Origin of the sequence: Bremerella sp. JC817 (assembly GCF_040718835.1) — a bacterium.
GTDB lineage: Bacteria > Planctomycetota > Planctomycetia > Pirellulales > Pirellulaceae > Bremerella.
This window is the reverse complement of record NZ_JBFEFG010000267.1, coordinates 648,186-698,876: the sequence shown is the minus strand read 5'-3', so window position 1 is coordinate 698,876 and position 50,691 is coordinate 648,186. Positions and strand designations below refer to the sequence as shown.

The 50,691-nt window shown below is 57.0% G+C and carries 41 protein-coding genes (1 of these 41 cut by a window edge); 17 read left to right on the top strand and 24 right to left on the bottom strand.

The window, feature by feature from the left end; translation table 11 throughout:
- Nucleotides 1-1,035: 1,035 nt before the first annotated feature.
- Together aroH and AB1L30_RS11570 are read left to right on the top strand one after the other, a co-directional pair.
- Nucleotides 1,036-1,461, top strand: a complete 426-nt coding sequence (gene aroH, locus AB1L30_RS11575) for a chorismate mutase (protein WP_367013575.1) — start codon at nucleotides 1,036-1,038, stop codon at nucleotides 1,459-1,461.
- Nucleotides 1,462-1,815: 354 nt separating this feature from the next.
- Nucleotides 1,816-2,727, top strand: a complete 912-nt coding sequence (locus tag AB1L30_RS11570; protein WP_367013574.1) for a cysteine peptidase family C39 domain-containing protein — start codon at nucleotides 1,816-1,818, stop codon at nucleotides 2,725-2,727.
- Here the strand turns inward: AB1L30_RS11570 and AB1L30_RS11565 are convergent.
- Entirely contained in the window at nucleotides 2,724-3,320 is a 597-nt protein-coding gene (locus AB1L30_RS11565) for a 5-formyltetrahydrofolate cyclo-ligase (RefSeq protein ID WP_367013572.1), read from the bottom strand. The genes AB1L30_RS11570 and AB1L30_RS11565 overlap by 4 nt on opposite strands.
- 3 nt (nucleotides 3,321-3,323) lie before the next feature.
- Nucleotides 3,324-3,752, bottom strand: a complete 429-nt coding sequence (locus tag AB1L30_RS11560; RefSeq protein ID WP_367013571.1) for a hypothetical protein — start codon at nucleotides 3,750-3,752, stop codon at nucleotides 3,324-3,326.
- 402 nt (nucleotides 3,753-4,154) lie between these two features.
- On the opposite strand from AB1L30_RS11560, the gene AB1L30_RS11555 reads away from it, so the two are divergent.
- Complete coding sequence (locus AB1L30_RS11555) at nucleotides 4,155-7,490, top strand: PVC-type heme-binding CxxCH protein (protein ID WP_367013584.1); 3,336 nt, start codon at nucleotides 4,155-4,157, stop codon at nucleotides 7,488-7,490.
- Between the two features lie 92 nt (nucleotides 7,491-7,582).
- Here AB1L30_RS11555 and AB1L30_RS11550 read toward each other — a convergent pair whose 3' ends face one another.
- The 4 genes from AB1L30_RS11550 to AB1L30_RS11535 form a co-directional block, all read right to left on the bottom strand.
- A complete protein-coding gene (locus AB1L30_RS11550) occupies nucleotides 7,583-8,551 on the bottom strand; it encodes a hypothetical protein (RefSeq protein ID WP_367013570.1) in 969 nt (322 codons plus the stop codon).
- A 157-nt stretch (nucleotides 8,552-8,708) separates the two neighbouring features.
- Nucleotides 8,709-9,485 (bottom strand): SDR family oxidoreductase, encoded by a 777-nt coding sequence (locus AB1L30_RS11545; RefSeq protein ID WP_367013569.1) that lies wholly within the window; start codon nucleotides 9,483-9,485, stop codon nucleotides 8,709-8,711.
- A gap of 71 nt (nucleotides 9,486-9,556) precedes the next feature.
- Nucleotides 9,557-12,856: an efflux RND transporter permease subunit gene (locus AB1L30_RS11540; RefSeq protein WP_367013568.1), complete on the bottom strand. Its 3,300-nt coding sequence runs from the start codon at nucleotides 12,854-12,856 to the stop codon at nucleotides 9,557-9,559.
- A gap of 2 nt (nucleotides 12,857-12,858) precedes the next feature.
- Nucleotides 12,859-14,211 (bottom strand): HlyD family efflux transporter periplasmic adaptor subunit, encoded by a 1,353-nt coding sequence (locus tag AB1L30_RS11535; RefSeq protein WP_367013567.1) that lies wholly within the window; start codon nucleotides 14,209-14,211, stop codon nucleotides 12,859-12,861.
- Between the two features lie 132 nt (nucleotides 14,212-14,343).
- On the opposite strand from AB1L30_RS11535, the gene AB1L30_RS11530 reads away from it, so the two are divergent.
- Together AB1L30_RS11530 and AB1L30_RS11525 are read left to right on the top strand one after the other, a co-directional pair.
- Nucleotides 14,344-15,018: a CerR family C-terminal domain-containing protein gene (locus AB1L30_RS11530; protein ID WP_367013566.1), complete on the top strand. Its 675-nt coding sequence runs from the start codon at nucleotides 14,344-14,346 to the stop codon at nucleotides 15,016-15,018.
- Nucleotides 15,019-15,088: 70 nt separating this feature from the next.
- Nucleotides 15,089-16,378, top strand: coding sequence for a PQQ-binding-like beta-propeller repeat protein (locus tag AB1L30_RS11525; RefSeq protein WP_367013565.1), 1,290 nt, complete (start codon nucleotides 15,089-15,091; stop codon nucleotides 16,376-16,378).
- Between the two features lie 6 nt (nucleotides 16,379-16,384).
- Here AB1L30_RS11525 and AB1L30_RS11520 read toward each other — a convergent pair whose 3' ends face one another.
- The 8 genes from AB1L30_RS11520 to AB1L30_RS11485 all read right to left on the bottom strand — a co-directional run bounded on the left by AB1L30_RS11520 (nucleotide 16,385) and on the right by AB1L30_RS11485 (nucleotide 24,457).
- Nucleotides 16,385-16,813: a response regulator gene (locus tag AB1L30_RS11520; protein ID WP_367013564.1), complete on the bottom strand. Its 429-nt coding sequence runs from the start codon at nucleotides 16,811-16,813 to the stop codon at nucleotides 16,385-16,387.
- A gap of 165 nt (nucleotides 16,814-16,978) precedes the next feature.
- Nucleotides 16,979-17,896, bottom strand: coding sequence for an NAD(P)-dependent oxidoreductase (locus tag AB1L30_RS11515; protein ID WP_367013563.1), 918 nt, complete (start codon nucleotides 17,894-17,896; stop codon nucleotides 16,979-16,981).
- A 97-nt stretch (nucleotides 17,897-17,993) separates the two neighbouring features.
- A complete protein-coding gene (locus tag AB1L30_RS11510; RefSeq protein WP_367013562.1) occupies nucleotides 17,994-18,566 on the bottom strand; it encodes a hypothetical protein in 573 nt (190 codons plus the stop codon).
- A 23-nt stretch (nucleotides 18,567-18,589) separates the two neighbouring features.
- Nucleotides 18,590-19,633 carry a flotillin-like protein FloA gene (gene floA / locus AB1L30_RS11505; protein ID WP_367013583.1) on the bottom strand — a complete coding sequence of 348 codons (1,044 nt, stop codon included), beginning with the start codon at nucleotides 19,631-19,633 and terminating at the stop codon, nucleotides 18,590-18,592.
- A 90-nt stretch (nucleotides 19,634-19,723) separates the two neighbouring features.
- Nucleotides 19,724-20,302 (bottom strand): NfeD family protein, encoded by a 579-nt coding sequence (locus AB1L30_RS11500; RefSeq protein ID WP_367013561.1) that lies wholly within the window; start codon nucleotides 20,300-20,302, stop codon nucleotides 19,724-19,726.
- A gap of 27 nt (nucleotides 20,303-20,329) precedes the next feature.
- Entirely contained in the window at nucleotides 20,330-22,522 is a 2,193-nt protein-coding gene (locus AB1L30_RS11495) for an NfeD family protein (RefSeq protein WP_367013560.1), read from the bottom strand.
- A gap of 172 nt (nucleotides 22,523-22,694) precedes the next feature.
- Complete coding sequence (locus tag AB1L30_RS11490; protein WP_367013559.1) at nucleotides 22,695-23,744, bottom strand: TIGR03009 domain-containing protein; 1,050 nt, start codon at nucleotides 23,742-23,744, stop codon at nucleotides 22,695-22,697.
- Between the two features lie 95 nt (nucleotides 23,745-23,839).
- Nucleotides 23,840-24,457 carry an HAD-IA family hydrolase gene (locus AB1L30_RS11485; RefSeq protein ID WP_367013558.1) on the bottom strand — a complete coding sequence of 206 codons (618 nt, stop codon included), beginning with the start codon at nucleotides 24,455-24,457 and terminating at the stop codon, nucleotides 23,840-23,842.
- 32 nt (nucleotides 24,458-24,489) lie between these two features.
- On the opposite strand from AB1L30_RS11485, the gene AB1L30_RS11480 reads away from it, so the two are divergent.
- Nucleotides 24,490-25,485 carry a 2-hydroxyacid dehydrogenase gene (locus tag AB1L30_RS11480; protein WP_367013557.1) on the top strand — a complete coding sequence of 332 codons (996 nt, stop codon included), beginning with the start codon at nucleotides 24,490-24,492 and terminating at the stop codon, nucleotides 25,483-25,485.
- On the opposite strand, the gene AB1L30_RS11475 is transcribed toward AB1L30_RS11480, so the two are convergent.
- The gene (locus AB1L30_RS11475) at nucleotides 25,482-25,937 is read right to left on the bottom strand and encodes an EVE domain-containing protein (protein ID WP_367013556.1); all 456 of its coding nucleotides are present in this window, start codon (nucleotides 25,935-25,937) and stop codon (nucleotides 25,482-25,484) included. The two genes, AB1L30_RS11480 and AB1L30_RS11475, sit on opposite strands and share 4 nt — an antisense overlap.
- 203 nt (nucleotides 25,938-26,140) lie before the next feature.
- Here AB1L30_RS11475 and AB1L30_RS11470 point away from each other — a divergent pair, with 203 nt between their 5' ends.
- A complete protein-coding gene (locus AB1L30_RS11470; protein ID WP_345091021.1) occupies nucleotides 26,141-27,049 on the top strand; it encodes a hypothetical protein in 909 nt (302 codons plus the stop codon).
- Between the two features lie 3 nt (nucleotides 27,050-27,052).
- On the opposite strand, the gene AB1L30_RS11465 is transcribed toward AB1L30_RS11470, so the two are convergent.
- The 4 genes from AB1L30_RS11465 to AB1L30_RS11450 all read right to left on the bottom strand — a co-directional run bounded on the left by AB1L30_RS11465 (nucleotide 27,053) and on the right by AB1L30_RS11450 (nucleotide 31,259).
- Nucleotides 27,053-27,742, bottom strand: coding sequence for a DUF1080 domain-containing protein (locus AB1L30_RS11465; protein WP_367013555.1), 690 nt, complete (start codon nucleotides 27,740-27,742; stop codon nucleotides 27,053-27,055).
- An 85-nt stretch (nucleotides 27,743-27,827) separates the two neighbouring features.
- On the bottom strand, nucleotides 27,828-28,685 hold the full coding sequence (gene ilvE, locus AB1L30_RS11460) for a branched-chain-amino-acid transaminase (protein ID WP_367013582.1): 858 nt from the start codon (nucleotides 28,683-28,685) through the stop codon (nucleotides 27,828-27,830).
- A 262-nt stretch (nucleotides 28,686-28,947) separates the two neighbouring features.
- Complete coding sequence (locus AB1L30_RS11455; RefSeq protein ID WP_367013554.1) at nucleotides 28,948-29,583, bottom strand: nucleoside monophosphate kinase; 636 nt, start codon at nucleotides 29,581-29,583, stop codon at nucleotides 28,948-28,950.
- A gap of 332 nt (nucleotides 29,584-29,915) precedes the next feature.
- Entirely contained in the window at nucleotides 29,916-31,259 is a 1,344-nt protein-coding gene (locus AB1L30_RS11450; protein ID WP_367013553.1) for a PhoH family protein, read from the bottom strand.
- An 822-nt stretch (nucleotides 31,260-32,081) separates the two neighbouring features.
- On the opposite strand from AB1L30_RS11450, the gene AB1L30_RS11445 reads away from it, so the two are divergent.
- Complete coding sequence (locus tag AB1L30_RS11445; RefSeq protein WP_367013552.1) at nucleotides 32,082-33,425, top strand: FHIPEP family type III secretion protein; 1,344 nt, start codon at nucleotides 32,082-32,084, stop codon at nucleotides 33,423-33,425.
- 60 nt (nucleotides 33,426-33,485) lie between these two features.
- Here the strand turns inward: AB1L30_RS11445 and AB1L30_RS11440 are convergent, their stop codons facing one another.
- From AB1L30_RS11440 to AB1L30_RS11430, 3 genes are all read right to left on the bottom strand, one after another.
- A complete protein-coding gene (locus AB1L30_RS11440) occupies nucleotides 33,486-33,950 on the bottom strand; it encodes an FxsA family protein (protein WP_345091036.1) in 465 nt (154 codons plus the stop codon).
- A gap of 106 nt (nucleotides 33,951-34,056) precedes the next feature.
- Nucleotides 34,057-35,220 (bottom strand): 8-amino-7-oxononanoate synthase, encoded by a 1,164-nt coding sequence (gene bioF, locus AB1L30_RS11435; RefSeq protein WP_367013551.1) that lies wholly within the window; start codon nucleotides 35,218-35,220, stop codon nucleotides 34,057-34,059.
- A gap of 89 nt (nucleotides 35,221-35,309) precedes the next feature.
- On the bottom strand, nucleotides 35,310-36,089 hold the full coding sequence (locus tag AB1L30_RS11430; protein WP_367013550.1) for a hypothetical protein: 780 nt from the start codon (nucleotides 36,087-36,089) through the stop codon (nucleotides 35,310-35,312).
- A gap of 177 nt (nucleotides 36,090-36,266) precedes the next feature.
- Here AB1L30_RS11430 and AB1L30_RS11425 point away from each other — a divergent pair, with 177 nt between their 5' ends.
- The 9 genes from AB1L30_RS11425 to AB1L30_RS11385 all read left to right on the top strand — a co-directional run bounded on the left by AB1L30_RS11425 (nucleotide 36,267) and on the right by AB1L30_RS11385 (nucleotide 47,182).
- The gene (locus tag AB1L30_RS11425; RefSeq protein WP_367013549.1) at nucleotides 36,267-39,344 is read left to right on the top strand and encodes a YCF48-related protein; all 3,078 of its coding nucleotides are present in this window, start codon (nucleotides 36,267-36,269) and stop codon (nucleotides 39,342-39,344) included.
- A gap of 61 nt (nucleotides 39,345-39,405) precedes the next feature.
- A complete protein-coding gene (locus AB1L30_RS11420; protein WP_367013548.1) occupies nucleotides 39,406-40,374 on the top strand; it encodes a hypothetical protein in 969 nt (322 codons plus the stop codon).
- A 111-nt stretch (nucleotides 40,375-40,485) separates the two neighbouring features.
- Nucleotides 40,486-41,733 (top strand): SufS family cysteine desulfurase, encoded by a 1,248-nt coding sequence (locus AB1L30_RS11415; protein WP_367013547.1) that lies wholly within the window; start codon nucleotides 40,486-40,488, stop codon nucleotides 41,731-41,733.
- 98 nt (nucleotides 41,734-41,831) lie between these two features.
- Nucleotides 41,832-42,299 (top strand): twin-arginine translocation signal domain-containing protein, encoded by a 468-nt coding sequence (locus AB1L30_RS11410; RefSeq protein WP_367013546.1) that lies wholly within the window; start codon nucleotides 41,832-41,834, stop codon nucleotides 42,297-42,299.
- 16 nt (nucleotides 42,300-42,315) lie between these two features.
- Nucleotides 42,316-43,227: a DUF692 domain-containing protein gene (locus tag AB1L30_RS11405; RefSeq protein WP_367013545.1), complete on the top strand. Its 912-nt coding sequence runs from the start codon at nucleotides 42,316-42,318 to the stop codon at nucleotides 43,225-43,227.
- Between the two features lie 3 nt (nucleotides 43,228-43,230).
- Nucleotides 43,231-44,106 (top strand): DNA-binding domain-containing protein, encoded by an 876-nt coding sequence (locus tag AB1L30_RS11400; protein ID WP_367013544.1) that lies wholly within the window; start codon nucleotides 43,231-43,233, stop codon nucleotides 44,104-44,106.
- Nucleotides 44,107-44,422: 316 nt separating this feature from the next.
- Nucleotides 44,423-45,622, top strand: coding sequence for a BtaA family protein (locus AB1L30_RS11395; RefSeq protein WP_367013543.1), 1,200 nt, complete (start codon nucleotides 44,423-44,425; stop codon nucleotides 45,620-45,622).
- A 69-nt stretch (nucleotides 45,623-45,691) separates the two neighbouring features.
- Nucleotides 45,692-46,426 (top strand): class I SAM-dependent methyltransferase, encoded by a 735-nt coding sequence (locus tag AB1L30_RS11390; protein WP_367013542.1) that lies wholly within the window; start codon nucleotides 45,692-45,694, stop codon nucleotides 46,424-46,426.
- A 99-nt stretch (nucleotides 46,427-46,525) separates the two neighbouring features.
- Nucleotides 46,526-47,182: a hypothetical protein gene (locus AB1L30_RS11385; protein WP_367013541.1), complete on the top strand. Its 657-nt coding sequence runs from the start codon at nucleotides 46,526-46,528 to the stop codon at nucleotides 47,180-47,182.
- A 17-nt stretch (nucleotides 47,183-47,199) separates the two neighbouring features.
- On the opposite strand, the gene AB1L30_RS11380 is transcribed toward AB1L30_RS11385, so the two are convergent.
- Nucleotides 47,200-48,825 (bottom strand): NAD(P)/FAD-dependent oxidoreductase, encoded by a 1,626-nt coding sequence (locus AB1L30_RS11380; RefSeq protein ID WP_367013540.1) that lies wholly within the window; start codon nucleotides 48,823-48,825, stop codon nucleotides 47,200-47,202.
- Between the two features lie 146 nt (nucleotides 48,826-48,971).
- Nucleotides 48,972-50,691: the 3' portion of a DUF1559 domain-containing protein gene (locus AB1L30_RS11375; RefSeq protein WP_367013539.1), read on the bottom strand. It continues 389 nt past the right edge of the window; 1,720 of the gene's 2,109 nt are visible here — the last part of the coding sequence; its start codon lies beyond the right edge, outside the window; it ends in the stop codon at nucleotides 48,972-48,974.

Genomic DNA, 50,691 nt, shown 5'->3' with positions numbered 1-50,691 from the left:
CAACCAGCGTGTTGTCCATCTTGGTTGGCTGGCCGATCACCGCTTTGTTGATGATGAAGTCGGAATGTGCTCGACGCTTGTTCAAGTCACGCATCAAGGCATCGTTGTAAGCCTTCTGCGGCCATGGGCCTTCCGCCAACGCTTAGAAGCAAGCTTCCTTGGTTCTCGCTCGACTTGCATGCCTAATCCATGCCGCCAACGTTCATTCTGAGCCAGGATCAAACCCTTCAATTAAATATTTGCTTAACTCTAAGGCCGAAGCCTCAAAGCGATTTAGCAAGTTAAAAATCGACAGTGTTTGAACTAGCTACTAGTTTAAAAAGAAATTGAACTAGTTTGAGTTCAAATAATGATCGCTTTCTTCAGCCAGCAAGCTGGCCTCCAAAAGCACAACCACCTTCGTTCTCAAACAGAGGTCACTACCAAATTGTCAAAGATCAAAAGCTTTCGCTTCTCCCTGTCGGCGTCATTCCCTTCAGGTGAGACGGTATATCCTATAGCAACTTGGGCTCACGTCAAAGGGGCCAATGGGGTTTTTGTTCAGAATTCGTGAGCATCTGCTGTAAGTGCTGTAAATGTAAAGGGTTCGGAGTTGTGGAATCTTTGCGAAATTGCTCTCTGCGGGGTCTTGGGAGGGTGTTTTGAGGGTCTGAGAGAGGCCCTCGCTGAGGCAAATTAGCCATCCGAAGTGTGTTTGATTCAGGCACCGGTAGCCCTGCGTAACCAAGTTCCGTTGAGGCATGGCACAGCGGCGTAACCATTCACAAGGGTAGGGCCGTTTGTGGAGCCCCCTAGTAATACAGTTGGCGGGTGGGCATTTTGGATGCTCTATTACTTCACGTAATCGTTCGGCACTGAGGGTGAAACGATAGTGTGCCAGCCATTTCCGCGTATGTTTTCAGGGGCACCAGAATTTAGAGGCTGACTTTGCTAAACTGGCGGCGAATAAATTGAGGCATACTCAAGTAGTGACGTCCATCGCGGCTCTCAAGCGGGAGCTGCTCAGTTTTCAGGTTACGGAAGAAGGCGACAGCCATGATTTGCCGAGGTGTTCGCGGGGCTACGACGGTTACCCATAACGATCGAGACGAGATTCTCGAGGCGACGCGGCAGTTATTGGCCTTAATGATCCGCCAGAACGAGATCGATCCGAAAGATGTGGCCAGCGCCATCTTCACGATTACCAGTGATCTGAATGCGGAGTTCCCTGCCCTGGCCGCGCGGCAAATTGGCTGGATGGACGTCCCTTTGATTTGCACCCATGAGATCAGCGTCCCTGGCTCGCTGCCTCGCTGTGTCCGGATTCTTCTGCACTGGAATACCGACAAGCCCCAAGATCAAGTTCACCACGTCTATGTCCGTGATGCAGTCCGGCTTCGCCCAGATTTGTGCCAGGTTCCAGAGATTGATTGGCAGGAACTTGAGCAGTGGATCGAACAGCAGATGGTCCACATGAAGTAAGCGTTAAGTCTTAACTCTTTATCCCATAGACAGTTACTGGCGGCGTTCTGGAATCGTGCCGCTAGCGTTATTCCGGGTTTGGCACTCGACGTGCACTCCCTACGCCGGTCCTATTGCTTTGGTAGTACACCTCAGCACTAGGCGTTTTTTTCGACACATTGCGAAGGGTTCAAAGGTTCGTAACCCCGCATTATCGAAGAGAATGGCGATGAATGTCTATGGTCTTCATCAGATGTTAACGATACTATTATCGTGAACTCATCTGTCGTCGATCGACGAGACAGTCGCCCCACTGTCAGGCATCCCCCGTTTCAACCGTTTGTGGTGCCGTAACCACCAGGAAGGGAGGCTCGTATGCAGGATGTTATCGCGGGCTACATCATTGTCGGACTGATCAGCCTTGGCGGCTTTATCGCCACAAGAGCCTGGACCAGGAACTGGTCTGTGGCCGCTTTGAATCAGTTGGCAATTGCCACCATCATCCTCGTCGGGCTCTACACTGCCTTTGTCTGGGAGAGCCTGTTTTTAACGGAGCTGCTTCCCTTCTCGAATCTGATCATCCTCAGCAATATCTACCCACTGGCTGCCTTGATTCTGGCTGCCGTCGCTTCTAATCGCCTTCGAGATCAAGGTTGGCGCCGCGCTGTGCCGATGGCTGGATTGCTTGGCGTTGGTGTCTGGTCGCTGGTTTACCCGGTGATGGGAGACGCTCCGAAGTGTGATGTGTTGTGGGATAGCCGAGGCATCTGTTATCAAACCACGAATCAAACCTGCACGGCTGCTTGTGCGGCGACGCTGTTGAATCACTACGACATTCCCACCACCGAAGAGGAAATGGCTGAACTTTGCCTCACGCGGCAAGGGACTTCGTGGAAGGGTTTCTATCGCGGTCTGAAGCTGAAGACGGCCGATTCACCCTATAGGGTGAAAATGGATTACCTGACCGCCGAAGAGTTGGCAGCGGCAGGCCGTCCGGTTGTATTGCGTGTTGGGAAGCGAGATTGGCTGGGGACTGGCAACGCCGCAGGGCTTCCTTCGGGATGGCAGCCGGGCGAGATCCATTCCGTGGTCTGTCTTGGTCGGGTGAAGGGCTACTTCATGATCGCCGACCCCAATCCAGAGATCGGAATCGAGTTTTGGAGCGAGAAAGAGCTGCATCAATTGTGGGATGGCCACAGCGCGATGCTGGTCCAGGACTACGAAGGACCGGCGTTCAAGAACAAGTCTTCGGCCTTGAACAAGTTCCCTGCAGTCGCTGCCCGTTAATCGGCTGGTGAGCAAACGATCGTTTGCGTCTCGGTAATAATCTGATGCATGGGGATGTCGTGCGTCTCGACCGGGATCTCTGCGAATAGCTGGCAGTCGAACGCCAGGCCAATCTGGCGGCAATCTTTCGGCAATTGCGTTAAAAGCCGGTCGAAATAGCCTTTGCCGTAACCGATTCGATTGCCGGTGTGGTCGAACGCGACGCCTGGGATTAAGGCCAGCGAGATCTCTTGTGGCCCGACCAATCGATTTGCCCGCAATTCTTCTCGTGGCTCTCGAATGCCGAACGCTCCCCGCTCGAGCTCGGCGAAATCTTCCAGGCGAAACAGTCCGAGCTCGTTGCCTGGCAAGCAGTAAGGAACGACGACGTTGCCGAACTGATGAAGCGTGTGATGAAGGATCGAATCGGTTGCCACTTCATCGCGAACACCGACATAGACCAGCGGCGTTTGGCGGTGATGGTCAAGTTCTGGCAGAACGCGCTGGGCGATGGCGGCACTTCGCGCTGTGCGATCGGTCAGGCTTCGTCGCTGGGCCAGTGCCGTTTCGCGGATCCATGCTTTTGGCGGTTTGCCGATCGGTAGCTCGATCACAGTCTACGATCCGAATAGGAAAACGTCGAGTTTCAGGCCAGTTGTCCACTCGAAGATCGTCGCGACTAGCCGAGTGAGTGCACAGAGGGATGCCAAGACCGCCAGGCCGAAACCGAGCCAGCGCAGTTTCGACTGTTGTTGATTCAGCAGAAAGATCTGCAGGGTAATGGCGGCAACGGCCAGGACAGCTCCGGCAATCGAGAAGTACGATACCAGTCCTGTTAGCAGCGCCAAGCAAACGCTGCCGACTTGAGGGTAGTCGATCTTAAGCGTGCCATGTGCCGGCTTGGTGGCGGAGGTGGGGCGGGCGACTGGTGAAGCTGAATTCGTTGATTCCGCTTCGTCTTCTTCCACAATCGCGGCCACTACCGGCTGGTCGTCGGTCACAGGTTGCAGCCGAAGATACTCGACCAGGACCGGGGATCTTCGCACCGGAGGAAGGCCGGTAGAATGCTTGGTGGCACTGGGCCTGGGGGGTATCCGGCCTCCATTCTGATTTCTGGTCTTCGAGAAACTGGTGCCGCATTTCCAGCATCGATTGACCGCACCTATGAGTTCTTCACCACAGACGCTGCAAACAACGCTAATACGGGGGCTTTCCTCAACCATGAGCTTGTCGGGGGCCTGGAATCAGGAGTGGAACAACAGATTCGCCGAATCTTGTGAATCTCGGTAAAACGGACTACCCTTAAAAGTTTACCGCGAAGAGCGAACCATTTCCCTATCTCATCCCCCCTCGCCCGGATTTCACGGGAAAAGATCTGGTTCCAAGCCTCGCGTTGTCTGGCAAACTCCTCCAATCGACCCATCCGAAGGAAGTTGACCTTGAAGATCGTGACTTGCGCTGCCCGTAACCTGTTGATGCTTGGCTTGCTGACCATTCCGGTTGGGAACGTGTGGGCCGAGGTACCAGAACCCGAGGTTCCGCAACTGGCTCCTGCTTCGGACGAAGGAGAAAAAGCCATCGCTGGTTTTAAGGTTCCCGAAGGGTTCGAGATGACCCTCTTCGCCGCCGAACCGATGATGGCCAATCCCGTAGCGTTCTGCCTCGACGATTTCGGACGCGTGTATGTCGCCGAAACGTATCGCCAAGGTCAGGGAGTCGAGGACAACCGCAATCACAACTATTGGCTGGTCGACGACCTGGCCGCGCAAAGCGTGGAAGATCGTCGGGCCTATATCTTGAAGCATCATCCAGAAGCCGCTCAGAAGTACACCCAGCATGACGATCGAATCCGGATGCTGGTCGATACCGAAGGCGATGGCAAGGCAGACCAAGATACGGTCTTCTCGTCTGGCTACAACGATGTCGTCGAAGGCACGGGCGCTGGCGTGTTGGCCTTGGATGGCAGCGTTTACTACACCAACATTCCGAACGTCTGGAAGCTGACCGATATCAACAACGATGGCGTCGCCGACGAGAAGGTCTCGCTCAGCGAAGGCTACGGAGTGCGGTTCGCGTTTCGTGGGCATGACCTGCATGGTCTGACGCTCGGGCCAGACGGCAAGATTTACTTCAGCATCGGCGACCGTGGCTACAACATTGAAGTCAACGGAACGCGTCTGAAAGACCCAGGTTCCGGCGCGGTATTCCGTTGCAACCCGAACGGTTCGGACTTGGAGGTGTTCTGTACCGGTCTGCGAAATCCGCAAGAGTTGGCCTTCGACGATTACGGCAACCTCTTCACATGCGATAACAATTCCGACAGTGGCGACCAGGCTCGTTGGGCTTACCTGGTGAAAGGTGGTCACACCGGTTGGAACATGGCGTACCAGTACCTCAGCGATCGTGGTCCCTGGAATCGCGAGAAGCTGTGGCATCCTTACCACGAAGGTCAGGCCGCCTACATCGTTCCACCGATCATCAATATTTCGGACGGTCCAAGTGGTTTGGTGCATTATCCAGGCACTGGTTTTGGCAAAGAATACGACGGCACCTTCTTTCTGTGTGACTTCCGCGGCGGACCTGCCAATAGCGGTATCCGCACATTCAAGATGAAGCCGAAGGGAGCTACTTACGAACTGGTCGACTCCGAGCAGTTCGTTTGGAAGATGTTAGTCACCGATGTCGATTTCGGTCCGGACGGTGCGATGTACATCAGCGACTGGGTTGATGGTTGGACCGGTTTGAACAAAGGACGCATCTATCGTCTGACGAAGAAGAATCCGGAAGACGCCCAGCTGATCGCTGAGGTCAAAGCGTTGATGCCTTCCGATTTCAGCGCGAAGTCGGACGACGAACTGAAAGCGTTCTTGGGGCACCCGGATCGTCGTATCCGCATGAAGGCTCAGTTTTCCTTAGCCGCCGCCAAGAAACTGGCTGTTCTGGAATCGGTCGCCAAAGATATTGAGCAGCCACAGTTGGCTCGACTGCATGCGATCTGGGGCATCGGTCAGATTGCCGAGAAGGACTCGAAAATCGCCGAACGCGTGAAGACAGTCGAGATGCTTTCGACCCAACTCGTGAAAGACGAAGACCCCGAAGTGCGGGCCCAAGTCGGTCGCGTGCTGGGGGAACTACGAGTTATCTACGGTCTGCCGCGTTTGCTGGAAGACGACAATCCGCGCGTGCAGTACTTTGCGATGACTGCCTTGGGCAACGCAGGCCCCCACGGTGATCCTAATCAAGTGATTGATCGCGTGGCCGAGATTCTGGCGGCCAATGCCGACGAAGACCCTGTGCTGCGGCATGGTGGCATTATGGCGATGGCTGGGATGCGAAGTATCCAGTCGTTGGCTGACCTGGCGAACCATCCTTCGCCAAGCGTGCGTCTGGCAGCAGTGGTCGCTCTGCGTCGTCTCGAAAGCCCCACCGTGGTGCGTTTCCTGAACGATGGCAACGAACTGATCGTCTTGGAAGCCGTTCGTGCGATTCATGATCTTCCAATGGAAAACGCCATGCCTCAAGTCGCTCGCCTGATCGACTCGGGCTGGAAGAACGACGCCATGCTGCGACGTGTACTGAACGCCAACTTCCGTTTGGGTGATCCTGAAAACGCAGAAGCCTTGGCCCGTTTCGCCGCTCGTAGTGATGCTCCTGAAGCGATGCGTCTGGAAGCCTTAGCGATGCTGGAAGCATGGGACAAGCCGGGCCAACTCGATCGCGTGATCAACTTCTATCGCCCGCTGGAAGAACGAGATCAACGCCCTGCCCGCGAAGCGTTGGCGGCTGCTTTGCCAAAACTGCTGACCACCGACGAGAACGTCCGCAACAAGGCGGCCAAGCTGGCAGCGACGTTCGGTATCAAGCAGGTCGCTCCGGTTTTGATCGGCCTGGCCAGCGATCCTAAGCAATCGGCCGAAACGCGAGCCGATGCCATCGCAGCGTTGGTCCGTGTCGATGCCAACAAGGCGAGGCCGGTTGTGGAAGAAGCTTTGAAATCGGATCAGGCCCTGGTCCGAGCAACCGCGCGAGATCAGATGGCCAAGCTGGCTCCGTCGGAAGCTGCCGCGACGCTGAAAGATGGTGTCGCCGCTGATTCAACGATCGAACGCCAGCACGCCTTGGCCGCCCTGGCCGAGAGCAAGCCCAAAGGTTCGGAGGCGATTGTCGCTTCCGCCATGGAAAAGCTGATCGATGGAAGCCTGCCGGAAGATACCCGTCTGGATGCCTTGGAAGCGGCGACCGCCTTCAAAGATTCGGCCGAGATCGCCTCGCTGCTCGAGAAGTACCGCTTGTCGCTTGATCCTTCCGACCCCTTGGCCGAGTACCGCGTCGCCCTTTCTGGCGGCAACTTCGAGAAGGGCAAGAAAGTGTTCTTCGAGAAGACGGAAACCTCGTGTGTGCGTTGTCACCGGGCCATGGGCACAGGAGGACGTGTTGGGCCGGAGCTTGATGCTCTGGGGCAAACGAAGACTCGTGAATATCTGCTGGAAGCGGTGGTGCAGCCGAATGCCAAGATCGCCGAAGGTTTCGAGTCGATTCTGGTACTGACCGTCGATGGCCAGACGTACTCTGGTGTGCTGAAGGAAGAAACCGACGAAGCGGTGAACCTGGTCGATGCCGACGGCAAGCTGATCACGATTCCGCAAGACGATATCGAAGGTCGTAAGAGCGCCAAGAGCCCGATGCCCGAAGATGTTTACAAGCATCTCAGCAAATCGGAACTTCGCGACCTGATCGAATTTCTGGCCAGCCTGAAGAAAGGCGAGTCGGCCGGTCACGAGTAAGCTCGTCTAGCCAGTTTCGATCGAAGCCAAGCAAAGGAGGGGCACGACTATCGCTGGGTCGTCGTGCCCCTTTCCCTTGCGCAGCGGGATCGCTACTTGGTGCTCGCCTCGAAGAAGCTCCAGATTTCGTCGGTCGCGTTCAGCTTGCTGGTGTTCGGACCGGTCAGTCGCGAAGGTAAGTTCCGCGAAGCCCCCGGCCAGGCGTGCCCATGACCTTTCAGGTAGAGCACGGTTAGTTCCGGTCCGCCGTTCTTCGAGGGATAGCGAACTGTTTGCACGGCATCATCTTCCGCGATCGTTTGTGGTTCGGTCTGGCATTGAATGGCCGTCGCCCATTTGGCCATCAAGCCAGCGATCGGCGGCGTGGTACGCGTGCCCCAAGGTAGCGTCGACTCGCCACCTTTGTACGGTAGCAGTGGATCTTCGAGCCCAAGAATAAAGAGCGATGGAAGTGGCTTGGCTGGCTGCGGATTGTCGACCGAAACCGTTCCCGCGACCGTACCAATTGCCGCTAAGCGATCCGCCATTTCAGCCCCCAGGCGAAAGGTCATGCCGCCCCCGTTACTGTGTCCGGTGGCGAACACTTTGGTCGCGTCGTAAGGGACTTTCTTCGCCAACTCGTCCAGCAACGTGCGAATGTAAGCGACGTCGTCGACTTGCGAGCGAGCCCCACCTTCCCGCAGTTGGCCCGAGTTCCACAGGTAAGGATTGCTCAGGAAGTTGCCCGGCAGCCGCGGTCGGGCCGGCAAGCCGTTCGGGGCGATCACGATAAAACCCTTCTCGTCCGCTTTCTTCGCCCAGTTGTCGATGTTCAGAATCGAATCGCCTTGCCCGCCGGCGCCATGCAAGGTGATCACCAGCGGAGGCGGTGATTGCGGATTGTATCCTTTGGGAATGTGGATCGTAGCGGTCCGCTCGAAGCCGCCTGACTCGGTGGTTACCTCGAACTGCCCGGATCGGACCGGCGTTGGAAGTTCAGCGGCCTGAAAGTTTCGGCCGTTAAAAAAGAACAGCGAGGCTCCCAGCAGAAGCCCACATCCCAGCCAGCGACGACGAAGCATAGTAACCCTCGCAAGATTAGGTGATCGGTTACCTACGATTACCTGAGAGCCGAGGCGAAGGTTTCGTCTGAGATGGTTTCCTGTGGCAAAGGAAACGCCGGGCTAGCAAGAAAATGCCCCCTCTTCACCATCGCGGGAAAGAGGGGGCAAGCTTGACTTAGGTGCCCAGGACCACGCCGCCATCGACGCGGATGGCCGCTCCGTTGGTGGCACTCGACAGAGGCGAGCAGTAATAAGCGACCGTATTGGCGACTTCTTCGACTTCCGCGAATCGCTGGATCAACGAAGTCGGTCGGGCCGACGCGAAGAACTCTTTCTCGAACTCATCTTTCGACAAGTTGTTTTCTTTGGCCAGTTCGCCGACGAACTCCTCGACACCTTCTGATCCGGTTGGGCCTGGCAGTACCGCGTTGACGGTGACGTGCGTTCCCTTGGTGAGGCGGGCGATACCGTTCACCAATGCAATGTTCGCCGCTTTGGTCATCCCGTAGTGAACCATCTCGGCGGGGATTTGCACGCCACTTTCGCTGGAAATGAAAAGCACGCGGCCCCAGTTTCGCTCGAGCATACCAGGGAAAACAGCTTGCGTGAGGCGAACGCCCGACATCACGTTCACATCGTAGAAACGTTGCCAGTCCTCGGACGGGATGTCGACGAATGCTTTCGGTTCAAAGATGCCAGCGTTGTTGACCAGAATGTCGACCTGACCTGCTTCGGCGATCAGCTTGGCACAACCTTCCGCCGTACCGACATCGGCGGCAATCCCGCGGGCACCGTGGCCGATCGCTTCGGCGGCCTTCTTGGTCGATTCCTCGCTGCGGCCATTCACGATGACATTGGCTCCTTCTTGTGCGAGGACCTGAGCGATGGCGTATCCGATGCCCTTGGTCGAACCGGTGACGAGGGCATTCTTATTCTTGAGTTGTAAATCCATGAGAAAACTCCCGAACGAAACAAAGCGTCAGCTGATATGTGAGTTATTCTCTCAGGATCCGCCCCAGGCAACTAGCTGTGGGAAGGGGACGCGGGCATCCCGGTTGTCCCCGAGAATTGCTCGGTCGTGGTCGTGGTGACCAGCGGTCCGCCGACCGGGGCCTCAATCGCGCCATCAGAATGGCTGTCATGGAACGACCCAGGGGCCAGCGTTTCGAGGATGGTGACTTTGATGGAGTACCCAACTGGTACCAAAAATAACACCAGGACCGTGGCAAAGATCTCGCCAAAGGCAATGCTAGTCGCCATCGGAATGAGCAGCTGAGCTTGCAGCGAGGTCTCCATCAAAAGCGGAAGGAGGCCCCCGACGGTCGTGATGGTTGTCAACAACACCGGACGAAAACGCCGCGTACCCGCTTCCAGCAAAGCCTGATTCACCGGCAGTCCTGCCTGGACACGTTGATTGATGAAGTCGACCAGGACGATCGAGTCATTTACCACGATCCCGGTCAAAGCAACGAGTCCAAACATGCTGAAGAAGGTGAGCGGCATCCCCATGATCGCGTGACCCGCGACGGCACCAATGGCACCAAAGGGGATAATCGCCAGGATCAACAGCGGCTGGAAGTACGACTTGAACTCGAACGCCAGCAGCAGGAACATCGCGACCAATGCCACAACGAAACCAAACAAGAGGCTACCCATCGATTCCGATCGCTGTTCGTTTTGGCCTTCCCAAGAGACGCTAATCGCTGGGTACTCGGCCAGCAGCTTCGGAATGAAATCGGTTTTCAGGCCGTTGACGATTTCCAGCTCGTTTCCCTTCCCTTCCGCGATGTCGGCCGTGATCTTGATCGCTCGCTTCTGTTTCACGCGATTGATTTCGGAGTAGCCACGTACGATATCGACTTCAGCGAGCTCGGTGATCGGGCGTTCTATTCCGTCGTTCAAGCGAATGCGGATATCGTCGAACGATGCCAGGCGGTGGCGATCCTCTTGCGGATAGCGAACCATGATTTTGACTTCATGGCGCCCTCGCTGCACACGCATGACCTCTTGGCCGTAGAATGCGGCCCGGACGGTTTCCGCCAGATCGGCGGTGGTGACTCCCATGGCCTGAGCCTTCGGCTTCACGCGGAAGCGATATTCCCACTTGCCAGGGATCGAGTCGTCGGCGATGTCGATCAGGCCGGAGTACATTTCCATTTGGGCCTTGGTCTTTTCAACCGCTTCTTCCAGGTCGTCCATGTGCTTGCTGTCAGCGAGCAAGCGGAACTCAATTGGCGTGGCACCGGGCCCCAAGGCGAGCGAACTGATCGTCAGCGTTTCGGCACCGGGGACCGAGCCCAGTTCTTTCCGCCAATGCTCGACGATTTCCATGCTGCTGATTTCCCGTTCTTCGGTATCTTGCAGTTCGATTTCCACACTGCCGACATGGCTACCGTTGCCACCTTCAGTCGACGACCCGGGAGGGCCACCACTGGTGACCTGGGCGCCGACCGTGCGGAACGAGACCTGGCCGAGGCTCTCGCCCGGCGGCGAAAGGCGATCGTTCACCGCCCAGAAGGCATCTTCGATTCGCTTGGTCCATTCCTGGGTGACATGCTCTGGCGTGCCGTCCGGGAACGAGATCTGAGCCTGGACCGTGTTGCCATCAAGCTTTGGCATGAATTCGATCGGCGCGAGACCGGAGCGAACGATGGCGATCGTCACCATAATCGCACACACGCCGGCGCCGCAGATGATGATGCGATTGTGCAGCGCCCAATGGAGACATGGTTCGTAGATGTTCTTGATGAACCAGTCGAGGATCTTCGTCGTCGTGTTGCTGGCGAACGTCACCACCGGCAGCAGCCAGGAAACGACGAACAGCAAGTACTTCAGGATGCCCATCAGTCGCGAGTTCTTGTGCGACAGGTGACATGGCAAGATCGTGACGCATTCAAACAGCGACGCGAGCAGAATGGCGATAATCGCCATCGGCATCACCTTCATGAACTTGCCCATGATGCCCGAGACGAACAGCAGCGGAAGAAACGCCATCACGGTGGTCGCCGTCGAAGAGGCCACCGAGCTCATCACTTCCGTGGTGCCATCGATCGCGGCGTCGGCCAGGGGCTTGCCCATTTGACGATGGGCATAGATGTTCTCCCCCACGACGATGGCGTCGTCGACCACAATGCCCAGGGCCATCAGGAACCCGAACATCGAGATCATGTTCATGGTTTCGCCGGTCGCGTACAGGTAGACGCCGGCCGCGAACAGCGAGAACGGAATTCCCATCGAAACCCACAGGGCGAGTTCCAGGTCGAGGAACAGCACCAACAGCAAGAAGACGATCATCAAGCCGTAGATGGCGTTCTCGATCAGCAGGTTCAATCGCCCGCGAACTTCGATCGATTGATCGCTCCAGGTCAGCAGTTCGTAGCCACTGGGCAGTTTTTTCTGAGCGACGTAGTTCTTCACCGCGTCGACCATCTTCAGCAAGTCTTCGTCCGAGCTTCGCGACACGGTCATCGCCATCGCCGGCTTGCCACGGATATAGGCCCGCGAGGTCGTATCGGCAAACTCGTCGCGCACGGTCCCCAGGTCACCGATGGTCAGCACGGCACCTTCGGCCTGCTTGATCAGCGGCAACTCGGCTAGATCGTCTCCAGATGTGCGGCGATTGTTACCTCGCAGCAGGACTTCCTGCGATTCGCCACGGATCGTACCGGCAGGCAACTCGCGGTTTTCACGACGAATCACTTCGGCCACGTTGCCCAGCGTCAGACCATGCGAACGCAAAACCGATTCACCGATTTCGATGTCGATCTGGTAGTCGCGTTCGTTGATAAAGTCGATTTGCGAAACGCCATCCAACTGCAGCATCTCGTCACGCACTTCTTCGGCGACACTACGAAGCTGAAGCTGGGCTTCTTCCGTATCTTGTTCCGGGCCAATCACGCCGACACGAATGGCCGGGCGACGGCTGGTTACGCTGCGGACTTCGGGGTCTTCCGCTTCTTCGGGAAAGCTGGGGATGCGGTCGATCTCGGAGCGAACTTCATCGAGAACACGGTCCGGATTGCGAACCGAAGTTTCCAGTTCGATGATCACGCTACCGGCACCTTCCGCGGCGACGGAAGTCACCTTCTTGATGCCGTCGAGCGAACGAACCGCTTCTTCGATCTTCTGACAAATCCCTTCTTCCACTTCCTGAGGTGCCGCCCCTGGGTAAGGTACTTGGACCAGGATCATGTCGAGGTCGAAGTCAGGAAACGTCTCGCGTTTCATCTGCCAGAGAGAAAACGCACCGACGAGAATCGCCGCGACCATCAAGATGTTCATGCCGGGCGCGTTTGAGATCGCCCACTTCACGATACCACGCATGACTACTGTTTCACCTCCACCTTGGCACCATCAAACGGTGCGGCCAAAGGAGAAACAACCACGCTCTCACCTTGTTCCAGCCGGCCAGGGCCTGCGTAGACCAGGGCGTTGGAACCTTCGGTCATCGCGACGGAAACTTGCCGGCGACGCAGGACATCGCCATCGACAACCCACAAACGATTGCCGGGGTAGACTGCCGAAACCGGCACAGCGACCAGAGGTGCACGGGGTGTCACATGGACGTCGACTTGCACGTACATGCCCACCATCAAGGTTGGCACGTCCGTGACCAGGTCAACTTTGCCATCTTCCGAAATGCGACGAACCTGGAGTGGATTCTCGACTTGAACGCGGCAGGGAATCATTCGGGTTTCTGGGTCGATCTGCCCGCCGTCGTAACGGGTCAACTTGCCATCCCACAAGTACGTTTCGTTTCCAATCTGATATCGCACAGTGACCGGCGTTTCTGGCAGTTCATAGGCACCAAGCTGCTTCTGCTCGGTGGAACCGTTCGACGACTCCCACAACCATTTCATCTGGTGGGCTTGCAGGCTGCACTTGATTTCGAGCTTCGAGGTATCGCGGATCGCACAGATGGCGGTCCCTTGCTGCACGTAGCTGTCCTGTTCGACGTTGTCTTCCACGACAACCCCATCGATCGGCGAGGTAATCGTGGTGCGGCTCAGTTTGAGCTGGGCCATGGCGATCTCGGACTTGAAGCGGTCGCGGACATTTTCCAGTCGCGACTTCATGGCACGCTGAAGGTTCAATTGGTCTCGCTGCGATTGAAGCGAAGTCTTCGCAGTCAGTTCGGCACGCAAGGCTTCGTCGAGGCTCGCTTCGGTGGTGGCGTTTCGACTGACCAGCGAACGGATTCGGTCGGCCGACCGAGTCTGAATGGTCAGGTTCTGATCGGCGAGTTCGATCTGCCCTAAAGTTGACGCGATCTGAACGTCCATTTCCTCGATATTGCCGACCGCCTCGTCCAGGTCCTCTTGCAATCGCTCTAGTTCCAGTTCATAGTCGCGGCGATCGAGCAGGACCAACGGTTTGCCGGCAGACACGACCCGGCCGATCCGCAACTGGTCCGATTTCTCGATTACCCGGCCAGCAACCTCCGCCGCCAGTTGGATCTCTCGATACGGAACCACGACTCCGTCCACCTCGAAGGTGACGCCCGATTGGTGGGACTCGGCCGATTGGACCTCGACCAGACGAATATTCTCGTGGGGAGTTTGATCCGATTCGGTCTTTGCCTCTCCCAGCAGTAAAATGGCTGCAAAGCCTCCACCCACCAGACAGAGGGAGACAAGCGTCTTCAGAACCAAGCCCAGGATGCTAGAAAGCTTCGACATGAGCGACTTCTCGTGCAAAGATGAGGGCCGAATAGGTGGCCAAAATTAGTTAGCTGCCTTAGAATGAAACGCGTGTTTAACTCGATCGTATCTAGCGGATCGGAAAAATACAATCGCAACCACAGAGAATTCATGAGTTCGACGAGCACTGATGCGAAACAGCGCCTCTTAGAGGCGGCCATTCAGGAATTTGCCCTGCATGGATACGACCACGGAACGGTTCGCCGCATTTGCGGCAAGGCAGACGTGAACGTCAACGCCGTGAAATATTACTTCGAGGATAAGCGTGGCTTGTACATCGAAGCGGTCCGCGAAGCCCATCGAGCCCGACATCAATCGTTCAAAGATGCGGGAAAAGAAGCGATCGCCAGTGGCTTGATTCCCCCCGAGGATGATCCGGCGTCCCCTCCGCGGAACCGCTTGAAGGGCTTCATCCGGCAGATGGTGGCTTTGGCGATGTCGGCCCAGAATCGGGTCGACCATAACCACTTGCTGATCTTTCGCGAGATGAGTGAGCCATCCGATGCGACACGAAACATTGTGCAAGAGTTCGTTCGTCCCCACTTTGAATTGCTGAACGAAATTCTGAAAGAACTTCTTCCGGAGGACACTCCGACCTGCAAAAGACACATGTTCGGGTTCACCGTGGTGGGTCAGTGCATGCACTACAAGTTGGCGGGCCCGATCATCGGCATGCTGATTTCTCAAGAAGAACGTCGGAAACTCACGGTCGAAGCAGTCTCGGATCATATCTTTCAGGTAGTGATCTCAGCGATCGAGCGTTTCTGCGAGTCCGATTCGGGTTGATTTTCCGAGTCCGATTCTTCACGCTGCTCGCTGGTTCCCTGCCCCTTTCTGATCTGTTGGGAGAGTGTTCATGCGCGGCGCGATTGTTGGTTGGTTTCTGTTAGCCCTGCTTGGCAATACGGCGGTCGCGGACGACTGGCCGCAATGGCTCGGCCCCGATCGCAATGGCGAGTGGAACGAACGCCGCATCGTCCGCAAGTTTCCGCGGAAAGGTCTTTCGCAAGAGTGGTCCGTTCCGGTGAGCGGCGGTTATAGTGGCGTGGCTGTGGCGGATGAGTATGCGTATGTCACTGATCGCGTGACCGAGCCAGAGCAGAAAGAACGCGTTCATTGCATCGACATGAACACCGGCACGAAGTTGTGGACCTTCGACTATAAGTGTGCGTACGAAAACATCAGCTACACGGCCGGTCCCCGGGCGACTCCGCTGGTGAATGATTCCGAAGTCTACATTCTCGGTTCAATGGGCAACTTGTTTTGCCTCGATGCCATCACTGGCAGGAAGCTCTGGTCGCGCGACCTGGCGAAGGTCTACAAGATTCGGATGCCCGTGTGGGGTATCGCGGCCTCTCCCCTGCTCTGGAAAGACAATCTGATTCTGCAGATCGGCGGCGCGAAAGGGGCCTGCGTGATCGCGCTGGATAAAGACAGTGGCGAAGAAGTTTGGCGGAGTTTGAACGATCGCGCCAGCTATTCGTCCCCGATCATCATCGATCAGGCTGGCCGGCCAACGCTTCTGGTGTGGACGGCTGACAGCGTGGCCGCGTTGAACCCACGAAATGGCGAGATCCGTTGGCGGTACCCCTGGGCACCTCGTGGCGAATTGATGCGCGTGGCGACGCCTGTGATTCAGGGCGATCGTGCTTTTTTTACCGGGTTTTACGATGGTTGTTTAATGCTGCGAATCAAGCAGGACGAGTTCGGTTACGAGGTGCTTTGGCAGCGTGCCGGCCGTTCCGAGAACGATACCGATGGGCTGCACTCGACGATCAGCACGCCGGTCTTCGACGGCAACTACATCTATGGCGTCGACAGCTACGGGCAACTGCGCTGCATCGATGCTGAGAACGGCGATCGCATCTGGGAAGACCAGACTGCGGTGCCGAAAGCACGCTGGGCGACGATCCACTTCGTGAAGCACGCGGATCGTTACTTTCTGTTCAACGAGCGTGGCGAACTGATCATCGCGCGTTTATCGCCTGAAGGCTTCGACGAGATCTCGCGAACGAAGATTCTTTCACCAACTCGGCAGCAGCTTTCGCGGCGTGATGGCGTTTGCTGGGCGTTTCCCGCCTATGCCGAACGCTGCATCGTGGCACGAAACGACGAAGAAGTCGTCTGCGTGAGCCTCGAGGACTAACGCAGCTTACCAGCTCTGCGAGTCTTGAATCGCTTGCTCGAGAATCGTCATCACCGTGTTAGGATCGTACGGCTTGCGAACATAGAACCGAGCTCCGCTACGGCGAATGTCACGGATCGTTCCTTCGTTGCCGTTGGCACTCAGGATGATGATCGGGATCTCGCTGGTTTCGTCGTCGTCGGCCAACTGCGAGCAGACATCCAAGCCGCACACGTCCGGCAAATTCACGTCCAGCAAGATTGCAGCTGGGCGTTGTTTCAGCGCCAGACGAACGCACTCGCCACCTTTGTGGGTGACGATCGGATCGAAGCCTCGCTTCTGTACGAAGTGCGCGAGCGCTTCACAGATATCGGGTTCGTCGTCGCAGATGAGCACCTCACCTCGGCACTCCATTTCCGCGCACTGCTCTAATTCGGGAATAGCATCCGCAATCATTTCCTGCCCCTGCTTGCGCGTCGCCCTGTTGGCGACAAAAAGATCTGGCTATCAGAAGCCTGCCTCATAAACGCGTGTTGTCAAAACGCATCGGTTGCGAAAAGACCACGTTTTGTAGCGGGGTGCGTGGAATAACCGGAAGACTCGGCCTGATCCGAAAACGGATTACCGCTTAGTCCAGTCGATGTTGTTCAATTGACTCAAAGCCAATTGCAACGCGTGCGTTCCCTGACGACCGTGCCCTTGGGCTTTCACGGCCTGATAAAGCTGTTCGCCCAATGCCAGGCCTGGCAAGGCAATTCCCATCTTGCGAGCTTCCGACAAGGCGATGCCCATGTCTTTGATGAAGTGCTCGACGAAGAAGCCTGGATCGAAGTTGTTGTTGATGATGCGTGGCCCCAGGTTGGAGAGCGACCAGCTTCCTGCGGCACCGGATGCGACACTCTGCATGACTGTTTTCAGGTCGAGACCCGCCTTGTAACCATACAGCAGCGCTTCGCAGACACCGATCATGCCGGTGGCGATCAGCGTTTGATTGACCATCTTGGTGTGCTGCCCTGCCCCGGGACCGCCCTGACGGACGATCGTTTTGCCCATCGCTTCCCAGCATGGCTGCAGCGAGGAAACCACTGCTTCGTCGCCACCGATCATGATCGACAGCCGGGCTTCCTTAGCGCCGATATCGCCGCCGGAAACGGGGGCGTCAACGCTGAACACATCCTGCTTGGCAGCCGTCTCGGCGATCTCGATTGCCAGCGAAGGCTCGCTGGTGGTCATGTCGACGATCACGTTGCCAGGCTTGCTGCCGGCCAGGACACCCTCTTCCCCCTGGATTACTTCGCGGACATCGGACGGGAAACCAACGATGGTAAAGACAACGTCGCTGGCCTCGGCCACTTGCTTTGGGGTGTCGGCCCAGGCGGCTCCCTTGTCGAGTAAGCCTTGGGCCTTGGATTGCGTGCGATTGTAGACCGTGGCCGCGAAGCCTTTCTCGATCAAGTGGCCACACATGCTGCTGCCCATGACGCCGGTACCGATCCAGCCGATCTTGGTTTTTCCGGGAACAATCGTGGGGGCTGCCATGGAGTGGTCTTTCATGCAAAGGAAGAGCCGCGAGATCGATCCGCTTGGGGATCATCCGCGAATAAATAGAAGAAGAGACGCGAGCGGTGGGCCAGCGTTAGCGACGCGGAATTTTGGGGCGAGCCATGATTTCACCTAAGATGAACGCGTTGCGGACCTGAGTCGGATCGCGGAACATGGCTGCAATCGAAGCCCCGGCGTTCTGGCCGGCTGGCTTCGGGTCTGATTCATCGTAGCTAAAGATTTCCGGAGTATTCGCTTGTTCCGACTCGTGCACGTGATAAGGCTGGTCGCTGGTGGACACAGGCTTCGCCGGAGCAGTCGGCGGCGCGGCTTGGCTTTCCAGCGTCGACTCCAAATGGTGATCGCGTAACGATTCGTGAGCTGTCTGGGCCGGGACGATGTCGTCGTCTTCATCGTCAGCGGAAGTCGCCGGAGCATAGGCCGGTGAACCGCCACCGCGGCTTTGAGCGAGAAACTCGGCGATCTCGCGTTCCAGATCGGACTGAGGTTCGCGCTTACGTCGTCCGGGGTTCCCTCGGTCGTCCTGCACGGCTTGTCCTCCTAGAAACTTCAAGAGATAAGGTCCGAAGATAAACAGCACGACGACACCAACTCGAATCAGCAGTTCGATCGCGTTCGCTTCGGCTATCAGATTCCAAAATCCCACAATCGGATCCCGGTATGTGGTGTTTACTTATTCGAGTTCGTCGAACCGCCGCTCGACATGGCGATCGACTTTCGCATGTCCGTGTCGGCCTGGACGTTTCTCAGCGAGTAGTAGTCCATGATGCTCAAACGACCGGTTTGGAAGGCTTCGGCGATTGCCTTGGGGACTTCCGCTTCGGCATCGACCAGCATCGAACGGGCATTCTCGATCTCGGCCAGGTTCTCGCGTTCTTCCGCAACGGCCATTGCTCGGCGACCTTCCGCACGAGCTCGGGCGACCTGGGTGTCCGCTTCCGCTTGATCGGCCTGCAGACGAGCACCAATGTTCTCGCCCACGTCGATGTCGGCGATGTCGATCGAAACGATCTCGAAAGCCGTGTTGGCATCGAGGCGTCGCGAAAGCACCGCGCGAGAAATCATGTCCGGGTTTTCGAGCACTTCCGAGTGGGTCGCCGCCGAACCGATCGCGCTAACGATCCCTTCACCGACGCGACCAATAATCGTTTCTTCAGTGGCACCACCAATCAGCTTCTGCAGGTTGGCCCGAACCGTAACGCGTGCCTTCACCTTCAACTGGATGCCATTCTTCGCCATCGCATCGAGCGAAGTCTTCTTCGCGTTACGAGGTGGGCAGTCGATCACCTTGGGATAGACACTCGTTTGAACCGCTTCCAGCACATCGCGACCGGCGAGATCGATGGCGGTGGCTTCGCGGAAGGTGAGCTGAATCGTCTTCGCTTTGTTGGCCGCGATCATCGCTTTGATGACCTGCGGCACATTGCCCCCGGCCAGGTAGTGGGCTTCGAGTGCTTTGCTGGTGATGCCGGACGAATCGCCCAGGCCAGCTTGAACGGCCATGATCTTGCCGCGAACGATCATTTTGGCATTCACGTTTCGGAACGACATCCCGATCAGATCGAGGATCGTGATTCCGGCACCGGTCCAGATCGACTGGATCCAAAGCCGGAAATAAAACGCCATGATGCCGATCATCAGCAACATGAACAGCCCGAGCGCGAGCAGCCCGAAGATGATCACGTTGTTCCACCAGCCGGCCAGAAGTGGCATGTTTTCGAGGATGTGCATCGTGTGGGTCAATCTACCGAGGGGCGTAAGGTCGGATATCAGTCACTTGTTATGCCATTCTGACCGCGAAAGTCAAGCAAAGGGGTCATCTTCGAAGATCGCGTCGTTGCGGGAGGATAGCGACTCGGTTGTCTCTTCGACGACTGGTTTTTCTGGCTCGGCCGCGTCGTCGTCGACTCGGGAAACCATAATTCGGTTCCCTTCGACTTCCACCACTTCGATCAAATCACCCTGATCCGCGACAGGCCCGATGATCACGACGTCCCAGCGGCGACCATCGATCTCGGCAACGCCCCCAGGCAGCAAGCGACTTTGCGCGATCCCTTGCCGACCCACGAGTTCAACGAGGGAGTTCTTATTGGAATGAGCAATTTCGTCGGTGGCGGAATCGAGCAAGATCATTTTTCCAATTGGCGTGTGAGGCCAAACCTTCACCGCCAGGGCAATCACGAAAGGGACGATCCCAACCGCGATGACCAGCAGCGCCGTCCCCATGCCGAAGCTGCACTTCATGAAGCCATAGGTGACCGAAGAGATCAGCATGACCGCCGCCAGAAAGCCCAGGACCCCAGCGGTTGGCAGCAAGATTTCGAGAAACAGCAGTCCAAAGCCGGCCAGAAGCAGCAGCACGGCGATCATTTCGGGTGACATGGTCGCTCCCTGTCGAGGTTCTGGTCGTTACACTTTTCGTCGGACAATCGCATAGTTGCCACGGACTTCGACAACTTCCACCTTGTCGCCAGGCTGGATGACGTCGCCATCGGAGGTCACATTGACGATCTCGTGCCCGATCTTTGCTTTTCCGCCCGGTCGAAGCATCGTCACGGCCTGACCGGTGGTGCCGATCAAGTGCGTTAAATCGACGATCGTTTCGCGTCGTCGAATTTCTTCCATGGTCTCTTCGTCAGGAGCCTCCAGGATCGATTCGTTCAGGTACGGCGTTCTCGGCAGAATATGTTTCGCAAAGACTAATGCCGCTATGAACGCGGAGAACAGCACCAGGATGCTCGCCAGCGAATAAGGAACTTGTTCCAGTTCGTAATCGGTGGTCGGCCAGATGAAAGTCTGCATCGCCAAAACGACCGCCGTGATCACCATCAAACCACCCCCGAGGCCAAAGATGCCGAAGCCGGGTAGGACGAGCACTTCCATCAAGATGAAGACGATCCCGCCGACAAACAGCATCGCTTCCAGCCAGCCTGCGGTTCCGTTGAGGAAACGGCTCCAGAAAAACAAGCCGAAGCACAAAGCAGCCACGAACCCAGGGACACCAATGCCCGGGGCCTTGAACTCGCTGATCATGGCGATCACGCCAATGAACAAGCAGAAGAACGCGAGGCTCGGGCTCGCCAGGATCTCGACGAATTGATGAGCCCAATTCTGCTTCGGTTCTTCGAGTTCGTCCGGCAGACCATACCTGCGCGTAATGTCGGTAATGCTGGAAGCATCGGAGTCGGCGATGCTCCAATCGAGCGCTTGCTTGCCGGTTAATTGCAACGGGATGCCTGCCTGGGTGATGAGTTCCCCTTGCTGCCATTGATCGGCATTGGGCAGCTTTTCCGCCTCAGCCACGCTCAGGTACTTGGTTAGCGTCGTTCCGGGACGTTGGTAACGGAACACTTCCAAGTTCGGATCGTTCATCGCCCCCCAAACCGACCACGATCGGCCTGCCTCTGGCGAGATCGTTGCCAGGTATTTCTCGAGGTCGCGTCTTCCCTGGTCTGTGTAGGCATAGCTACCAGGGCCCCCCAGCGAAGCGTTGGGAGCGATGGCGATCTCGTCGCAGGCCATGGCGATCAATGAGGCGTTCGAGGTCGCTTCGTCGGTGATCAAGGCCACCGTATGAACCGAGTCGGGCAGACCCAGCAGGAAGTTGATCATGTTCTCGCAGGCAACCGGATCACCGCCAGGCGATTTCAGGTCGATCAGTACGAAGTTCGTGCCTTGGCTGACGGCGTCTTGAATCGAGAGGGCAGTTCGCTGAACCATGCGGTTGGAGATCTCGCCATCCATTCGGAATTGAGCCGCCTTCCATTCACGATCCAAGGCGATGTCTTGCGTCAGTTGGTTTTCGGGAATCCCCAGTAGCGTGGCAAGTTGCCGGGTGTCTTCGGTCACATGGCTGATCAACTGCAAGTCTTGTCGCAACTGATTGGCAGTCAGCAGCAGAAGCTGACCTTGGGCATTCAGCTTGTCGGAAGTCGCAACCTCGCCATCGGCCTTCATGCGAGCGTACTCGGTACCATCGACGAAGCGGCGACCGTTGACGCGATAGATTTCGAGCGCCGGGTCGAGCATGCCGAGTGCGAGTTCTGGCGGAAGGACACACCGGAAGCCGGCGATCTCTTGATAGGCTCGTCGCATGGTGTCGGAAATGATCGGCTCGTCGATGCCGGCATTGCCGAGCTGGGCATCGGGGTGCATCACAATCTGTTCGCACGCCAGAGGGATCAAAACCGCGTGCCCTTCGATTGGCCCTTTCAAAAAGGCGACCGTCTTCAGGCGGGTTGCTTCTTTCGAGGTCAGAAAGCGGGCCAGTGCCAGGCTGCGTTCAAACTCGCTGCCGCGCGTCTGGCCGTTCGGCTTGCCTTCCAGTTCCAGAATGACGACCGGACGAGGATCTTTGTCAGTCAGCCGCGAGAGGAGCTTTTGCAGGCTTTGCTTGACGTCCGTATCGACCGTCCCCTTGATGGGCAACGGAACTCGAAGACGGACGCCGGTGAGCTTTGGGGCGGCTTCGTTTGCCTGAACCTCTCCCGCAGCCGGTGCGCCGTCTTGCTGAGACAGTCCCACCGAGGGGTAAAGAAAAGCGAGAATCGCCAGCAGAATGGCCTCTGCTCGCCAGATCCAGGTGCCGCGAGCTCTCAACATTCAGGGACCTATCTACGTTGGAAACGAACGCATGGTGACGCGTCGATATTTTCGAGTCACTGAATTATAGCGCGTAGCGAATGGGGGCAAAAGAAAATCCACCGTCCCGATTCATGAAAGAATCGAGAAGGTGGATATTAAGCGAATCGAGGAGGTTTAGGCGGAATCTCGACTAGCGAGGCATTCCTTGGCCTGGACGGACCGCGTTGGCCGGAACCTGGCCGGGCTGAGCCATCCCGCCGCCAGTCTGCTGAACGACTCGTTGCCAGCCACTTGGCAGTTGAGGCTGGTAGAACGATCGCGAGAACATCTGTCGCAGATTGTCCGAAATTCCACCTTCTTCGTAGGTCTTACGATTGTCGAACATGTAAACGGTACGCGAGTAGTTCGGCATGTTCGGCGGCTGAGCGTCTGGGTTGTAGTTCCGGTCGAACACTTCGATGGCGAACGGCAGGAACTCGGCCCGGTCGATCAAGATCGAAATGTAGCGATAGTCGGCCGCGTCTTGGGCACGCTTGGGCCAGGCTTCCAGCCAGTATTCGTTTGGATTGTTGGTCTGATGAGGCGAAACCCGCAGGTAGAACCGCGACTTGATTTCGTCCTTCTTCGCACCGAACAGGAATGGCAGCGGACCGTTGGTGATCGCCTGGCCTTGCTGTTCTGGTGGGATCGGCCAGATTTTGAGTTGCTTGGCAGGCACATCGAACTCGAAGATCGACTTGCCATCGCAGACCCAGTGCTCGTTCACTTCCGCTGGACGCAGGACGTAATCGGCTGGCTGGCCATCTTTCGGGGCGGCGTAATGCTTGATCGAAGTGACCTGGAACAGGCCTTTGTCTGGCTTTTCGTACTTCACGACCCCTTCGCTGATGCTTTTGAAGGTGTCTTTGTTCGGCGGACCAAAGACCGAGTCGTATTCCCAGCGTTTGAAGTTGGCTTCGTAATGATGCACCTTACTGCTGCGGAATTCCCAGTAGGCCAGGATTCCATCGATGTATTGTTCTTCCTGGGCGTTGATCTGGAACGGAGCCGGCATCATCTGAGGCTGACCGGCACCTGCGGCACCAACCACCATGCCAGGCTGTGGCCGAGCTTGTTGCTGCTGGCCATTCTGAGCCATGCCAAGAGGCTGACCGTAGTTGTTCGGGGCTTGGGCGAAGCCGACGTTGCTGACCAGGCCTGTAAAGACCATGCACGCCGCGAGGAAGAGTCCATTCTTCATCGAGGATTTCCGCTTACGAGGGGGGCCAATGAGGGCTGGTCGAGCCAGCCTTTGGAGATACGAGCCCGGATCGTAACAAATCGCCAGCAAGGGACCTAGATCGAATCTTCGACTGGGGCTAGCAAATGGTACAGCTGGTCAAAATGGGTTGCGATATGCGTAGCGATATCAGCCCCTTCGACATCCTCGGGCGGCTTGCCTTCAGTGAAAAGAACACTAGGGCAACCGGCATTCTGGGCCGAGAGCAGGTCCAGCAAGTAATCCCCCACCATCACGACCTCGTCCACTTCCATCTGCCAGCGGCGACAGATTTCTTTGATCGCCCAAGGATCAGGCTTATGGGGACCATCCTCTCGGCATATCACGATGTCGAAGTAATGCCCGATCTCCAGCCGTTTCAGCGTGTGCTCGGTGGTCGGGGTGCTGTTACGCGTGACAATCGCCATCGGGCGACCTTCCCGAGCGAGGGCTTCCAGCAGCCGATCCGCGCCATCGATCAACGAGGCCCGATCGGCCCCGGCCATTTCGTGGCGATGCAGTATTTCTTCCTTGCGGCGTCGTTCGTCTTGGGGCAACTCGACCAATTGCTCTAAGATGGGAATGCCAGCCTTGAGCCCCATTTCCGATCGCATGGCGGCAAAATCGAGGCCGGAATCGACCAAGGTTCCGTCCATGTCGAAGATGATGCCTTTGAGATGTGCCAGTGCGGTCATGGGTGCCTACGCGAAACAGAAAGTAAATAACGATGGATGTCGCTGTCTTTGGAACCAAATCGTACGACCGAAAATTCCTGGAATCGGCTGCCGAAGGGGCGGCGATCCGATGGCATTTTATTGAGCCTCGGCTGACCGAGACGACCGCCCCGCTCGCCCATCCCTTTCAGGCGATCTGCTGCTTCGTCAACGACGAGATCTCGTCCGATGTGCTGGAAGTGTTGGCCGCCGGCAAGACGCGCATGATCGCCATGCGATGTGCTGGCTACAACAACGTCGACTTACCGAAGGCCCACGAACTGGGAATTCAGGTCGCTCGCGTGCCAGCGTACAGTCCTTATGCGGTCGCCGAACATGCCATCGGCCTTATCCTGACGCTGAACCGAAAGTACCACAAGGCTTACAACCGAATCCGCGAAGGAGATTTCTCGTTGAGCGGCCTGCTGGGCTTCGATCTCAATGGCAAGACCGTGGGGGTGATCGGTACCGGCAAGATCGGGCAGCTGTTTGCCCGGATCATGCATGGTTTCGGCTGCGAGTTGCTGGCTTACGATGTGAAGCCCGCCGACGATTGCGTGGCCCTGGGGGTTCAATACGTTCCACTGGACGAGCTTCTCGCCAAGTCCGATATCATCTCGCTTCACTGTCCGCTGTTGCCAGCGACGCGTCATTTAATCGACGACAAGGCGATTGGAAAGCTGAAACCTGGAGCGATGGTGATCAACACCAGCCGTGGTGGTTTGATCGATACCCGAGCCGCCATTCAAGGTTTGAAGAACGGCCAGATCGGTTCCTTGGGGATCGATGTCTATGAAGAAGAGGCCGACCTGTTCTTCGAGGACAAATCGGAAACGGTCATCCAGGACGATGTCTTCGCCCGCTTGATGACCTTCCCCAATGTGCTGGTGACCGGGCATCAAGGCTTCTTCACGCAGAACGCCTTGCAAGCGATCGCCGAGGTTACCGTCGACAACCTGAAACAGTTTGATGCCGGCCAGCCACTGACCAACCAGGTGAAAGTGGACTAAAGCGTCACGCTCGCCAGTTTCAGGATGACATCGAATTCCTTCTTGGTCACTGGCTGAACCGAGAGACGCGAACCTTTACGCATCAGTTCCATGCCGGACAACGCTGTGACGTCTGCCAATTGCGGGCGTCCAAGTGCTTCGGGAAACTTTTTCTTCAGCTTGATATCGACCATGAACCAGCGCGGGTTGTCAGGGGTGCTCTTGGGATCGTAGTGGTGATCGTTTTCATCCCACGAGGTGAAATCGGGATACGATTCCTTCACCACTTCGGCCACGCCCACGATCGACGGTGGATCGGCGTTCGAGTGATAGAACAGCACCAGGTCGCCGTTTTTCATGTCGTCTCGCATGAAGTTACGGGCCTGGTAGTTGCGGACACCGGACCAGAAGGTCGTCTTTTTCTTTTCTTTGGCCAGATCGTCGATCGAATACGAATCGGGCTCCGTTTTCATTAACCAGTATTTCATCGTCGTTGCTATCACCGGCTGCGAGGGTAAGTTTCGGCTGGACATTTTTAAGTTGCCGCAGCAACCGATAGAATAAACGACCTGGACGCAATCTGTCATGGGGCGGCAACCTGAGGTTGACTCGCAAGTGGCAATGCCCGACAACCTTCGCGTCTGCGCTTAGGTCCCTTGCGACGAGAACCTAGTTCGTGAAAAGCATTACGCGAAAATCCGACGAGTTTCTTGCCATCCCGATGTTTCTTGCGACGGTCGGAATGCTGACCTTCTTTGCGCTCACCGTTCAGCAGTACATGAGTGACGCCGACCAATCGGAAACGCTGCTTCTGGGATTTTTCTGGACGACACTCGCCTTCTTTCCGGTCTTCTGGCTCGAGGCGGTCTGGTACTTCTGGATCGATGCCCCCCGTCGCTGGCGTTCGCTGTTGACCTGCGTGGTGCCGCCACTGCGACTAGCTCGGCGAGATATGCAGTCAGGCACGCGGATGTGGTTGCCGATCTTGGGGTGGCGGCATGTCGACGACGACTTTCACGAGGAAGTCGATCGCGCGCTGAGCGTTCCGATGATCATCATCGCGATTGCCATCTTACCGCTCTTGGTGGTCGACTACGTCTGGTCGGCGAAGATGGAAACCAGTGTTCTATTGCGAACGATTGTCGAGACCGGCTTCAGCGTGACCTGGCTGGCGTTCACGATGGAATTTATCGTGATGTTCTCGATCGTCAGCAAAAAGATTCATTACTTGAAGAAGCACTGGGTCGATTTACTGATCATCTGTTTGCCGCTGGTCGCGTTTTTGCGTGTCTTCCGGATGACCCATCTGTTGCGGCTGCAGCAGGTGACCAAGGTGACCCGCGTCTATCGGATGCGAGGCCTTGCCCTGCGTGTCTGGCGTGCATTGCTGGCGATGGATGTGATCAGCCGATTAGCTCGGGTCTCGCCGGAGGCCAAGATCGAGACGCTGCGTCAGTTGATCCGCGAAAAGCGTCGCGAGATCGAAAAGATGGAAGAGGAGATCACGGAACTGCAAGCGACCCTGAAGACAAGCGACCGCCCAGAGAAATCGGCGGCCGCATACTCCGAAGGGGAAGCGGCGTAATTGCTACTTCGTTTTCAGCGGCGAGCGATCGAGCTTCGCGGTGCCGTCGAGCGTCTTCAGCTTCAGCCCGCGATACCAGACCGGATCGCCGTGATCTTGCAGCTTTAGCTTGGCGCCTCGCGAGTCGAGCGTCGCGCCTCGCTTCTTCAGTTTCTCGACCTCTTGCGAGAGCTTTGGGTCGGTGTAGTCGATATCGACGACCTTCTCGCCATTGAGCCAGTGCTGGATGATCGTGCCCTGGCAGACGATTCGACCGGTATTCCACTCGCCCGGTTCTTTCGTGGCGTCGTGCGACGGAGCGATGCAGTAGTAAAGCGAGGCAGCCGTGGTGTCGGCGACCTTGCCGTTGGGGTGTCGTTCGTTGTCGAGGATCTGATACTCGTACTGACCTGGGCGATAGTAGATGCCGCTATTGCTGCCTGGGGCAACCTTCCACTGGAAGCGAAGCTCGAAGTCGTCCGGCACTGGCTTCACGTCGTAAACGACATCGCCACCTTTGCCGGTACGCTCGATCATGCCGTCGGTGACTTTCCAGTTGCCATTGTGTTGCCAGCCGGTGAGGTCGGTTCCGTTGAAGAGAAGTTCAAAGCCGTCAGCTTTCTCTTCCGGCGTGAGTTGGTTGACAGAATCTTCGGCCAGCAGAGTCGAGGCGACCGAGGTCAACAGAAAGAACAAGCCAAGTCGTAGGAGCATCGGTGGGACCTTTGTGAAGTAGAACGAGCAGGCAGGATAAAAACCCTGGACCTGCTCGTGAATCATCACGATGGGCCCTGGGCAATTAGCCCATGGTATGTTGCTCGAAGAGCTCTTTCAACTTTCGCGTGATCGGACCTGGCTTGCCGTCACCGATCTTGCGGTCGTCGACCTTCACCACGCCAATCACTTCGGCGGCGGTTCCGGTCATGAAGCACTCGTCCGCGACGTAGACGTCGTAGCGCGTCATCGTCTTTTCAAAGGTCGGAATGCCAGCTTCGCGGGCCAGTTCCAACACGACGTCGCGTGTCACCCCTTCCAGGATGCCGGCATCGGTCGGTGGTGTCAGCAACTTGCCATCGCGAACAATGAAGATGTTGTCCGCGGTGCATTCCGAGACTTCACCCTTGTGGTTCAACATCAGCGCTTCCAGGCAGCCTGCCTTGCTGGCCTCGATCTTGGCCATGATGTTGTTCAAGTAGTTCAGCGACTTGATCCGCGGCGACAGAGCGGTCGGATGGTTGCGGATGGTGCTGGCCGTGATGATTTCCAGGCCGTTGTCGTAGAACTCTTGTGGGTAGAGCTTGATCTTGTCGACGATGATGATCGTCTGGGGATCTTTGGTCCGTTCCGGGCCAAGTCCCAGCGTGCCGGCACCGCGGGTGATCACCAGGCGGATGTAGCCATCGGTGAACTCGCTCTGGCGAACCGTTTCGCGACAAGCCTCGATCATTTCGGCCGGGCTCATCGGGATTTCCAGATAGATCGCCTTCGCCGAGTCATAAAGACGGCGAATGTGCTGCTCTAGGCGGAAGATCTTCCCGTTGTAGATTCTCAGGCCCTCGAACACCCCGTCGCCATAAAGCAGCCCATGATCGAAAACGCTGATCATGGCTTCATCCGGAGCGAAAAACTTCCCGTTGATATAGACTTTGGCGGACATGGGTATGTTACGAGTGTTATCGGTTTGCTGGGTGGAAACTAGCATTATACCCTATTCCTGCGGTGGAGCCCTAGTGCCCTCAGTCCGCCTCAAAAGCCTCGGTTCGGAAATTTCATACTTCCAGCCAGACAAGCAAAAAGAATCGAGGTTCAGGCCGGAAAGGAGAATTTCGCAGGCTTTCCGCAGTACCCCGCACAATGGTAGTGCGAGGTAAAAAGAAAAGGCCATTCAATAACTAGAGTTTGAATGGCCTTGGGCTCTGCTAAACGATATCAAGGGCTCGGCGGATCTCCGCTTGGACGACGTCGACTGGTTGGGTGCCATCGACTTCGACCACCAACTCTTTGCGGCGGAATATCTCGAGAACTGGCTTGGTCTTTTCGTGGTATTCCGCCAGGCGGGTTGCCAGGGCTTCTTCGGTATCGTCCGCCCTGCGGATCAGTTTGCCGCCGCAGATATCGCAGCGACCTTCGATCTTTGGACGGTGATCGATCACGTTGAAGTCGACGCCGCAGTCTTCGCACAAGCGGCGAGCCAGCACACGCTTCTTGATCACTTCGTCTGGCACCACAATATGGACGACCGCGTCGATGTCGTAGCTTTCCAGAAAGAAGCCGGCCTGGTTGGCGTTACGTGGGAAGCCGTCCAGGATGAAACCGAAGTTCCAGTCGTGCTCTTGCAGGCGACGCTGGACGATTTCTTCGACGATTTCGTCATCGACCAATTTGCCCGCGTTCAGAATACGTTTGATCCGGGCAGCCAGCTTGGTGTGGTTTTTGATGTTCCATCGCAGAATGTCACCCACCCCGATGTGTGCGAGATCGAGGTAATGTTCCAGCAGTTTGGCTTGGGTTCCTTTCCCGGAACCCTGTACGCCCATGAACACATATTTGTGCATGGCGACGTCCTTGCGAAATCGAATCAGGAGTGGGGTTTGCGACGGTTCAGCTTTGATTGTAGCCCTTGCCGTGGATCAACGGAATCGGCAAATGAAATGAAAGTCGGCTGGAACTAGCGGTTTTCGCGAGCGATCGGCATCGGCGGCTATTCCTTACCGGCGTCGCGCTACGTCGTTGTTGGCTGTTGGGTTATCGGCTTCGATCAAAGACAATCGTCCCGGGTATCATCATTTCTGGGAGCGTGAGCTTAATTCGCACGGGCCATGCCACAAAAAAACGGCGCCCTCCCCAAGGGAAGGCACCGTCTGAATATCGAAATTCAGGCTGTGGCTTACAAGAGTTCGCTGGCAATGTCTGCCAATTCGGAACGTTCCCCCTTTTCCAGAGAGATGTGAGCGTACAGGTCCTGACCTTTCATTCGGTTAATCATGTACGACAAGCCGTTGGAAAGGCTGTCGAGGTAAGGATGGTCGATCTGGTTGATGTCGCCCGTGAAGACGACCTTTGTTCCTTCGCCTGCCCGGGTGATGATGGTCTTCACCTCGTGCGGGGTCAGGTTCTGGGCCTCGTCGACAATCATGTACATCCGCTGCAGGCTTCTTCCACGAATGTAAGCCAGCGGTGTGATGACCAGCTTTTCCTGCTCGAGCATGCGGTTGATTCGCTGGGCCTCTTTGTCGGTGTCATTGAATTGATGACGAATGACCGAGAGGTTATCGAACAGCGGTTGCATGTAAGGATCCATCTTCGCAGAGATGTCCCCAGGCAAGTAACCGAGGTCTCGATTGGACAGCGGCACGACCGGCCGAGCCAGCAAGATCTGGCGATAGGCGGACGAGCATGCCAACGCTGAAGACAACGCGAGCAGCGTCTTACCGGTGCCTGCCTTGCCGGCGAGGGTTACCAGTTTGATGTTGTCGTCCATCAACGCTTTGATCGCGAAGACTTGTTCGGCGTTACGCGGTTTGATTCCGTACGGACTGTACTTTTCGATCCGGCGTAAGACCTGGTCTTCGCGATTGAACGTGGCCAGGACCGACTTCGAGCCATTCTTCAGCACGAAGTTTTCGTTGGCGAGCGGCTGGGCGACTTCCGGGAAGTCTTCCAACTGAACGTTACCGGTGTCCTGGTAAAAGCGATCGATCTGTTCGGTCGTGATGTTCTCGAGAACACGACGCCCCGAATACAGGCTATCGAAGCTTTCGATTTTGTCATTGACATAGTCCTGGGCTTGCAGGCCGAGGCTCTTCGCCTTCATGCGAAGGTTGGTGTCTTTGGTGATCAGAATGACCCGGCGATCGTTCACGTAATGCTGAAGATGCAGGGCCGTGTTCAGAATGCGGTTATCAGGAGAGTCGTGAAGAAAGACTTGATGAAGACGGTGATCGAGTTCATTGGTGATGATGACTCGTAAGCGACCTTGATTCTCGCCGAGAGGGGCCCCTTCCTCTGAAAGAAGATCGCCAGTCATCTGATCGATTTGGCGAAGAAATTCACGAGCCTGGAAATTGATGTCCTCGTTACCCTTTTTAAATCGATCCAATTCTTCGAGGACGGTGATGGGTAAGCCCACATCATGTTCCTCGAAATGTCGGAACGACCTTGCGTCGTGCAAGATAACGTTGGTGTCGAGAACGAAAAGCTTCAACTGCGTTTGCGCCGACTGACTAATCATGCGTTCTCCGTTGCACGGACCATGGGCACGCTAGATATGAAATGCCGAGTCGAAGGGCAACAGTGCGTACCCTCGTGGTCACAGTCCATTGCTGTGGTGGATTTTGCCTGAGCCGAGATGCCGCGAAAACCCCGCTTTTTTGATCTTGCGCAATTTTCGGGAAAATAGGAGGGATGCAGACAATAGCCGCCTGGGAGCAATTTCGTGGTCTAAGGAATTATACGAGGACCCTTCCCCAAGGACAGTTCGCGCCGCGAAGGGTTCGGCCTGGGGACCCTCGGTCGGCGGACTGACGGCGGAAAGATGCTCGGGAAAACAGGGCTCAGCCGCTGTTGCTGCTGCGGACTGGGCGACCTGAACCAGGCTGGCCATTAACAACAAATATGTCCAATACGCCTGCCATGATTCTGGTTCCGATTCCGAAGCGAACGCGTATTCTTCCGCTTCTGCTTTGGCAAACCTTCCTGGAACCTTCGCCAGAACTTTGCCTCTCCGGAAAGTCACCCCAGGTGGATACCGCATTCATTGAAAATCTCTTGTCTTTGAGTTGCCGCTGGAATGGGGCCCTGTCTACAATCGCACTTAACATGGAAGCGGTTTCGCGGATCGTTGCGAAGTCCAAGTCGTGCAACTTTGGGACAGTAGAGGTTCTCAATGGATTATGCGTCGATTCTGGCTCGTTACATCGGCAGGGAAGTTAATGTATCGACCTTCGGCCACGTTCGATTACGTGGCGAATTAGCGGCAGTCTACGAAGACTGTGTTCGCCTGATTAATGCCTCCACTTCGCAAGAATCGGAGGACTCGCCATGGTCTAGCTCTGTGGCAGATTACTCTGATCAAGCCGGCACCGGGGATGGTGCGGAAGCCCTGGTTCATTTTCACCATATCGTGGCGATTCGCTGCACCGACGGTGACTTACTTGATTTGCCGGTCTTACCTGATTTCCAGACGCCGTCGTCGTTGCCGATGGCCGAGATTCAGTCTGCGACGGTCGAAGAACCTACCCACGAGCCGTGGGAACCATTCTTAGAGATCGATCGGCTCACGCTCGAGATGGGTGGAAAGCTGGTCAAGCTGGTGCATCCCGATACGTCGGAGATCATGCAGCGGACTTCCGCAATTCGTTGCCACCTGGCGGACACCCTGGGCGTGATCATTCCGCGGCTCCGATTACGAGACTCGCTGGAACTGGGGGATCAGGAATATCGCATTCTAATCGATCAGTGCGAAGTCGCTCGTGGTCGTCTCGGACCGGGGCAGCACCTGGCGCTCGACATGGGTACCTCGAGCGGGACCCTCCAAGGAGTGCGAGGTATCGATCCGACCTTCGGTGGTCCAGGCATCTGGATCCCAGCCGAGCAGCGTCAGGAAGCTGAACAACTCGGTTACCTGGTGATTGATCCTTCGATGCTGATTGTGACCCACCTGCAAGAGACGCTACGGCGTCATGCCCACGAGATCCTGACGCTGGGGGACGTTCGCGAAATGCTCGAGCGGCTCCGAGACCGCAACCCGGGCGAGTTCGACGAGATTCGATCCAGCCCCGTTTCTGTCTCGGTGCTGCATGCCGTGCTGCGACGACTGCTGGAAGAAGGGATCTCGATTAAGAACTTCACCCGCATCGTCGAGATTCTGGCACTGCATGGCAGTCGCAACCAGGATGTCGAAACGCTGGTCAGCATGGTCCGAGTTCGTCTCGGTCGGCAGTTGATTCAGAAGTTCCTCGATCCAGATGGGCGCGTGCATGGCGTCGGGCTCGATCGCGATCTGGAAACATCGCTCCAGCAGATGACCGACGAAGATGCCGGCCGACAAATTCGTGGCTGGATGGAACGCATGGTCGACATGCTTCGCGATACGTTCCAACGTCTGGACGAACAGCAGCGACCGGTGGCGATGATTGTGTCGTCGACGATTCGCTCGCGATTGTGGCAGATTTTGTCACCGCACTTCCCACAAATCACGGTGCTCAGCCTGGCCGAAGTGCCACGCAGCAACGAGATCTTCTGGCAGTCGTTGATTTCGCCAGAGGAAGTCGGGGCCCTCGAACCGGCTGCCAAGCGACCTGCTCATGCGGCGGTGGCATCGGACGCTACGTATCGCCCGAAAGGGAAGATGAGCGAGCACATTGCCGAGGAATTACCACCTCGCCGGCCACGCTAAGTAAATGACCTCGGTCTCCCTGAAAGGGCGGCTCCGATCTTGGGATCGGGGCCGCTTTTTTTATTCTTCCAGCTTCTGAGGCTCTTCCTTCGGAACGACATACGAATCGATCACTTGCGAGTGACCGGGCGTGTTGGTGTAGGTCGTCGTCTGCCCGTTGACGGTCGTCGTGGTCTGGATGTGCATGTTCGCCTTTGCCCAGGCCAGCAGTTTCGTTTTCAGCCACTGCCGGCAAGGTGGGATCAGCAATGCGAAGCCCAAGGCATCGGTCAGCAGGCCTGGCGTCATCAGCAAAGCACCGGCACTGAAGATCATGGCGGCGTCGGCGACGGCACTGCCAGGCATCTGTCCAGCCGCTAGCTGGGCCTGAATTTTCTGCCATGTCGTGAACCCCTGGCTGCGTGCCAGCAAGGTTCCCAGGATGCCGGTAAACAGCACCACGCCGATCGTGACCAGCCAGCCCTCATAGTGCGACAGCCACAGCAAGAGCGTCAGTTCTACGATCGGAACCGTGACGAACAACACCAGTAAGGTCGCAAGAATACGAATGGTAAAGGCTCCTAGGCCAGAAATGGAGTTCGGTTACTTGGGAATGATATCCACCAGGGTATTCGTCCTCAACTCGCTTCCCTTAGGGACGAATCTTAGCCATGGCGTCGACCAACGTGTCCAGGTGCTGCTGCGAGTGGCCAAAAGAAAGACTGATCCGTAAGAGACACTCCCCTTCCGGCACCGACGGCGGACGAATCCCTGGGACCATGATGCCCAGCTTCAGCAGGCGAGCTGAAAGATCCATCGCCAGGCCTTCCGTCCCGACGATCACCGGAATGATCTGCGTCTGACTATCTCCCAGGCTCCAACCCAGTTCCCGCAGCCGGACACGTAATTGATCGGCCATCGCCAAGACAGCGACGCGGCGTTCCGGTTCCTGCTGAATGATTTCAAGCGACGCCAACATCGCAGCGGCATTCGCGGCTGGGGCTGCCGTCGAGAAGATATAGGGTCGCGATCGATTCACCAGCCAATCAACGAGCGCACGGCTACCGACGACAAACCCGCCATGGCCACCGAGTGCTTTGCTGAACGTTCCGACACGAATCGGCACGCGGTCTTCGATGCCGTACTGTTCACACAACCCTCGGCCTTGCTGGCCGAAGACACCGGTGGCGTGCGCCTCGTCCACCATCAGCATCGCTTCATACTTCTCGGCCAGATCGGCCAGTTGATCGAGCGGAGCGACCGTGCCATCCATGCTGAACAACGTATCGGTGACGATAAGTCGCCGACGAAACGTGCCACACTGCTTTAACAGGTTTTCGAGATAGGCGACATCGCGATGAGGGTAAACGCGGACCGTTGCTTTCGAGAGCCGTGTTCCGTCAATGATGCTGGCGTGATTCTTTTCGTCGCTGAGGATCACATCGCCCCGATCGGTCAGCGCGTCGATGGTGCCTGCGTTGGCGGCGAAACCACTGGCGAACGTTAAAGCCGCTTCCGTTCCCTCGAACTTGGCGAGGGCTTCTTCCAGGGCCGTTTGGGCCTCACCTCTTCCGGTGATCAAAGGACTCGCGCCACTCCCCCACCCTTCTCTGGCGATCGCCAACTGGGCCGCTTCTTGAAGGCGCGGGTCCGCGGCGAGGTTCAGATAGTCGTTGCTGCTGAAGTTGAGCAGCGTGCCATCCTTCCAGATAATGGTCGCTCCTTGCTGCGTCGCTCGGGTATGTACAGCACGGCGGCGCTCGAGCGAATTCAGCAGTTCAAGCTGTTCAGGAATCCAGGAGAGTGGGTCAAACATGCAATGGCTCTTCGATAATAGGGACGCCCCTCATTATCTAGTTGCCAGGCAGATGCATAAAGCGGGGAGGAATTCGCGGCGGAAACTCGTTACGAGTCCTTCAGTTTGTCGCGTAGCAGCTGCACGAGATCGATCTTCACCTTGCCATCTTCCAACTGCTTGCCGATTGCCTTGTTGGCCTCGCGGACCAGCTTTTCCTGCTTGCCAGAAAGCTTCTTGGCCAGCGTTCCTTCGAGCTGCTCGCCAATTTGCTCGGCGACTTCGCCGTGAGCTTTGCCAATGCGGTGGACATAGAACCGCTCGAGATCGATCTGCCCGCCGGTGACGTGCGGAGTCAGTTCGGCCGAGCCGAGCAGGCTGGCCATGTTCCATTTGCTGTCGAGCTGCACATCGAGGCGAATCTTGACGGTGCCTTCGGCGACGACGCTCACGCCCAACAGGCGAACGCCCCGGACCCACTGCTGATATTCGGCTTCCCCCTGGAATTGAACGCGGGCATGGATCTGGCAGGTCGACCGAGTCGGACCGACGTTCAACTGTTCGATCCAGATCTCGACATGTTGCTTCGGATCTTCGATATGCCCCAGGTAACGGACCCAGTCGCCATGGTTCTTCGCTTCGCGGACACGTTCCAGCCGTAAGTCGTTCCATTTGCCACGAACCTTCAACCGCTTGGTGAAGTCGTGGGTCTGGTTCCAGTCCGACTCGTCTTTGAACGAATTGGGGAGCGAGCGGCGGACCGCATCTTCCAGAATGGGGGACAGAAGTTTTTCGATATCGGCCTGGGGTGCTGCCGTTACGATAGCCGGGAGGCCAGTGCTGATGCCGACAACAAGCATCGCCACGATTCCCCAATTTCGTGCTGGCATCGGCGGTTCCCCCAGAAAAGTGTGGTGACTTCTAACTGTTTATCGCACTTTTCTCGATTTGGTTCGCAAGAATTCTCTAAAGTCGGACGAACCGGATTGGCACGAAAATGCGAATTCTTCTAAGATTCCGTCCCAATCCTCGGACCATTTCTCTACTTAGCTATCGTGACCCGGCGAATGAACGGACTCATTCCAACCTGTAGTCGACGTTATTTCGCGGCATTGCTGGCGAAGACCATCGCGATGCTAGCAGTCGGCCTGATGATCGAAACCGTCGAAGGTGCCGTGCTGGATACCTGGTATTCGGACGCCCAATTGAACGACGTCGCGTTTGTCGACGATCGACATGGGATTGCCGTCGGCGACCATGGCACGATCTGGCAAACCAGCGACGGCGGCGAGCACTGGGACACGATCGCTTCCGGCACCGACGCTCATCTGCATGCGATTCATTTCACCGACCCGCAACGCGGCTGGGTCGTGGGGGGCTTTCAGCAGCCTTACAGCTCGCAAAGTCGCGGTGTGGTGCTTCGCACTTCCGACGGCGGCATGACCTGGGAGTCGATGCCAGAGCAATCGCTGCCTAAGCTGACCGGTGTTCGCTTTCAAGATAGCCGGCATGGCTGGGCGGTCGGCAATCGATCGAACATGTTTCCGACAGGTTTGTTTGAAACAGCTGATGGTGGCCGTAGTTGGCGAAGTTTGCCTGGCACTCAGTCGACACGCTTCCATAAGATGGCCACCCTCCCCAGCGGCGAACTGCTGTTGGCCGGGGCAGAAGGGAATGTCTCGCTGGCTGATCGCGGCGGGATCCGAGCTCCCAGCATCTCGGCCGATCCTCTGCGTGACTTGCAAGATATCGTCGTCGCCGGCAGTAGCAATGCGACCGCGGTTGGCGAAGGTGGTTTGATCCTCAATAGCACCGATTCTGGCACTACCTGGGAAGTTATCGCGCCGGATCCTTTGTCGCGAACCAACCGCCAGGTGAATTACTTCGCCGTCGAACGCTTAGGCAAGTTCATCTGGATTGCTGGCGACCCGGGCAGCTTCGTGCTCCACTCGGCCGATGGCGGCGAAACGTTTTCAGTACAGAAGCTGCCGACCACGGCGACCATCAAAGGTTTCTTTTTCCGCGACGAAAATCGGGGCTGGGCTGTTGGCTCGCTCGGAACCATTTTGATCACGACCGATGGGGGCAAGACCTGGAAGCTCCAGCGGCAAGGGGGCGAACGCCTGGCCTTGCTCGGCTTATTCCACGATCCGTCGATCGTCCCTTACGAACTGATCAGTCATCATGCCGGCACCCAGGGATACCTGACCGGTGTCGAGATCGTCAATCGACCGAAACACCAGACCGGCCAGAAGCGACTTCCGCTGCACGACGCAATGGTGCACAGCGGTGCTAACGTCGGCTACACCGCTTGGCAGTTTCCGACCGACGACGCCCAATTGATGGTCAGTGGCAATAAGCTGGTTGCCGGCTGGGATGCCGTAAACGACGGTCAAGGTCTGGCGGCAATCGAAAGCTACCTGGTCCAGCGCATTCGGCAGCTTCGACCGACCGTGGTCGTGACCGACTTCGCCGATCCGACCGGCAAGCAGCCTCTGGCCTACCTGGTGAATCAGATCGTGTTACGAGCGATCGAGAAGGCTGCCGATTCGCAGAACTACCCGGAACAGATGGAAGAGCTGAACCTGTCGACCTGGGCGGTGCCGCGTGTTTGTAGCCTGGTGCCGGAAGGTCAGAACGGGTTGATCACCCTGAACACCACCCAAATTTCGCCACAGCTGGCGATGTCGATCTCAGAGCATGCTGGCGTTTCCCGAGGGATCGCTAGCGGAAAGCTCTCCGATGGTCCCTCGACGGTGGAGTTAAAGCTGATTCAAACCTCGGGGCTACTCGAGAATCGTTTGAGCGATATTTTCTCCGGGCTTTCGGTTCCGCATGGCAAAGGGGCTCGACGATCGCCGCAGCAGATGCCGATCGTCGATCTCGCCAAGCTGCAGCGGACTTCGCAGAAGCGACGCAACATGATCGAGATGATCAATCACGCGGCCAGCGATCCGGAACGAGGCGCCCTATTGTTGGGGCAGATGCTTCGCTTGTCGGAAGAACTTCCCCCGGCCCGGAGTGTGGAAGTCCTTTCGCACCTGGCGGCCAAGGCGAATGAAAACGGCAACTTATCCTTAGCCGCAGACATGCATCATCAGATTGTCAGCAAGTTCCCCAGCCACGTCCTGGCGGAAAACTCGGCGGCGTGGCTTCTAGGGTATTACGCTAGTGCCGAGATCCAGCGAGCCCAGAAAGGGACCGTCGAGTTCGCCGAACCGACGGCCACGCAAAACGAAGCTCCTCCGGAAGAGGAGCCAGTTGAAAATGAAGTCGCGACGGTCTCGTTCAACGATCCGACGAACTTCACCAAGCCAACGAAACCAGGGCAACGGGCAGGCGAGTTGATCGCCGAACTGAACCAAAAGATGCCTCACGTGCTGACCGATCCATCGCTGGCATTTTTGCTGGAACGATTGCATGCCGAGCAAGGCTTGTCGCGGCAGGGCGAGTCGTATGTTCGCCGGTTGTTGAATCTTGGCCAGGACAATGCCTGGTGTCGCCGAGCTCAGTGGGAACTAGTCTTGGGACGCGGCAATGCCCGGATCGATGCTCCGATCATGTCGGCCAGTTACACCGAAGAAAAGCCTATCCTCGATGGCAAGCTGAACGATCGCCTCTGGCAGACTGGTCGGCCGCAAGACTTTCTGGCAGGAACAACTTCGCCAGAACGCGGGGCTCCACCGGCAGCGATGATGGTGGGATACGATAACGAGTTCCTTTATGTCGCCGTTCGCTGCATGAAGTCGAAGGGCTTCACCTACGATCAGGCCGGCGATCAGCCTCGCCCGCGTGATGCCGAACTGGCCCAAAGCGACCGCGTGCATCTGCTGTTGGACCTCGACCGCGACTATGCCACCGCGTATCGCTTTACGGTCGATTATCGCGGGATGTCGGCCGAATCGCTCGCGGGCAATCTGAGCTGGAATCCTCGCTGGTTCGTCGCGGCAACCCAGGATGCCAATACTTGGACCGTGGAAGTGGCGATTCCGTTGAGCGAACTTTCCGCTCAGAATCTGCACGCCGGCGATACCTGGGCAATGGCTGCCCAACGCGTGATTGTCGGTGAAGGAACCGAAGCATGGCCATCCTCGGCGGTCTATGAGCTAGGACCGAGCGAGTTCGGGCTCTTGCAATTTCATTAGATCCCCCTAGAACCAAGCGAGTAGGTTCTCACGTGTTTCCTTCTCGCAAATGGCAATTGGTGTGGCATATCTGATCGGTGTCGACGAAGCAGGCTACGGCCCAAACATCGGGCCGCTGGTGATCGCCGGCACTCTCTGGCGAATCGAAGATACACACGACGACCTGGCCAGGGTCGATCTTTACGACGTGCTCGGCGACGTCGTCGCCCGCAAGCCGAAGGCAACGCACTTGGCGATTGCCGACTCGAAGGCGATTTACGGCAAACGGAATGATCTGTCGCTGCTCGAAGAAGCGGTTCGGGCCACCGGTTCGCATTTGTCGCATACCTTCCCGATCTGGGGTGGTGTGTGTGAGCCTGATTTGAGCGACGACCCGCCGGTCGGACTGGCTCCCTGGTACGAAGGTTGGATTCATGCGTCGCCGACCGACGACGTCGCCATGAGAATTGCCGAGCGAACCACGGGCTTTGCCGACTGTTGCGAGCGAACCCAGGTCACCGTTGAAGAAGTTCGCACCGTCTTTCTTACCGAGAAAGCTTACAACGAGCGGCTTGCTACGATCGGCAACAAGAGCACCGTCCTCTCGCACGCCTCGCTCGGACTCGTGCGTCGGCTACTCGAGCGAGTTGCCGGCCAGGGCCCCCAGGCAGTGCGGATCGTCTGCGATAAGCATGGCGGGCGCGACTATTACGGCGGACTGCTGCAGCACTTCTTTCCCGAAACATGGTGGAAGATTCTGGAAGAGTCGCGCGGCGTGAGTCGTTATTACGGCGAAGTTGGAACGAGCGAGGTGACGATCGAGTTTCGCTCGAAAGGGGAAGGTTTTCTGCCAACCGCGTTGGCCTCGATCTACGCCAAGTTTCACCGCGAAGTCGCCATGCAGGCAATCAACCGATATTGGGCGGATCAGGTGCCAGGGATTGTCGAAACGGCGGGCTATCCGGTCGATGCGGCTCGCTTCGCCAGTGATACGGAAAAACGTCGCCAAGAGCTGAAGATTCCGTGGGAAACCTTCTGGCGGCTCAAATGACGAGCGAACCGCTCGTTGTCCGAATGGGTCTTGGGGAATAAAATAACCAAAGTATGTGTAAAATCAGCCGCCTTCTTTAAGGCGATCGAACCCCAACAGAACCACCGATTCATGGCCACTTTCGACGTGGAGTCGCAATTGGATCTCGAACGCATTCGGGCCGATTTCCCCATCCTGCACCAGGTAGATGACGAGAACAATCTGCTCGTTTATCTCGATAACGGGGCAAGCAGCCAGCGTCCCGAGTCGGTGATCGATTGCCTAACCGATGTTTATCAAAGGTATTACGCCAATGTGCATCGCGGGGCGCATCGACTCAGTGGTGAGTCGACGGACCTGTTCGAGATCGCTCGGAAGTCGACCCAGCGGTTCTTAAACGCTGCATCCGAGCACGAGGTTATCTTCACCAGCGGGACCACGATGGGGATCAATCTGGTCGCGAGAAGTTGGGGCGACGCCAATCTTCAGACGGGCGACGAGATCTTGCTGACCGAGATGGAGCATCACTCGAACCTTGTTCCCTGGCATCAGTTAGCTCAGCGAACCGGGGCGGTCATCAAGGCGATTCCGATCACCGAAGATGGGCAACTCGATCTCGACTTTCTGCCGAAACTGCTGACCGAACGGACCAAGGTCGTGGCCTTGGCGGCGGTCTCGAATGTTCTGGGAACGATCAATCCGGTCGGCCGCGTGGTGGAAGCCGCTCATGCCGTTGGTGCCAAAGTGCTGGTCGACGCCGCTCAGGCGGTCCCGCACGAAGCCATCGACGTCCAGCACTGGGACGCCGACTTCGTTGCTTTCAGCGGGCATAAGATGCTTGGTCCATCCGGTGTGGGTGTGCTGTACGGCAAAGAGTCAATTCTCGACGAGATGCCACCATTTTTGGGTGGTGGCAGCATGATCGATATTGTGGAGATCGACCGCTTCACGCCTGCCATGTTGCCAGCCAAGTTTGAAGCCGGGACCCCTCCGATCGCCGACGCGATCGCAATGACGCCGGCGATTGAATACCTCGAAAAGGTTGGTCTTTCCGCGATCCTGCAGCACGAGCAATCGTTGGCGGCCTATGCCCATCAGTTGCTGGCCGACGTGCCGGGGCTGCGGATCTTGGGGCCTGATGTGACGAAGAAGGCTGGGATCGTCAGCTTCGTGATCGATGGTCTGGCGGCCAGCGACATTGCCACGTTCCTGGATGGCCGGGGAATCGCGGTTCGCGAAGGACACCACTGCACGTTGCCGCTGCATAAGAAGCTGGGAATCAGTGCCAGCGTTCGCGCCAGCTTCTATCTGTACAACACCCGAGAAGAGGTTGAAAAGCTGGCCGATGCCGTGCGGACCTCGGTCGAATTTTTTGGCTGAGAGTGGGTTGGCTTACCAGACTGGTGTCGGTAAATCGGCTAGGATAACGACTTAAGCACGATCACCTTCCTCATTACGGATCTGGGAGAACACCGCACATGGCTTCCAAGGATTACTCGCGTCGCGACTTCCATAAACTCTCTGCTGCCGCCCTGGGTGGCATGATGTCGATCGGAGCCTTGGGGTGCGGTGGTGAAAAGCCGGCGACCACCGGCGAGTCGGCCGAACCGACCGAACCTGCTTCGGGCGACGAAGCAACTTCCACCGTCGCCAAGCATGCCTGCCGCGGCTTGAATGAGTGCAAAGGCCAAGGGGTCAAGGGAAGCAACGAATGTGCTGGTGCCGGCACGTGTGCCACCATCGAGCATCACATCTGTGGCGGCCGCAACGAGTGCAAGGGGCAAGGTGGCTGCGGAAAGACGCCTGGCTTTAACGAGTGCAAAGGCAAAGGTGGTTGCCACATCCCGATGTCTGGTGGCATGTGGAAGAAGGCCCGTGAACTGTTCGAAGAGCGGATGAAGGAAAAGGGCGTCGAACTGAAGCCTGCTCCGGAAGCCGCCGCTTAGGAACCAAAGCAGTACCATGCCTCAGCCACGGCTTGGCTTCGAGAATCTTGGTTTAGGGGTCGGATTGCGCGCCCCGCATTTTCATCACATTCTCGAAACGCAGCCGGCGGTCGATTGGTTCGAGATCATCTCCGAGAACTACATCGACTCGCAAGGACGTCCTCGATACGTCCTCGATCAGGTTGCCGAACGATATCCCGTCGTCATGCACGGGGTATCTCTCTCGATCGGCAGCACCGACCCGCTCGATTTCGAGTACCTGCAAAAGCTGAAGACATTGTCCGGCGAGATCGGAGCTCGCTGGATCTCGGATCATGTTTGCTGGACCGGAGTCGCCGGTAAGAACTCGCACGACCTGCTACCGATTCCGTACAACGAAGAGACGCTCAAGCATGTCGCCCAGCGTGTTTGCCAGGTGCAAGAGTTCCTGGAGCAGCCGCTCGTTCTGGAAGACCCCAGCAGCTATGTGACCTTCGCTAACTCGACGATGGCGGAGTGGGAGTTTCTGACGGCCCTGACCGAAGAGACCAGCTGCGGCCTGCTGTTGGATGTGAACAACGTTTACGTTTCCGCCGCGAATCACGACTTCGATCCGGTCGAGTATATCGAAAATCTTCCGTGGGAAAGCATCGTTCAGTTTCACCTGGCGGGGCACACGAACATGGGGGACTACTGCATCGATACCCACGATGGGCATGTGATCGATCCGGTCTGGCAGCTTTATCGATTGGCGCACGAACGGACCGGAGGCGTTTCGACGCTTTTGGAGTGGGACGCCAATATTCCTGACTTCGATACGATGCATGCCGAGGTGCTGAAGGCCAAGCAGTTGATCCAGGGAAAGCCGATCACAGGCGATCTACCTGTCACGAAGCCTTCCACCCGCGTGCCCCATCCGCCTCATCGGATCGAGCACGAGGTGAACTAGTCGATGGCCAGCGATTCACCGAAGCCTGTCGATCTGCCGATCTTGCAGCAATGGATGCATTCGGTCATCAGCCATGTCGGTGGCGTGGTCGAGGGAATTGAAGACAATGAAGCTCGCCGGCTGATCGATGTCTCGACCGAAGAGATCGAAACGGTCATCACGCCGAGCCAAAGGCGAACCAGCATCCAGCGTTTGGAAGTTTACGCGAATGCCTACTATGCCCGGCTGGTTGAATGCTTGAAGTCGATCTTCCCTGTTTTCGCGCAGACGGTTGGGGACGAACTGTTCGACCAGTTCGCGATCGCTTATTTGCAGCAGTACCCCTCGCGAAGCTATACGCTCGATCGCCTGGGAGATCACTTTCCGCAGTTCCTACGTGAGACCAGTCCCGAGGCGGAAAGTCCTGGCTTCGAGCACTTTCTGGTGGAACTGGCGACGATCGAACGCAGCATCGACGACGTCTTTGATGGGCCTGGCGTCGAAGGGAAAGAGGTCATCACGGCCGCCGATTTGGAAGGGATCTCGCCCGACGATTTCTGGCAGGCTCGGCTGACGGTAGTGCCTTGTCTGCGCTGGCATCGCCTGACGTTTCCGATCAACGAATTTCTTACGAGGGCTCGAACGCAGCCTCAGCCTGATGTGCCTGAGGCGGCTCCATCGTTTCTGGCCCTCACGCGACGCGACTTCGTGGTTCGACGCGTTCCGCTGACTCACTTTCAAATCGAGTTGATTTCGCGGCTGGCCGCTTCGCAAAGCGTGGGGGAAGCGATCGAAGACGTTTTAAATCAGCTTGGCGAACCGGACGATTTGCCAGGGATGATAGCATCCGCCTTCCAGAAATTTGCCACCGAGCAGTTCTTTGCCGCGATAAGTTCTTAACGCCAGCGAATATACCGAAAGTGCATCGTCGCACTGGCGGTGATTTCGTCACGGTTTGCCGGCCAAGTTGGTTCCATTGGGGGGCCATTGTTGGGCCAGAGAAAGCCGTCTGATCAGATCCCGACAATGGGTAAATCTTATGTAAGAAGCGGGAAAAGGGAGGGGGAATAGGCGGCACCGCTGCTTGTGATCGCCGGGTAAGCCCCTACAATCAATGAGTTACTTCGAGGTGTCGATTCGTAGACACCGAAGATTGGCGGGGTAAACCCTTTCGGTGAGCCCTATCCTTGCCCGATCTAGATCTTCGAGGGCCGCAATGGCATTGGTTAGCTGGGTTCGAGGTCGCGTCTTTAACTTCGTTCACCGTAATAACTTAGTATATAACACCTGCTGGGAAGATCCGCGTCTTGATCGTGTCGCCCTGCAGATTCAACCTCACCACAACGTGATGGTCATCACGTCGGCCGGCTGCAACGCTTTGGACTATGTCCTGGCGGGTGCGAACCATGTGTACGCCGTCGATATGAATCCACGACAAAATGCGTTGCTGGATCTGAAGAAAGCAGCCATCCAGAACCTGGAGTATGAAGACTTCTTCTCCATGTTCGGGAAAGGCCAACTGCTGAACTTCAAAGAGACTTACAAGAATCAACTGCGCAGCTCGCTGCCGGAATGGTCGCGAAGTTACTGGGATCGCAAGATCAAGTACTTCCGCCCCCGCAAACGCCGCAGCTTCTACTTCCGCGGAACGTCGGGTGCCTTCGCCAAAGTGGTGAACATGTACGTCGACAACGTGCTGCGGATGCGACCTCAGGTTCTCGAACTGCTCGACGCGAAATCGCTCGACGAGCAACGCGAGATCTTCGAGGTGATCGATCGCAAGCTGTGGACTGGTCCGCTGAAGTTTGCCATGAGCCGCGATACGACCTGGAGCCTGGTCGGCGTGCCACGTGCCCAGCGCGAGCATCTGGAAAAGCAGTATGCCAACGGCATCGTCGACTTCGTCCAGGACAACATGCGAGCGGTCTTTGCCGAGTTGCCAATCCACGACAATTACTTCTGGCGAGTCTACGTGACCGGCGAGTACACCGAGACTTGCTCTCCGGAATACTTGAAGCCTGAAAACTTCCAGAAGCTGAAGGATGGGTTGGTCCATAAGGTCAGCACGCATACCGATTCGGTACAGCACTTCCTGGAAAAGCACAACGACCATCCGATTCATCGGTTGGTGCTGTTGGATCACCAGGACTGGCTAACCGACAAGCTGTACTTTGCCCTGGTCAACGAATGGCAGGCGATTGCCAATCGCATGGAGGGTCAGGAAGATGCCCGCATCATCTGGCGTACCGGCGGTTTGAATACCGACTTCGTCGACGAAGTCGAGATCACCCACAAGGGCCAGAAGAAGCAGGTGGGTGAACTGCTGACCTACCATCAGGAACTGGCGGACGAGCTTCACGTCAAGGATCGCGTCCACACGTACGGTGCCTTCCGCATCGCGGACATCGCGGCCTAAGACCTAGCGGCCCTCGTCAGGGTAAAACGATCCGGGCGAGGGCATGACGAGCAACTAGTGGAGCATCGGATGAGCCTCGCTTCGGATCTCAAAGTTCTTTATCACCTGGCCGTGAAGCCGGTGCGTGGCGACAACCACGCCGAACGCCTCGATAGCTTCTACAGCGGACAAGCGGGCGCCTACGACGACTTTCGTAAGCGTCTGCTGAAAGGTCGAGAGGAAATGTACCGCTCGATCGATCCGCCCCAGGACGCTGTCTGGGTCGACATGGGTGGCGGAACCGGATCGAACCTCGAGTTCATTTCCGATCGCATCTCGAAGCTGAAGAAGGCCTACGTGGTCGACCTGGCCTCGTCGCTGCTGAAGGTGTGCGACGACCGCATTCAAGAGCGTGGCTGGTCGAGCGTCCAAACGGTGGAAGCCGACGCGACCACGTGGACGCCGGAGGAAGGCTACGCCGATGTCGTGACCTTCTCGTATTCGTTGACCATGATTCCTGACTGGTACGCGGCAATCGACAACGCGCTGCGGATCTTGAAGCCAGGCGGAACAATCGGTGTGGTCGACTTCTATGTTTCGCGGAAGTTCCCCGACGATCAACTGACGCGACACAAATGGTTTACGCGTAGCTTCTGGCCGGTCTGGTTCGCGTCGGACAACGTCTTTCCGTCACGCGATCACCTTCCCTATTTGCGTCGTCACTTCGAAACGGCCAAACTGGAAGAGAACCGCGCCAAGGTGCCGTACCTGCTGTGGTTCAAGACTCCCTACTACATCTTCACCGGAACCAAACGCGCAGCGTAGGGTTGGTGCAAGTGAGCAGGTTTCCTGACGCACCGCCTTGTTGAAGAGGCAATTCCTGGTCAGAGCAGCGGAACTTTAGAGAACGAAACAGCAAAGCTAATGGCGAAATCGGTCCTCTCTCCATCCTTCCTGTTTCAGTATTCGGTCCCCTTTACCTATCGGGAAAAGATCTGGCACGATCGTCCGTTGGGTTACACCGACGATTACAAACTGCGCGGTTTTGGCGAGCTTGATAGCCGGAAGCAATTCGCCGACGTCCGTGGTGGCTGGAACGAACGGGGCGTTTCGTTCTCGGTCCTGGTTTCAGGAAAACGCCAGCCGGTGTGGTGCCGTGAAAGTCGCGTCGATGAAAGCGATGGCTTTCAGATCTGGATCGATACGCGGGCCACGCATAACGTTCACCGGGCAACCCGGTTCTGCCATCGGTTTGTCTTTCTGCCGATTGGCGCTGGCCCTAGCTATCGGAATCCGGTGGGCGATCAGTTGCTGATCAACCGTGCCCGCGAGAACGCCAATCCGGTTCGTCCCGGCGACTTGCGTGTCCGAGGAACACTCACCAAAGATGGTTACTTGTTGGAGTGCTGCGTCCCGGCGACCAGCCTCACCGGTTACGACCCGAGCGAATACGACAAGCTTGGCTTCTTCTACGCGGTGATGGATCGCGAACTAGGCTGGCAGACGCAAAGCGTCAACACGCAGTTCCCCATCGACGAAGACCCCAGCATCTGGTCGACGCTGGAACTGGTTGGCCGCTAAGCGAATTCCGGACGATCTTAGAAGTCGCGTAAGATTTCGACCGCCGCGTTCTTTCCGCAGGCACCCATCACGCCGCCACCAGGATGACTGGCCGCACCGCAAAGGTACAAGCCACGCACCGGCGTACGGTGATCGGCCCAACCTGGCACTGGCCGCATCGCGAAGAGCTGATTGAAGTTCATGGCACCCTGCATAATGTTGCCGCCAGTCAACCCATAGGTTCGCTCGAGATCCAGCGGCGAAAGAACCTGGCGATGCATGATCGCACCAGGGACGTTCGGGGCGTACTCGGCAATCTTGGCGATGCACGTGTCGGCGAACGATTCTTTGATGTCGTCCCAGTTGGCATCGCGAAGTTTATATGGGGCATACTGCACGAAGATCGACAAGATGTGCTTGCCATCAGGAGCGATTGTTTTGTCGACCGACGTGGGCATCGTCATTTCCAGGATCGGTGCCTGGCTCGGGCGACCATACTTGGCGTCGTCGTAGGCACGTTCGATATAGTCCATCGTCGGCGAAATGTGCATCGTGCCATGATGCAGCGGGCTGATGCCTTCGCCGGGGAATGCGGTGAACTGCGGAGGCTCGGCCAGGGCGAGGTTGATCTTCGCCGATGCCGAAGCGTAGTCGATGTTCGAGATCGCTCGTAGGAACTCAGGCGGCAGTTGGTTCGGCGTCAGGAACTTGCGGAACGTGAGATTCGCATCGACGCTCGACGCGACCACCTTCGCTTCGTAGCTGGTGCCATCGACCAATTGAACACCTTCCGCGCCGCGATTGCCCACCAGAATCTTCTCGACGGGGGCTTCTCGCACGATCGTCACGCCGAGCTCTTCGCAGGTCTTGGACAACGCCGTGGCGATGCCACCCATGCCCCCTTCGACAAAGCCCCAGACGCCGCGTTTGCCGCCTGCTTCTCCCATCACATGGTGGAGCAGCACATATGCCGTGCCAGGTGCCGAAATCGAAGCGAATGCCCCGATGATCGCGTCAGTGGCAAGGGTTGCTCGAAGCGGTTCGCTCTCGAACCAGCGTTCCAGGATCGGCCGAGCGGCACCGGACAGCAGTTCGATCGCCTCCGGGATTTCGCCCCCCAGCTTGCCAAAGGTCTGATAGAAATTCCACAGTCGCGACGTATCGCGAAGCCGTTTGGTGAGTGGGACGCTCCGCCAATCTTTGGGCATCGGCAGCGGGTCTGGCGCCGTCTGCATCAAGATTGGTTCGACGACCGCGGCAATTCGCTCGAGCAGTTCGTTGTACTTCGGATACGCTTCGGCGTCTTTCTGGCTGAACTTGGCGATCTGCTGCGCGTTCGAGTTAACGTCGTGCCCCAGCAGTAAATAGCGGCCATCGTCCGTCGGCGTGAACGAGGCGGGATCACGCGGCAGAATCTTCAAGCCATTCTGCTTCAGCTTCAGGTCGCGGATGATCTCCGGCAGCAGCAAGCTGACGACGTAAGAAGCGGTCGAGACCTTGAAGCCAGGCCAAAGTTCTTCCGTGGTCGAGCAGCCCCCCAGGACATGGCGGCGTTCGAGGACGGCGACTTTCTTTCCAGCCTTGGCCAGGTAAGCAGCGGTGATCAAGCCGTTGTGGCCTGCACCAATGACGATGCAGTCGAAGTACCCGCCGCGATGAACCATGCCGAATCAATCCTTTGCTAGGAAGCCTGAGATGGAATGCTACCAATCTAGACTTCGCCATCGGCGGCCGGAAAAGTTTACCGGCACGCCGTCAGACGATTCGATCTGCATAATCGGGACAAGTGCCAGATCATACCAAGCGAAAGCTATAGCGAAGGAATGTCTCGGACCCCAGTCAGTCGGGTGAATTCCTGGAGTTGCTGCTGGGCGGTCACCTTTTCGAGGGAGTCGGTCATGTTCTGATCCGATTTCTTATACCACTGGGCGGCTCGACCCAGAAAGCGGTTCCGCTCGGTTCCTGGTGGGCTGGCGATTCCAATCTCCCACCACCCTTCGGCGATCTTGAACTGGATGCGAGGATCGGCAGGAGTGGTCATTTCCGTCTCGGCCAGGTACTGCAAACGATCGTCGTTGCTTCGCAGGAGGAATTCGAATCCCTTTTCCCAGTTGTCACGATGGATGCACCAGAACTTGCCAACCATCAGGTTGCCTTGTTCGTCGAGCGAAGGAACTTCCAGCGAAAGGAAGCGGGCCTGGATCGCGTCGTAATCCTTCTTGGCGGCGTTGTTCCGCGACTTGAGGTTGTCCAGTTCGGTCATCGTCCGTTGGTCGTTCTGACTGGCCGCGTAGAATGTCCCGATGCGAATCAACTCGTCGATCGCTGGGAAATTATTGTCCGCGATGGCACGATTCAAGATCGTGCGGGCAATCGAACGAAACTCTGGCAAACGATGGGCGGGGATTCGCTGAATGTTCTCGGAACCGAAGCGAACGATGAACATGTCGGAACTGAACGAGTCGACCTGGTACTTTCGCTGAAGCTGCTCAAAGGCATCCTTCAACAGGATGGGGCTCTTGGCCAGAATCGCGAAGCGATAAGCAATCTGCAGAGCGGCACACTGTTTGACAGGATCGTTCTGCAGATACTCGGCGTGCTTCAGCAGCTTGCTGGCGATCTCGGCTTTCTTATGATCCTGGTCTGCTTCGCGAACTTCGTTCTGAAAAAGGCGTCGCAGTTCGATCGCGGCCGCATCGATCTCAGCTGTTTCTGGCAAGGGCATCTTCGAGGGATCCAAGTCGTTGCGACTGACCGGGCCTGCCATCGGCTGCGTCGACGTGAGCGAGATGTTCGTTCCTGCCGAAGCCATGCTTCCCGGCAGCGTCGGTGCCGAGGCGATCTCGCTCAGGTCGATCGGATTGCTCACGACGAACAAGCGATTGAGGTGATCCTGGTTGGTGACCGGGACATCATGCACTTCGCCATCGGCCGTGACCGCCAGGAACTTTTTATCAGGCCATCCGGTCAAGCCTTTAGAAGGGATCGATGGATCGAAGGCCAGATCTTCCGGCTTGGTCCACACGGGACGAGCTTGCGGATCAGCGAGTTCGACCATCACCACACTGTTGTAGAGACTACGAGAGGTTAGCGCACTGATCGGGGTTGCCCGGCGATCGTTCGCGGCGCAGGTTGGGCCGGTCAGCAGCACCAGGTTCGTTCGATCGTCCTGGTAGCCTGGCGTCGCATAAACGAACGGGATCTCGGTGCTCAGCTTGATGTTGGTCGGGCTGTCCCAAGGCTCGTTGAGTTGAAACTTCTTGTAAAGTTCGTCGTAGCCGAGGTAAGGCAGCAGGTGAACGCGCCAGCTTAAGAACTGTCTTCCCGTTGCATCGACAGGGGCCGTGGCTGGAATGCTTTTCGTTTCCGCGATTTGCTGGGCTAAGGCCTGGCCGACGAGTGCCATCAGGCCGTGGCTACGTGCTTTGGTTGCTGCTCGGTCGCTACCGCCGACGGGCATCAGCTTCATCGCTTCGATCACCGCCTGGCGTTTTTGTGCGCCCGCGATTCCAGGTTCGGTTGCTGCCACG

Coding starts and splice junctions, on each gene's coding strand:
- AB1L30_RS11545 (WP_367013569.1), bottom strand. CDS start 9,485: ATGGATTTACAACTCAAGAATAAGAATGCCCTCGTCACCGGTTCGACC.
- AB1L30_RS11520 (WP_367013564.1), bottom strand. CDS start 16,813: ATGATTGCGGATGCTATTCCCGAATTAGAGCAGTGCGCGGAAATGGAG.
- AB1L30_RS11495 (WP_367013560.1), bottom strand. CDS start 22,522: ATGTTGAGAGCTCGCGGCACCTGGATCTGGCGAGCAGAGGCCATTCTG.
- AB1L30_RS11465 (WP_367013555.1), bottom strand. CDS start 27,742: ATGCTCCTACGACTTGGCTTGTTCTTTCTGTTGACCTCGGTCGCCTCG.
- AB1L30_RS11395 (WP_367013543.1), top strand. CDS start 44,423: ATGGCATTGGTTAGCTGGGTTCGAGGTCGCGTCTTTAACTTCGTTCAC.
- AB1L30_RS11385 (WP_367013541.1), top strand. CDS start 46,526: ATGGCGAAATCGGTCCTCTCTCCATCCTTCCTGTTTCAGTATTCGGTC.
- bioF (WP_367013551.1), bottom strand. CDS start 35,220: ATGTTTGACCCACTCTCCTGGATTCCTGAACAGCTTGAACTGCTGAAT.
- AB1L30_RS11400 (WP_367013544.1), top strand. CDS start 43,231: ATGGCCAGCGATTCACCGAAGCCTGTCGATCTGCCGATCTTGCAGCAA.
- AB1L30_RS11540 (WP_367013568.1), bottom strand. CDS start 12,856: ATGCGTGGTATCGTGAAGTGGGCGATCTCAAACGCGCCCGGCATGAAC.
- AB1L30_RS11570 (WP_367013574.1), top strand. CDS start 1,816: ATGCAGGATGTTATCGCGGGCTACATCATTGTCGGACTGATCAGCCTT.
- AB1L30_RS11490 (WP_367013559.1), bottom strand. CDS start 23,744: ATGAAGAATGGACTCTTCCTCGCGGCGTGCATGGTCTTTACAGGCCTG.
- AB1L30_RS11380 (WP_367013540.1), bottom strand. CDS start 48,825: ATGGTTCATCGCGGCGGGTACTTCGACTGCATCGTCATTGGTGCAGGC.
- AB1L30_RS11405 (WP_367013545.1), top strand. CDS start 42,316: ATGCCTCAGCCACGGCTTGGCTTCGAGAATCTTGGTTTAGGGGTCGGA.
- aroH (WP_367013575.1), top strand. CDS start 1,036: ATGATTTGCCGAGGTGTTCGCGGGGCTACGACGGTTACCCATAACGAT.
- AB1L30_RS11450 (WP_367013553.1), bottom strand. CDS start 31,259: ATGATTAGTCAGTCGGCGCAAACGCAGTTGAAGCTTTTCGTTCTCGAC.
- AB1L30_RS11410 (WP_367013546.1), top strand. CDS start 41,832: ATGGCTTCCAAGGATTACTCGCGTCGCGACTTCCATAAACTCTCTGCT.
- AB1L30_RS11550 (WP_367013570.1), bottom strand. CDS start 8,551: ATGCTTCGTCGTCGCTGGCTGGGATGTGGGCTTCTGCTGGGAGCCTCG.
- AB1L30_RS11415 (WP_367013547.1), top strand. CDS start 40,486: ATGGCCACTTTCGACGTGGAGTCGCAATTGGATCTCGAACGCATTCGG.
- AB1L30_RS11480 (WP_367013557.1), top strand. CDS start 24,490: ATGGATGTCGCTGTCTTTGGAACCAAATCGTACGACCGAAAATTCCTG.
- floA (WP_367013583.1), bottom strand. CDS start 19,633: ATGCCACTTCTGGCCGGCTGGTGGAACAACGTGATCATCTTCGGGCTG.
- AB1L30_RS11485 (WP_367013558.1), bottom strand. CDS start 24,457: ATGACCGCACTGGCACATCTCAAAGGCATCATCTTCGACATGGACGGA.
- ilvE (WP_367013582.1), bottom strand. CDS start 28,685: ATGTCCGCCAAAGTCTATATCAACGGGAAGTTTTTCGCTCCGGATGAA.
- AB1L30_RS11530 (WP_367013566.1), top strand. CDS start 14,344: ATGAGTTCGACGAGCACTGATGCGAAACAGCGCCTCTTAGAGGCGGCC.
- AB1L30_RS11455 (WP_367013554.1), bottom strand. CDS start 29,583: ATGCACAAATATGTGTTCATGGGCGTACAGGGTTCCGGGAAAGGAACC.
- AB1L30_RS11515 (WP_367013563.1), bottom strand. CDS start 17,896: ATGGCAGCCCCCACGATTGTTCCCGGAAAAACCAAGATCGGCTGGATC.
- AB1L30_RS11475 (WP_367013556.1), bottom strand. CDS start 25,937: ATGAAAACGGAGCCCGATTCGTATTCGATCGACGATCTGGCCAAAGAA.
- AB1L30_RS11500 (WP_367013561.1), bottom strand. CDS start 20,302: ATGTCACCCGAAATGATCGCCGTGCTGCTGCTTCTGGCCGGCTTTGGA.
- AB1L30_RS11430 (WP_367013550.1), bottom strand. CDS start 36,089: ATGCCAGCACGAAATTGGGGAATCGTGGCGATGCTTGTTGTCGGCATC.
- AB1L30_RS11425 (WP_367013549.1), top strand. CDS start 36,267: ATGAACGGACTCATTCCAACCTGTAGTCGACGTTATTTCGCGGCATTG.
- AB1L30_RS11535 (WP_367013567.1), bottom strand. CDS start 14,211: ATGTCGAAGCTTTCTAGCATCCTGGGCTTGGTTCTGAAGACGCTTGTC.
- AB1L30_RS11525 (WP_367013565.1), top strand. CDS start 15,089: ATGCGCGGCGCGATTGTTGGTTGGTTTCTGTTAGCCCTGCTTGGCAAT.
- AB1L30_RS11390 (WP_367013542.1), top strand. CDS start 45,692: ATGAGCCTCGCTTCGGATCTCAAAGTTCTTTATCACCTGGCCGTGAAG.